The sequence below is a fragment of the Burkholderia sp. Ac-20344 genome, from assembly GCF_017104975.1.
Classification (GTDB): domain Bacteria; phylum Pseudomonadota; class Gammaproteobacteria; order Burkholderiales; family Burkholderiaceae; genus Burkholderia.
Genome location: NZ_JAAGPP010000045.1, coordinates 1 through 56281, shown reverse-complemented (window position 1 = coordinate 56281; position 56281 = coordinate 1). Strand labels below are relative to the sequence as shown.

Annotated in this window: 55 protein-coding genes, 1 tRNA gene and 1 pseudogene; 6 read left to right on the top strand and 51 right to left on the bottom strand. The window is 64.6% G+C overall.

All coding sequences use genetic code 11. The annotated features are described in order from the left end of the window. Positions 1-775 (top strand): OmpA family protein (locus G3N64_RS16730; protein ID WP_205784921.1); only part of this gene is annotated, 775 nt, incomplete at its 5' end. A 145-nt stretch (positions 776-920) separates the two neighbouring features. On the opposite strand, the gene G3N64_RS39755 is transcribed toward G3N64_RS16730, so the two are convergent. The 13 genes and pseudogenes from G3N64_RS39755 to G3N64_RS16665 form a co-directional block, all read right to left on the bottom strand. Further along, positions 921-1349, bottom strand: coding sequence for a lysozyme inhibitor LprI family protein (locus G3N64_RS39755; RefSeq protein WP_205784920.1), 429 nt, complete (start codon positions 1347-1349; stop codon positions 921-923). Further along, on the bottom strand, positions 1346-1777 hold the full coding sequence (locus tag G3N64_RS16720) for a hypothetical protein (protein WP_205784919.1): 432 nt from the start codon (positions 1775-1777) through the stop codon (positions 1346-1348). Before G3N64_RS16720 ends, G3N64_RS39755 begins: the two co-directional genes overlap by 4 nt. Next, positions 1747-2712: a hypothetical protein gene (locus tag G3N64_RS16715; protein ID WP_205784918.1), complete on the bottom strand. Its 966-nt coding sequence runs from the start codon at positions 2710-2712 to the stop codon at positions 1747-1749. Before G3N64_RS16715 ends, G3N64_RS16720 begins: the two co-directional genes overlap by 31 nt. Beyond that, a pseudogene (locus G3N64_RS16710) lies at positions 2709-5404 on the bottom strand (type VI secretion system tip protein VgrG). The gene G3N64_RS16715 and the pseudogene G3N64_RS16710 overlap by 4 nt, the downstream one beginning before the upstream one ends. Before the next feature lie 68 nt (positions 5405-5472). Next, positions 5473-6594: a type VI secretion system protein TssA gene (tssA, locus tag G3N64_RS16705; protein ID WP_205784917.1), complete on the bottom strand. Its 1122-nt coding sequence runs from the start codon at positions 6592-6594 to the stop codon at positions 5473-5475. 41 nt (positions 6595-6635) lie between these two features. Further along, positions 6636-9305, bottom strand: a complete 2670-nt coding sequence (tssH, locus tag G3N64_RS16700) for a type VI secretion system ATPase TssH (protein ID WP_205784916.1) — start codon at positions 9303-9305, stop codon at positions 6636-6638. A 50-nt stretch (positions 9306-9355) separates the two neighbouring features. Next, positions 9356-10456 (bottom strand): type VI secretion system baseplate subunit TssG, encoded by a 1101-nt coding sequence (gene tssG / locus G3N64_RS16695; protein WP_205784915.1) that lies wholly within the window; start codon positions 10454-10456, stop codon positions 9356-9358. Continuing rightward, positions 10420-12255 (bottom strand): type VI secretion system baseplate subunit TssF, encoded by a 1836-nt coding sequence (gene tssF / locus G3N64_RS16690; protein ID WP_205784914.1) that lies wholly within the window; start codon positions 12253-12255, stop codon positions 10420-10422. The genes tssG and tssF overlap by 37 nt, the downstream gene beginning before the upstream one ends. 77 nt (positions 12256-12332) lie before the next feature. Continuing rightward, complete coding sequence (gene tssE / locus G3N64_RS16685; protein WP_205784913.1) at positions 12333-12818, bottom strand: type VI secretion system baseplate subunit TssE; 486 nt, start codon at positions 12816-12818, stop codon at positions 12333-12335. Between the two features lie 62 nt (positions 12819-12880). Further along, entirely contained in the window at positions 12881-13384 is a 504-nt protein-coding gene (locus G3N64_RS16680) for a type VI secretion system tube protein Hcp (protein ID WP_006477093.1), read from the bottom strand. A 70-nt stretch (positions 13385-13454) separates the two neighbouring features. Continuing rightward, positions 13455-14945, bottom strand: coding sequence for a type VI secretion system contractile sheath large subunit (gene tssC, locus G3N64_RS16675; RefSeq protein WP_006477094.1), 1491 nt, complete (start codon positions 14943-14945; stop codon positions 13455-13457). A 15-nt stretch (positions 14946-14960) separates the two neighbouring features. Beyond that, positions 14961-15476, bottom strand: a complete 516-nt coding sequence (tssB, locus tag G3N64_RS16670) for a type VI secretion system contractile sheath small subunit (RefSeq protein WP_006484395.1) — start codon at positions 15474-15476, stop codon at positions 14961-14963. 46 nt (positions 15477-15522) lie between these two features. Next, positions 15523-16152: a tetratricopeptide repeat protein gene (locus tag G3N64_RS16665; protein ID WP_205784912.1), complete on the bottom strand. Its 630-nt coding sequence runs from the start codon at positions 16150-16152 to the stop codon at positions 15523-15525. Between the two features lie 373 nt (positions 16153-16525). Here G3N64_RS16665 and tssJ point away from each other — a divergent pair, with 373 nt between their 5' ends. The 3 genes from tssJ to icmH all read left to right on the top strand — a co-directional run bounded on the left by tssJ (position 16526) and on the right by icmH (position 19365). After that, positions 16526-17137: a type VI secretion system lipoprotein TssJ gene (tssJ, locus tag G3N64_RS16660; protein ID WP_205784911.1), complete on the top strand. Its 612-nt coding sequence runs from the start codon at positions 16526-16528 to the stop codon at positions 17135-17137. A 102-nt stretch (positions 17138-17239) separates the two neighbouring features. Then, positions 17240-18586 (top strand): type VI secretion system baseplate subunit TssK, encoded by a 1347-nt coding sequence (tssK, locus tag G3N64_RS16655; RefSeq protein WP_205784910.1) that lies wholly within the window; start codon positions 17240-17242, stop codon positions 18584-18586. Continuing rightward, positions 18583-19365 (top strand): type IVB secretion system protein IcmH/DotU, encoded by a 783-nt coding sequence (icmH, locus tag G3N64_RS16650; protein ID WP_205784909.1) that lies wholly within the window; start codon positions 18583-18585, stop codon positions 19363-19365. The genes tssK and icmH overlap by 4 nt, the downstream gene beginning before the upstream one ends. An 89-nt stretch (positions 19366-19454) precedes the next feature. Here icmH and G3N64_RS16645 read toward each other — a convergent pair whose 3' ends face one another. The 4 genes from G3N64_RS16645 to G3N64_RS16630 all read right to left on the bottom strand — a co-directional run bounded on the left by G3N64_RS16645 (position 19455) and on the right by G3N64_RS16630 (position 28428). Continuing rightward, on the bottom strand, positions 19455-19772 hold the full coding sequence (locus G3N64_RS16645) for a hypothetical protein (RefSeq protein ID WP_205784908.1): 318 nt from the start codon (positions 19770-19772) through the stop codon (positions 19455-19457). 486 nt (positions 19773-20258) lie between these two features. After that, positions 20259-20567: a hypothetical protein gene (locus G3N64_RS16640; RefSeq protein ID WP_205784907.1), complete on the bottom strand. Its 309-nt coding sequence runs from the start codon at positions 20565-20567 to the stop codon at positions 20259-20261. Positions 20568-20575: 8 nt separating this feature from the next. Continuing rightward, positions 20576-25198, bottom strand: coding sequence for an RHS repeat-associated core domain-containing protein (locus tag G3N64_RS16635; RefSeq protein WP_205784906.1), 4623 nt, complete (start codon positions 25196-25198; stop codon positions 20576-20578). Between the two features lie 56 nt (positions 25199-25254). Next, positions 25255-28428: a type VI secretion system Vgr family protein gene (locus G3N64_RS16630; RefSeq protein ID WP_205784905.1), complete on the bottom strand. Its 3174-nt coding sequence runs from the start codon at positions 28426-28428 to the stop codon at positions 25255-25257. Positions 28429-28783: 355 nt separating this feature from the next. Between G3N64_RS16630 and G3N64_RS16625 the strand changes: the two genes are divergently transcribed. Then, the gene (locus G3N64_RS16625; protein ID WP_205784904.1) at positions 28784-29584 is read left to right on the top strand and encodes a transporter substrate-binding domain-containing protein; all 801 of its coding nucleotides are present in this window, start codon (positions 28784-28786) and stop codon (positions 29582-29584) included. Between the two features lie 59 nt (positions 29585-29643). On the opposite strand, the gene G3N64_RS16620 is transcribed toward G3N64_RS16625, so the two are convergent. From G3N64_RS16620 to G3N64_RS16585, 8 genes are all read right to left on the bottom strand, one after another. After that, positions 29644-29847: a hypothetical protein gene (locus G3N64_RS16620; protein WP_060205372.1), complete on the bottom strand. Its 204-nt coding sequence runs from the start codon at positions 29845-29847 to the stop codon at positions 29644-29646. A gap of 711 nt (positions 29848-30558) precedes the next feature. After that, positions 30559-30634: transfer RNA gene (locus G3N64_RS16615), tRNA-Thr, on the bottom strand. Between the two features lie 18 nt (positions 30635-30652). Next, positions 30653-31180 carry a ClpXP protease specificity-enhancing factor gene (locus G3N64_RS16610; protein WP_205784903.1) on the bottom strand — a complete coding sequence of 176 codons (528 nt, stop codon included), beginning with the start codon at positions 31178-31180 and terminating at the stop codon, positions 30653-30655. Between the two features lie 71 nt (positions 31181-31251). Further along, entirely contained in the window at positions 31252-31863 is a 612-nt protein-coding gene (locus tag G3N64_RS16605; protein ID WP_006400565.1) for a glutathione S-transferase N-terminal domain-containing protein, read from the bottom strand. A gap of 91 nt (positions 31864-31954) precedes the next feature. After that, entirely contained in the window at positions 31955-32713 is a 759-nt protein-coding gene (locus G3N64_RS16600) for a cytochrome c1 (protein ID WP_205784902.1), read from the bottom strand. A 21-nt stretch (positions 32714-32734) separates the two neighbouring features. Next, positions 32735-34117 carry a cytochrome bc complex cytochrome b subunit gene (locus G3N64_RS16595; RefSeq protein ID WP_205784901.1) on the bottom strand — a complete coding sequence of 461 codons (1383 nt, stop codon included), beginning with the start codon at positions 34115-34117 and terminating at the stop codon, positions 32735-32737. Beyond that, positions 34114-34734: a ubiquinol-cytochrome c reductase iron-sulfur subunit gene (gene petA, locus G3N64_RS16590; protein WP_205784900.1), complete on the bottom strand. Its 621-nt coding sequence runs from the start codon at positions 34732-34734 to the stop codon at positions 34114-34116. Before petA ends, G3N64_RS16595 begins: the two co-directional genes overlap by 4 nt. 218 nt (positions 34735-34952) lie before the next feature. Continuing rightward, entirely contained in the window at positions 34953-35699 is a 747-nt protein-coding gene (locus G3N64_RS16585; protein WP_205784899.1) for a Nif3-like dinuclear metal center hexameric protein, read from the bottom strand. Positions 35700-35720: 21 nt separating this feature from the next. Between G3N64_RS16585 and G3N64_RS16580 the strand changes: the two genes are divergently transcribed. Beyond that, on the top strand, positions 35721-36926 hold the full coding sequence (locus tag G3N64_RS16580; RefSeq protein WP_205784898.1) for a Do family serine endopeptidase: 1206 nt from the start codon (positions 35721-35723) through the stop codon (positions 36924-36926). A gap of 206 nt (positions 36927-37132) precedes the next feature. On the opposite strand, the gene tatC is transcribed toward G3N64_RS16580, so the two are convergent. From tatC to thiE, 26 genes are all read right to left on the bottom strand, one after another. Continuing rightward, positions 37133-37921: a twin-arginine translocase subunit TatC gene (tatC, locus tag G3N64_RS16575; RefSeq protein WP_205784897.1), complete on the bottom strand. Its 789-nt coding sequence runs from the start codon at positions 37919-37921 to the stop codon at positions 37133-37135. Positions 37922-37962: 41 nt separating this feature from the next. Further along, a complete protein-coding gene (gene tatB, locus G3N64_RS16570) occupies positions 37963-38496 on the bottom strand; it encodes a Sec-independent protein translocase protein TatB (protein WP_205784896.1) in 534 nt (177 codons plus the stop codon). Positions 38497-38522: 26 nt separating this feature from the next. Beyond that, a complete protein-coding gene (tatA, locus tag G3N64_RS16565; protein ID WP_124828656.1) occupies positions 38523-38753 on the bottom strand; it encodes a Sec-independent protein translocase subunit TatA in 231 nt (76 codons plus the stop codon). A gap of 93 nt (positions 38754-38846) precedes the next feature. After that, positions 38847-39212 (bottom strand): histidine triad nucleotide-binding protein, encoded by a 366-nt coding sequence (locus tag G3N64_RS16560; protein ID WP_205784895.1) that lies wholly within the window; start codon positions 39210-39212, stop codon positions 38847-38849. A 31-nt stretch (positions 39213-39243) separates the two neighbouring features. Then, positions 39244-39636: a hypothetical protein gene (locus tag G3N64_RS16555; RefSeq protein WP_205784894.1), complete on the bottom strand. Its 393-nt coding sequence runs from the start codon at positions 39634-39636 to the stop codon at positions 39244-39246. A 69-nt stretch (positions 39637-39705) separates the two neighbouring features. Further along, positions 39706-40071: a phosphoribosyl-ATP diphosphatase gene (locus G3N64_RS16550; protein WP_205784893.1), complete on the bottom strand. Its 366-nt coding sequence runs from the start codon at positions 40069-40071 to the stop codon at positions 39706-39708. Further along, on the bottom strand, positions 40068-40484 hold the full coding sequence (gene hisI, locus G3N64_RS16545) for a phosphoribosyl-AMP cyclohydrolase (RefSeq protein WP_039366640.1): 417 nt from the start codon (positions 40482-40484) through the stop codon (positions 40068-40070). The genes G3N64_RS16550 and hisI overlap by 4 nt, the downstream gene beginning before the upstream one ends. Then, positions 40484-41257: an imidazole glycerol phosphate synthase subunit HisF gene (hisF, locus tag G3N64_RS16540; RefSeq protein WP_011350732.1), complete on the bottom strand. Its 774-nt coding sequence runs from the start codon at positions 41255-41257 to the stop codon at positions 40484-40486. Before hisF ends, hisI begins: the two co-directional genes overlap by 1 nt. A gap of 107 nt (positions 41258-41364) precedes the next feature. Then, complete coding sequence (gene hisA, locus G3N64_RS16535) at positions 41365-42120, bottom strand: 1-(5-phosphoribosyl)-5-[(5-phosphoribosylamino)methylideneamino]imidazole-4-carboxamide isomerase (protein WP_174918448.1); 756 nt, start codon at positions 42118-42120, stop codon at positions 41365-41367. 163 nt (positions 42121-42283) lie between these two features. Next, complete coding sequence (gene hisH / locus G3N64_RS16530) at positions 42284-42925, bottom strand: imidazole glycerol phosphate synthase subunit HisH (protein WP_046544795.1); 642 nt, start codon at positions 42923-42925, stop codon at positions 42284-42286. After that, positions 42922-43542 (bottom strand): YchE family NAAT transporter, encoded by a 621-nt coding sequence (locus G3N64_RS16525; RefSeq protein ID WP_205784892.1) that lies wholly within the window; start codon positions 43540-43542, stop codon positions 42922-42924. Before G3N64_RS16525 ends, hisH begins: the two co-directional genes overlap by 4 nt. 66 nt (positions 43543-43608) lie before the next feature. Next, a complete protein-coding gene (gene hisB, locus G3N64_RS16520) occupies positions 43609-44196 on the bottom strand; it encodes an imidazoleglycerol-phosphate dehydratase HisB (RefSeq protein ID WP_011350728.1) in 588 nt (195 codons plus the stop codon). Between the two features lie 63 nt (positions 44197-44259). Further along, a complete protein-coding gene (gene hisC, locus G3N64_RS16515) occupies positions 44260-45333 on the bottom strand; it encodes a histidinol-phosphate transaminase (RefSeq protein ID WP_205784891.1) in 1074 nt (357 codons plus the stop codon). Positions 45334-45478: 145 nt separating this feature from the next. Further along, positions 45479-46795, bottom strand: a complete 1317-nt coding sequence (gene hisD, locus G3N64_RS16510; RefSeq protein ID WP_205784890.1) for a histidinol dehydrogenase — start codon at positions 46793-46795, stop codon at positions 45479-45481. Between the two features lie 24 nt (positions 46796-46819). After that, the gene (hisG, locus tag G3N64_RS16505; RefSeq protein ID WP_205784889.1) at positions 46820-47473 is read right to left on the bottom strand and encodes an ATP phosphoribosyltransferase; all 654 of its coding nucleotides are present in this window, start codon (positions 47471-47473) and stop codon (positions 46820-46822) included. Beyond that, positions 47470-48819, bottom strand: a complete 1350-nt coding sequence (gene murA / locus G3N64_RS16500; protein ID WP_205784888.1) for a UDP-N-acetylglucosamine 1-carboxyvinyltransferase — start codon at positions 48817-48819, stop codon at positions 47470-47472. The genes hisG and murA overlap by 4 nt, the downstream gene beginning before the upstream one ends. Positions 48820-48833: 14 nt before the next feature. Beyond that, a complete protein-coding gene (locus tag G3N64_RS16495; RefSeq protein WP_006477131.1) occupies positions 48834-49073 on the bottom strand; it encodes a BolA family protein in 240 nt (79 codons plus the stop codon). Positions 49074-49128: 55 nt separating this feature from the next. Beyond that, positions 49129-49983, bottom strand: a complete 855-nt coding sequence (locus G3N64_RS16490; RefSeq protein ID WP_241021021.1) for an ABC transporter permease — start codon at positions 49981-49983, stop codon at positions 49129-49131. Continuing rightward, the gene (locus G3N64_RS16485; RefSeq protein WP_205784887.1) at positions 49980-50906 is read right to left on the bottom strand and encodes an ABC transporter ATP-binding protein; all 927 of its coding nucleotides are present in this window, start codon (positions 50904-50906) and stop codon (positions 49980-49982) included. The genes G3N64_RS16490 and G3N64_RS16485 overlap by 4 nt, the downstream gene beginning before the upstream one ends. 192 nt (positions 50907-51098) lie before the next feature. After that, the gene (locus G3N64_RS16480) at positions 51099-51374 is read right to left on the bottom strand and encodes an STAS domain-containing protein (RefSeq protein ID WP_069746552.1); all 276 of its coding nucleotides are present in this window, start codon (positions 51372-51374) and stop codon (positions 51099-51101) included. Beyond that, on the bottom strand, positions 51371-52000 hold the full coding sequence (locus tag G3N64_RS16475; RefSeq protein WP_205784923.1) for an ABC transporter substrate-binding protein: 630 nt from the start codon (positions 51998-52000) through the stop codon (positions 51371-51373). The genes G3N64_RS16480 and G3N64_RS16475 overlap by 4 nt, the downstream gene beginning before the upstream one ends. Before the next feature lie 109 nt (positions 52001-52109). Continuing rightward, positions 52110-53075 (bottom strand): VacJ family lipoprotein, encoded by a 966-nt coding sequence (locus G3N64_RS16470; protein WP_205784922.1) that lies wholly within the window; start codon positions 53073-53075, stop codon positions 52110-52112. Between the two features lie 30 nt (positions 53076-53105). Further along, the gene (gene mlaD / locus G3N64_RS16465; RefSeq protein ID WP_205784886.1) at positions 53106-53666 is read right to left on the bottom strand and encodes an outer membrane lipid asymmetry maintenance protein MlaD; all 561 of its coding nucleotides are present in this window, start codon (positions 53664-53666) and stop codon (positions 53106-53108) included. 24 nt (positions 53667-53690) lie between these two features. After that, positions 53691-54458: a lipid asymmetry maintenance ABC transporter permease subunit MlaE gene (gene mlaE / locus G3N64_RS16460; protein ID WP_205784885.1), complete on the bottom strand. Its 768-nt coding sequence runs from the start codon at positions 54456-54458 to the stop codon at positions 53691-53693. Beyond that, positions 54455-55276, bottom strand: a complete 822-nt coding sequence (locus G3N64_RS16455; RefSeq protein ID WP_175902921.1) for an ABC transporter ATP-binding protein — start codon at positions 55274-55276, stop codon at positions 54455-54457. Before G3N64_RS16455 ends, mlaE begins: the two co-directional genes overlap by 4 nt. An 84-nt stretch (positions 55277-55360) precedes the next feature. Then, positions 55361-56281 (bottom strand): thiamine phosphate synthase (gene thiE, locus G3N64_RS16450; protein WP_205784884.1); only part of this gene is annotated, 921 nt, incomplete at its 5' end.

Below are 56281 nucleotides of genomic sequence, written 5' to 3'. Positions count from 1 at the left end.
ACCGGGGACCGCCTCCGGCGCCGTCGTGCACGGTACGGCCGGCACGGCGGGCACCCTCACGCCGCCGCCCGCGACCGCGGCACCCGGCCAGGTGGTCGTCGGCGGCAAGGTGCCCGACGAGGCGACCAAGGCCGCCGTGCTGCAGAAGCTGCGCGACACCTACGGCGCGACGAACGTCGTCGACCAGATCGAGGTGGGTGACGTCGCAACGCCGCCGAACTGGAGCGCGAACGTGCAGAAGCTGCTCGGCACGCAGCTCAAGCAGATCAGCAAGGGGCAGCTGAAGATCAACGGCACGCAGATCGAGATGAAGGGCGAGGTGCACAACGAGGCGCAACGCCAGCAGCTCGCGAGCGACATGGCGAACACGCTGAACCCGACGTATACGATCAAGAACGGGCTGCGCGTGTCGGCGTCCGAACAGGGCGTGCTCGACCAGACGCTCGCGAACCGGACGATCGAGTTCGAGACCGGCAGCGCGACGCTCACGCCGCAGGGCAGGCTGATCCTCGACCAGATGGCGGCGGCGCTCGCGAAGATGCAGAACCGCACGGTCGACATCATCGGCCACACCGACAACTCAGGGAACCGCACGTCGAACATCGCGCTGAGCCAGGCGCGCGCGGATGCGGTGAAGGGCTACCTGATCACGAAGAGCATTCCGCCGCAGCAGATGACGACGACGGGCGTCGGGCCGGATCAGCCGATCGCGCCGAACGATACGGCGGATGGACGGGCGAGGAATCGGCGGATCGAGTTCCGGGTGGGGCAGTAGGCGGACCGGCGGCGCGCGGGGTCGCGCGCCGATCCGCCGAACTCATTGTGTCTTTACGTCGAGCGATGTGCGGACAGAGGCGCTGGGGCACTGTCGGTTTCTCGTCGATACCGATTTCGATCCGCTGCTCCCATCCTATCGACACTCACTGATCTTGGACCTGTTTCAGGTATTCCTGAAGCGTTTTCGCTCGTTGTTCCGTCAACTCCGTGAGGCATTGCGAGTGGTTGACAATCAACCATTGGCGCGCGCCACCATTCACACTCGTCCTAAGGTCGCATTCAGCATCCCGGAATGCCACCCACGCACGCTGGGCAGAAACGATCTGTGTTTTCGGGATCAGGCCACTATCTGGATTGTCCTTCAGCACACTAACGAGTTTCTTGTAGGTTTGATTCAATTTCAGATCTGCTGAATGCCGGTCTTTTTCAGCGCACTGATAATTTATCTGCGCACTCTCGACATCAATGCCCCCTGGCGGATTATTACAATCTATCGCGAAAGCGCTCACAGAGAACGCCAACCACAATACCGCACCGAATTTAAACACGAATTTAATCAAAATATCCCTCACTTCTTGTCGTACGCATTGGTATAAGTTTCTGTCCAATAGAGATCTTCGGCCAGAAACCCAGTCTCATCCTTCAAAAGCTTCTTTGCGCGAGTAATTTCATCCCTTTGAACAACCTTACCCCCAATTGAATTACTACTTTTAACATTGAGGTCAGCGATATGCTGCACCGCCTTTTTTTCGTCAGCCCCATCTGAAAAAGGAGTGGTTAAACCTAACGCCGCAGCAGATCCAGTAATAAGATTTTTTGGTGCGCCACGTATGGCACATGCCGCCACAAAAGCAATTCCAAGTGCAGAACGAATATTGTTATCTTTACAAAACTTCAATGCCGGATTCATGTAACCCTCAACTGCAAACTCAAGCTGCGCCTCCTGAAAGGCATCGACCTTGCCGGCATTTACGAAACGCTGCTTCCATGCCCCTCCCACAAATCCTGCTTTGGGCCACCAATGTTTGTTGCGATCGGCTGAACTCGCTTTCCACGAATCTCACTACCGACTGGCACTTTGTGCATTCTAGCCAACTCACCCAACCTCCGCCCTTCCGATGATTTTCGAATAGAGTTCCAGTGTGCCTGCCCCGACTCATAGTCAACCCCCTTGACCTCGACCCCAGAGGTGGTCAACGTAATCAACTCCTCGTTGTTATCACCGAAGGTCAATGCGAAAGTGTTTGGGTCTTTGCCTTTCATCCTTTGAAGCAACCTTCCGAGCCCTCCGCTGTCCTGAGTAAACTGAATGATCCCATACGAAAGCCCAATATGAACAATATGTCCATATGACAAATTTTTACTTATTTCCATATGAAACTCAGAATCCAAATTCTCAGATGTAAATGGATCCTTCCCGCTCTCACATATCGCAACAGCCGCAATAATCTTAAGGCGTTCATTCCGGTCCAGCACCACACCCTTGAATTCCACCACGTGCGGCTTCTTGTTCAAGCGATCGAGTAAAGCTTGATGATCACCATCATTATTTTTATTCTTCTTTTTTGGTGGTGTCGCCGGAGCCCCCGTCGGTGAAGTTTCAGGAGGTGACGAAGCAGGTGGTGACGCAGGCGACGATGCGGGTGGCGATGCGGGTGGTGATCGCTTCGGCGAGGGGTCAGCTTTTTTTGTTAAAGGTACATCGTCTTCATGTTGAGCCTCCTTTAACTCACCATTCCGACGAAGCTGCTCCAAAAGCGTATCTGCGAGTTCAATTCTGCAAATGTTACCAGTTTCATATGTATACGGCTCGGCGCCCAAACCATCGGCACCGTCTTCGGTTTCTGGATCCGCAATCGGTCGGACAAACGGCGGAAAGACGTCGTCCTCCTTTGGTGGGTACGGATACCCTGGCAAATCATTATTGAAGGTCATATATTCTTCCCGCTCAGCCTCTTAAGTATCTCAATACGAAGAATATCCGCCTGATCGCTGATTGCGAGTTGCGCCACACCGTCGTGGTCCGTCTTGCCAGTAACAATCTGACCATTCTTGAGATGAACGCGAATTGGTCTATCAGGAATGGAGAAACCTCGATCATCTACAACCCAGACCGGTCGATCATAGAGGTGATTAATAGGTAGGTACGGAAGAGGATAATTCTCCTGAGTCGGCCCAGCAAAACTGTGAGCCGCCCCCTTGAAATCGATTTTCCCCGGTGCATGAATTTCGACCTCACCGTCCTTGATTCGAATATAGGCACCGCCAGACGTCAGCAGAATTTCTTTTTTGGCAGCAACTTCAACTCTCTCGGTTGCCGACAATACCTTCACCGTCTTCTGCGCCGTGAGTTCAATATCGTCCATGTGTGCCTGCACCTCTACCTTGCCCTTCGCGGCAAAGAGCTTTATTCCGGCGTTCTGCACGAAGAAGCTGATTTTTTCAGCAACGCTGGCCACCAGCGACTTGCCGCTCGCGAGATGTGTGCTTTGGCCGCTGACAAGGTTCACGTGCCGGTCCGCTGCCACGTGCGCGCTCTGCTGCGACGACACCCCGATCCCCGCCGGGCTCGCGAACAGCATCACCGGCTCCTTGAACGCATTCGCGTTCCCCGTCCCACCGCCGGCGGTCCGGCCGCCCGACGACGCCCCCGCCAAGCTCTCCTGCGTCGCGTCGGTGAACGTCTTCAGCGCTTCTTGACCGTGATCGAGGCTTTCGGCCTGATGCGCTTCGCTGACCTGCGACAACGACTCGATCAGCCCCTCGGCATTGACGAGCTGCTGTTGCGTCTCGCGCACGTCGAGCGGCTGGCTGTTCGCCGGCTTCGGATGCGTCGTGATGTACAGCCCCTGCCCGGCGCGCACGGCACCGTACGCATCCGTGCGCAAGTCGAATCCCGAACCGAGATACGCGCCCCGCGTGTTGCCGTTCTGTTCGATCAGGTAGCCGAGATGCAACAGCGAATTCGCGCTGCTGCTGAACAGGCGTGCACGGTTCTGGCCGGTCGCATCGTCGAGCACCATCTCGTTGTGCCCCGACCCCGCGTATTCCTTCGACCGGAAGCCCGACAGGATGCCGTCGCTATGCCACTGCGGCTTGGTTGCCCCGTTGTAGACCCGATGCATGACGATCGGCCGGTCGCAGTCTCCGCCGATGTAACCGATCAGTACTTCCTCGCCGACCCGCGGAATATGGACGGCGCCGTAGCCACCGCCGGTATCCGACTGCACGACACGCATCCAGCACGATGCGGTTTCGGTGCCCTCGTTCTGCCGGTCCCAGACGAACATGACCTTGATGCGGTTCAGCGCGTCCGTATATACCTCTTCGCCCTTCGGCCCGACGACGACGGCCGTTTCGAGCTGCATGACGGGCTTCTTGTGCTCGAACGGGCTGCGATACGGCACCGCCGCGCGTTGCGCTTCGACCTCGACGAGGTAGAACCCGGCCGAACCGTCTTCGTGCCCGACTTCGAACGCGGCCGCCGCACCGTGCGCGGCTTTTGCCTGCGCGAGCCGCGCTTGCAGGCTGTGCGGGAAGTTCGCTTCGTGGTCCGAGATCGGCAGGTTGTTCTCCATATACCGCGACACCTTCAAGGCTGCGAATTCCCGGTCCTGCGCCGAATCGCGGTCATGCTCGGGATGGTCCGCCAGCGTGAAGCGCCGCCCCGCATCGATCCCGCGCACGCCGCCCACGCCGAAGAAGCGTTTCGCGCGCGACTCCCATTCCTCGAGGCGGATCTTCGACAGATGCTCGCCGCGATCCTGCCCCGCGTACGTGTACGCACCGGTGTATTCGTAGATTTCCGTCTGGCCCGGCAGATCGCCTTGGCCAGCCTTCGTGGGCAAAGTCGTACCGTTCGGATTGCCGGCCGTCGACGGCGACTTGTAATCGAACGTGCGCGTCGTGTGCTGCGAACTCTGCAAGGTCCGCGACGCAGCCCATTGGGTGAATCCGGCGGTTTCGCTCCCGGTTCCCGAGCGGTCGAACCGGACGGGATTCGGTGACAGTTCGTCGACCGCGTGCAGGTCGTCGGTAATGACGAGCGTGTGAGCGCTGCCGCCCTCGGCATGCCGCCAGAAGCCGAACAGCCCTTCGTCTTCCATCAGGCGATGCACGAAGTTCCAGTCGGTTTCGCTCTGGCGGCAGTACGAGCGCGACGGCAGCGGCTTCGACAGCGCGAACTGATAGCGCCCCTTCGCCTGCGAGTGCATATCGAACACGTCGGCCAGGATCGCGTCGACCGGCTTGTCCTGCCAGTACCGCATGTCGCTGCGGAACTTGAGAAAGTGCATCCACGACGCGAAGGTCAGCTGGTAGCCCGACAGGCTGCCGTCCGTGCCGAGCCGGCGCGCCGTATGGATGTAGCCGTTGATCGGAAGGTACGACTGGTCCGCCTGCTGGATCCACAACGTCATCGGCTTCGCGATCAGCGTCTTGAGCTCGACGTCGCTGGCGGTCGACACGAGGTCGAGCGCCACGCTGAAGTCGCGTCCCAGTTCGGAACAGATCACGGCCCGGCGCGGCACCAGCGCGTTGTTCGGCAGCGACGGGAGTCCGTCTTCAGCAGGCGATCCTGCTGAATCAGGCCACCGCGAATCGCCTGTGCCAGTTCGGTCAGGTTCATGCGTCAATCCACGTTCTTGTCTGCCGCGAGCCCGCCGGGCCCGCGCTCTCAGGTCAAATGCCCGTCGCTTACGACTGCTCGTCCGGCCGCACGCCCAGCAACTCACGAATATGCGACAGCGAGCCGTCGTCCTTCACGACGCTCTCGAGCCACTTGTGCAGCGGCATGTCGGCCCATTCGGCGGCCTTGTCGGCGAGATACGCGACCGGGCTGTGCGGCTCGGTCTGGCGGAAGTAGCGGGCGACCGCGCGCAACTGATCGACGGCCTGCGCACGGTTCTGGATGCCGGCGATCATCTGCGTCACCGGGGCGCGCGGAACGGGCTGCGACTGCACGTGAGTCTCCTCGGTCTGGATCGGATTGCCGAACACCGGCTCGATGCGCTCGGGCTGCGCCTGCGGTGCCGACTGCGTGTGCGGCGCGCTGCCCGTATAGCCCTGCTCGCGCGCAAAGCGCTCGGCGAGCCGGTATACGGTCTCGAACGCGTCGCGCGCCTGCCGGAAGCTCGGCGCCGAATCGCCCGCGCGCTCGACGAGCCGTTCCTCGAACGCATCGAGCGCGAATTCGAACGCCTTCAGGTTCGCCAGCAACGCCGTGTAGAACGCGATCGACGTCACGCGCCGCGACGAGTCGATCTGCTCGATCGACGGCTTGCCGCGCGCGATATCGTCCGCGTGTTCCGGGTCGCGCTTGATCGACTGCGCGACGTGCTGCGCCACTTCCCAGTCGAGCGTGCTGAACGCGTTCGACGCGCCGTCCGTCAGCGGCACCGCGCGCAGCAGCTCGGCCGTGCGGCCGGACAGCCACGCGACGTTGCCGAGGCGATGCTCGGTGTCGCCGTCTTCGGGCAGCGGGTGCACGGTGTCCCAGAACTCGCGGCACAGGCCCTCGAGCAGCGCGTAGCCTTCGGTGAGGCCGGTGATGCCGTCTTCGAGCGCGAGCGCCTCGGTCAGCCACACGGCGAGCCGCAGATCCTTCGTGCGCGTGCGCAGCAGCTCGCCTGCATGGTCGACCACGAAGCCCCAGTCGGCCTCCTTGATCTCGGTCACCCACTCGCCCTGGTCGAGCGTCGGATCGTCGTAGCGCCGCGCATCCTGGATCGCGTCGAATTCGTTCGAAAACAGCAGGTCGTCGCCGCTGGGCGACGCATCGCTGATCGGCGTCAGCAGCTCGGGGAGATTGATCGGCATGGTTCGGTCAGTTCATCAATGCTTGCGTTGCACGGCCGCGCTCATTCGACGGTGTACGTGAATTCGCCGGCCTCGTCCGCGCGCACCGCGATGCGCGCGATGGCCTCGCCGTCGGCGATCCGGCCGAGCACGTGGCCCGCGATCTCCGGCAGCAGCGTACCGTTCAGGATGTGATCGACGTTGCGGGCGCCCGAGTCGACCTCGGTGCAGCGCGCGAGCACCGCATCGACGAGCGATTCGTCCCATTCGAATGCGGCCTTGTGGTTCGCCTCGATCCGGCGGCGGATCCGTTCGAGCTTCAGCTCGATGATCTCGGCCAGCACGTCATCGGAAATCGGGTAGTACGGCACGACCTTCATCCGTCCGAGGAACGCGGGCTTGAACGTCTTGTACAGCTGCGGGCGCAGCGTCTCGGCGAGCGCGTCCGGATCGGGCAGCTCCTCGGCCGGCTTGTTCAGGCACGCCTGCATCACCGCGGAAGACCCGACGTTCGACGTCAGGATGATCAGCGTGTTGCGGAAGTCGATCTCACGCCCTTCCGCGTCGTCCATCGCGCCCTTGTCGAACACCTGGAAGAACATCTCGAGCACGTCCGGGTGCGCCTTCTCGACCTCGTCGAGCAGCACGACGGAATACGGGTTGCGGCGCACGGCCTCGGTCAGCACGCCGCCTTCGCCGTAGCCGACGTAGCCCGGCGGCGAGCCCTTCAGGCCCGACACGCTGTGCGCTTCCTGGTACTCGCTCATGTTGATCGTGACCATCTTGCGCTCGCCGCCGTACAGGATATCGGCCAGCGCGAGCGCCGTCTCGGTCTTGCCGACGCCCGACGGCCCGACGAACATGAACACGCCGCGCGGCTTGTTCGGATCCTCGAGGCTCGCGGTCGCGGTGCGCACGCGCTGCGCGATCGCTTCCAGCGCGTGATCCTGGCCGATCACGCGCGCGGCGAGCAGCGGCTGCAGGTTCAGCACGGTGTCGATCTCGTCCTTCACCATCCGGCCGAGCGGAATGCCCGTCCACGCGGCGACGATCTCGGCGACCACGTGGCCATCGACCTGCAGCGGCACCATCGGCTCGCCGCCCTGCAGCGCGTGCAGCGCCGCGACGCGTTCGGCGAGTTTGTCGCGGGTGGCCTGCACATCGACCGGCTGGCCGTCTTCTGACGGGCCGCGTGCCTTGTCGAGCGCTTCGCGCAGCGCGGTGATCTCGGCGACGATCACGCGCTCGGCTTCATAGCGCGCTTCGTCCTTCGCCAGTTGTTCGAGCGCCGCGTCGCGCGCGCCGCGCAGCTCGCCGAGCCGCTCGTCGTGCGACGCGCCGCCGGCCGCCTCGCGCTCCAGCGACGCGATTTCGGCATCGATCCGCTCGATGCGCTTCTTCGTGTCGTCGATCGCCGCCGGCGTCGCGCTGTGCGCGAGCGCGACCTTCGCGCATGCGGTGTCGAGCACGCTGATCGCCTTGTCCGGCAGCTGGCGGCCGCTGATGTAGCGGTGCGACAGGCGCACGGCCTCGGTGATCGCATCGTCGAGGATCCGTACGTTGAAGTGCTTCTCCATCAGGCCGGACATGCCGCGCAGCATCGCGGCCGCGAGCGGCTCGCTCGGCTCCTCGACCTTCACGACCTGGAAGCGCCGCGCGAGCGCCGCGTCCTTCTCGAAGTACTTCTTGTATTCGCTCCACGTCGTCGCCGCGATCGTGCGCAGCTCGCCGCGTGCGAGCGCCGGCTTCAGCAGGTTCGCCGCATCGTTCTGGCCGGCCTGGCCGCCCGCGCCGATGATCGTGTGCGCCTCGTCGATGAACAGGATGATCGGATGCGCGCTCTTCTTCACTTCGTCGATCACGCTCTTCAGGCGATTCTCGAACTCGCCCTTCACGCTCGCGCCGGCCTGCAGCAGCCCCATGTCGAGCACGTGCAGCGCGACGCCGCGCAGCGGCGGCGGCACGTCGTCGGCCGCGATGCGCAGCGCGAGGCCCTCGACGACCGCTGTTTTGCCGACGCCGGCTTCGCCGGTCATGATCGGGTTGTTCTGGCGGCGGCGCATCAGGATGTCGATCGCCTGGCGGATCTCGGCTTCGCGGCCGATCACCGGGTCGATCTTGCCGTCGCGTGCGCGCTGCGTGAGGTTGGTCGTATACGTGTCGAGTGCGGGCGTCTTCGACGGGCCGGCCGCAGGGGCGAAGCCGTCGGCGGCCGGCGCGACGTCGCTGCCGTCGTCGTCCGCCTGGCGCGGCTCGGCTTCGCTGGAACCGGCCATGATCTCGTCGAACTTGTGCTTCAGGTCCGTCACGTTCATTTCCGCGAACTGCGACGACATCCGCTGCGCGAACTGCGCGAGATCGGGTGCGGTCAGCAGCGCGAGCAGCAGGTGCCCCGAACGGATGCGGCCGAGCTGCGAGTCGAGCGACGCGATCAGCCATGCCTGTTCAAACAGCGCGATCAGGTGCACGGAGAACACCGGCGTGCGCGTGTTGCCCGTCTTCAGGCGCGTCAGTTCGCGCTCGAGATCGGCATGCAGCGCGTGCGGATCGACGCGGCTCGCGCGCAGTGCGAGCGGCAGGTCGCCCGTCGCTTCCTCGAGCAACGCGAGGAACAGGTGCTCCAGATCGACCTCGTAGTGGCCGCGCGCCAGGCACGCGCTCGCCGCACGCTCGGTCGCGTGGCGGCACAGCGGGTTCAGTTTCGTGATCAGGGTCTTCAGAGGCGTGCTCATGGCGTCGATCTCAGTCTCAGGTTCGATTGCGTGTTTGTTGTCGTTCGGAATCAGTGAATCACGTGCAGTTCGTAGCGTGCATCGGAGCGGTCCTCGAGCGCGTCGCGCGTGCACAGGAACGCGTCCCAGCCGAGTCGCGAGCCCGCGCCGAGCACGCTCGCGCCGACCTCGGTGCGCTTGAGCACGAGCCTCACCTCGTATTCGAGCGTGACACCGGCGAGCAGCGTCAGCATCCGCTCCAGCGCAACGGCATGCGCGCCGCCGGGCAGGAACGCCTCGTAGTCGCGCTTGGACAGCGGGCCGACGACGATCCGCGCGCGCATGTCGCGCTGCCACACGCGTTCGCCGACGAGCGCCGTCGCGCCGAGCACCGCGTTGACTTCGCCGAGCACGCTCAGCTGGTCGGGCGGCACGTCGTACCACTTGCCGACGAACTGGTCGATCTTCACCGGCACGCGGAAATAGTCGGACAGCGTGCGCTGCAGGTACGCGGCCGACATCGGCCGATGCCGCGCAGCCAGCGCATAGCCGGCGACGGCCTCGTCGAGCACGCCGCCCACGCCGGCCGCGAGGCTGTCGCGTATCTCGTCGCTCGGCACGCCCGCGATCGCGAGCAGCAGCGGCAGATAGCGCTCGTCGCGGTCGAGCTCGTAATGGAACGGCAGCCGGTATTTCTTCCACGCGGCATAGAACAGCGCGGTCGCGCGGTTCGAGAACACGTCGAAGAATGCGCGTGCCGCATGGTCGCGCTTCAGGTGCTCGCGCGCGACGATCTGCTCGGTGTAATGCAGCGGCAGCGCGCCCTGCCCGCCCAGCAGCCCGAAAAACGCGGGCGTCAGCTCGACGTGGCCGAGCTCGCCGGCCGCGAGCGCGGCGCCGCGCGCCTCGCCCGTCTTGAGCTGGGTGCCGTCGTCGTCGAACGAGCGCGCGCCTTCGATCTCGCTCGGCGGAAAGCCGAGCGACAGCGTGTTGCGGAATTCGATGCGCTGCGCGACCACGTCGCCCTGCCGCCGCGCGCCGGGCGCATCCGACGCCTGCCGCGCAAACAGCCCTTCGAGCACGCGCACGGCCTGGAAGAACTCGAAGCGGTGCGGTTCGTCGAGCAGCGCGTCGACTACGCCAGGATCGATTCGCCGGTGCGGGGCTTGCATCGAATGATCTCCTCGCCGGTGCGCTTCGACACGACGACTAGTTGAACGAAACTGTTGAGGTGCACGTACAGCCCGAAGAAGCTGTCGAGCACGCGCACGAACGAGGCAAGGCTCGCACCGACGAAGTGTTCCTCGTCGATCGTCAGGCGGATCTCGATGCCGCGCACGAAGGTCGCGAACGGCTTGCCGGGCAGCCACTGCACGGCGCCGCGCTGCTCGACGCCGGCGAGGCCGTCGATCTGGCGCATCGATACGGCGGTGCGCCGCAGGTCGTACAGCGTCAGCATTTCCTTCAGCGGCGCGAGGCCGTGCGCGACCAGCGACACGTGATTGAGCGCGAGATGCGACACGAGCCGCCAATGCGCGGCGCGGCCGCGCTCGAAGCGCACGCTCTGCGTCGGGCGGCGCAGCAGTGAAATGCCGCTCGTCTGCGCGCCGCCTTCCTGGAACAGGTCGCCGCCTTCGAGCCCGAACGCGAGCATCGCCGGCAGGTCGCGGTTCGTGCAGGTGAGGTCGAGACTCAGCGTGTCGGTCTGCGGCGACGTCGGCTCGAAATCGATGTCGACGATCGAGATCTCGGTTTCGTAGCCGGGGCTCTTCTGCGCGACCCAGTCGTTGCGGCGCGCGAACCAGTAATGGCCGATCCGCGCCGATTCACCGTGATGCAGCGAATAGAACGGCCGGAACTCGATCACCGATTCCTCGTGCGCCTGCTGCCTGACGAGCTTCACCGAATCGATCGAATACACCTCGTACGCGAACGCGCGCCGCGCTTCGGCGATCACCGGGTAGGACACCGCGCGGTGCGTGATGCGGATCGGCTCGCCGTGCTGGCGGAACAGGTTGACGATCGGCGTGCAGAACAGCCGGAAGTGGCTCGCCGTCAGCAGTTCGAGCAGCCGCGCGACGTGCGAATCGCTGCGCACGTCCTGCAGCACGAGATGCAGCGTCGCCCGCTGGCAGCGGCCGCTCGCGCGCGCGATCGCCGCGATGTCGAAGTCGACGAAATCGAACTTGTCGGGGAACGCGAAGTATTCGGTGAGCAGGCGATACGCGGGATGCGATTTCGCCGGGTAGTCGATCAGCGCGTCATCCTCGTCGAAGCCGGCGTGCGCGATCGGCAGCTTGCGCAGCGCGGTCCAGCGGCCGTTGCGTTCGGGCTCGACATACGCGCCGAGCACGTTGACGAACAGGCAGTCGGTCAGCGCGGCGACGAACGACTGCTCGCCGTGCAGGTGCGCACGCAGCGTCGGCAGCTTCAGCGCGCCGAGATCGAGCTGCGCGGCGAGCGATTCGAACGTGATCGAGATCACGCCCGTCGCGTTCGACGGCAGCACCGTCGCGCTCGGCGCGAGCGCGACCGGCGTGTAGCGCGCTTCCGAGATGCGGATCGGCGCGAGCGTCACGTCATAGGCGGTACGGAACCGGCACTGCACGCCGCGGATCGGGCGGCTCTTCAGCTCGGTGCCGCGACCGATCACGACCGGTTCGGTCTGCTGGCCGGGCGACGCCGGCGTGAACTGCGCGATCGAGCACGACGGGAACGGCCGCAGGTAGTGCGGATACAGCACTTCCAGCAGCGCTTCGGTGAATTCGGGGTAATCGTCGTCGAGCTTCTTGTTGATGCGCGCGCCGAGCAGCGCGAACGACTCGATCATCCGCTCGACGTGCGGATCCTCGCAATGCTCGCCGGACAGCGCGAGCCGCGCCGCGATCTTCGGATAGCGTTCGGCGAAATCGCGCGAATAGCGCCGCAAAAACGATAATTCGCGCTCGTAATACGGCAGCAATTCTTCCATCGACGACCCCGAACCTCAATATTTCCTGCCGGACCCTGATCCACCACCGGGCGGTCCGGCCCGCTCGGCGGCATGATTTACTGCATTCTTGCGGCGCGTGCGCGCGTGACCGAATACTGCAGCGTCGAGGGCTGCAGCATCGCGTCGAAACTCACCGGCTCTTCGGCCGGGTGCACGACGAGCAGCGCCTGGATCGCGAAATAGAGCGCGTTGGTGGCCTGCTCGTTCAGCTCGAACGTCACCTGCACCTGCTGCAGGCGCGGCTCGTGGCGCGCGATGGCCTGCTGGATCGACTTGCAGATGAACGCGCGGTCGTAGTGACTCGCCAGGCTCAGCCCTGCGAAATCGTTCAGCCCGTAGGTCAGCACCGACTTCTGGCACTCCGGCAGCGTGGCCAGCTCGATTTCGGTGTGGGCGATACGCGTGTTGAGGATCGCCTCGACGTCGCGGGCGACCGTGTTCTTGAGCTCGTCCAGCGACAATTGCCGCATCGCTGCCGAGGCCGGCAGGTGCGGTTCGTCGTCGAACAGCTTGTCGAGAAAACTGGGTTCGAATCGTTTCATCGGCCGGTATGCACAGCGAAAACGGCAACGGGACGCCGCGCGCCCCGTTGCCGCAACCGACCTTAGACCGCGTAGGTCTTGTCGTTCTTCGTCAGACTCCAGGCGCCTTGCGTGTTGCCGCCCTGGTTGCCGCCGATCTTCTGCTGGGTTTGCTTCCACTGCACAGCTGCGTACTTCAGCGAGAACGTCTCGAGCGGCAGACCTTCTTCGCGAACGCTCGGGGCGATGCTCGAGATGATCACGTACTTGAGCTTGACTTCCAGATACTGCACGCGCTTGCCTTCACCGTCAGCGCGCGAGAAATGAACCGTCACCTCGTCGAACGTGGTACCGCCCGAAGCGTGTTGGTACAGCAGCGGGCTCGACGAATCGATTTCCTTCGTGAAAATCATGTCGCCGTGCTCGCAACGCGTCATCGTGTGACCGCCTGCGGTCGATGCGGTTGCCGAACGCGGTTGAACGATCGAGTGATCCCACGATTTCAGCTCGATCCAGCCCTGGTGGTCCTTGTCCGCGGACTCGCCCTTCACCGCGGGACTACCAAACTGCAAGTGCATATGTAACATGGCCCTTCGACTCCCCAAAGAGGTGGTTTTAACGTCCTACCCAGGCGGCCCGCCCGGGCGATTTACTCGCTTATGAATTTGCCGGTTTGGGCAGATCAGCGACAAGTCGCAGAGAAATCGAGAGTTCGTCGAGCTGAAAGTGCGGGCGCAGGAACGCGACCGAACGATACGAGCCCGGCTTGCCCGGAATCTCCGACACTTGTATGGATGCCTCGCGCAGCGGAAATTGCGCTTTCTGTTCCTGCGAAGCGTTATCGTCGAGCAGGACGTACTGCGAAATCCACCGGTTGAGGAAAGTCTCCACGTTCTGCGCCGATGCGAAGCTGCCGATCTTGTCCCGCATCATCGCCTTCAGGTAGTGCGCGACGCGCGATACCGAGAAGATGTACTGAAGCTGGGCGGACAGGACGGCATTCGCATTCGCGCTGTCGGTGCTGTATTTCTTGGGTTTCTGCACCGACTGCGCAGCGAAGAACGCGGCGTAATCTGAGTTCTTGCAATGGACGAGCGGGATGAAGCCGAGGTCGCTCAGCTCCTTCTCGCGGCGATCGGTGATCGCGATTTCGGTCGGGCACTTCAGCGCGACTTCACCGTCGTCGGTCTTGAACGTGTGGGTCGGCAGGTCCTCGACGAGGCCGCCGCCTTCGACGCCGCGGATCGCCGCACACCAGCCGAAGTCGTCGAATGCGGCCGTCAGGCGCGCAGCGAACGCCCACGCGGCGTTGCACCACAGGTACTTGTCGTGGTCGGTGCCGTCGACGTCCTCGACGAAGTTGAAGTTCTCCGCGGTCTGGCCGTCCTTCGGATTGAACGGCAGGCGGCCGAGGAAGCGCGGCAGCGTCAGGCCGACGTAGCGCGAATCTTCGGCGTCGCGGAACGACTTCCACTTCGCATATTCGACCGTATCGAACACCTTGCCGAGGTCGCGCGGCTTGCCGAGGTCGGAGAACGACTCGAGGCCGAGCAGCTCGGGCGACGCCGACGCGATGAACGGCGCATGCGCGGCCGCCGCAACGTGCGACATCTGCTCGATGAAGTACATGTCTTCCGGCTGGCGCGAGATCTCGTAATCGCCGATCAGCGCACCGAACGGCGAGCCGCCGAACGTGCCGAATTCTTCTTCGTAGACCTTCTTGAACAGCGCGCTCTGGTCGAACTCGCTCGCGCCCTTGAAATCGCGCACGAGGTCGCGCTTCGGTGCGTGCAGCGCCTTGATCTTGATCGTCTGGCCGGTGTTGCTTTCCTTGACCAGGTAGTCCATCCCGCGCCACGTGCTTTCGAGGCGCTGGAATTCCGGCGCGTGCATCACTGCGGAAAGCTGTGTGGAAATCAGGCGGTCCAGTTCCGCGACGCGCGCGTCGATCGTGGCCGACAGGTTGTCCGACACGATCACCGTGCCGTCGAGCACCTGGTGCACGAGTTCGCCGATCAGGTCCTTCGCACGCGCATGCTCGGAATCGGATTTCGCGACCTTGCTCTTCTCGACGATGTCGTCGAGCAGCGAGGTCCCGGCGGCGTATTCCGCGCCGCTCGCTTGGGCCGCAGCCGTTTGCTGGTTCATCTCAATACTCCGTCGTCATTCGCCGTCTTTGTCGCCGCCCGTGCCCTTCGCGAGCTCCTGCAGCTGCTGCGTGTTCTTCAGCACCTCGGACAGCAGATCCTCGAGCTTGTCGTTGCCGGCGAGCTTGTTACGCAGGTCGGCGAGCTTCGAGCGCGCCTCGAGCAGGCGGCGCAGCGGCTCGACCTGTTCGACGACTTCGTCCGGGCTGAAATCCGACAGCGAGCGGAACTTCAGGTCGACCGCGAACTTGCCGCCTTCCGGGCTCAGGCGGTTTTCCACCTGGAACGCGGCACGCGGTTCGATCGCCTTCATCACGTCGTCGAAATTGTCGCGATCGATGTTGACGAATTTGCGGTCGCGCAGCTTCGGCTGCTCGATTTCGGACTGGCCCGCCAGATCGCCGACGACCCCGACGACGAACGGCAGCTCCTTCACCTCGATCGCGTCGCCCTTCTCGACCTCGTAGGTCAGTTGGACGCGCGGCGGCCGTATTTTCTGCAAGCTTTTCTGAATGCTTTCTTTCTTGGCCATCTCGACGGCTCCCAGGTTAGTTGTGGTTATCGCGTCAGTTATGCGGTCAGTTGCGCAATGCGCCGAACGGGTCAGCGCCACCCTTTTGCGGCGCGGCGGGCGGCGTCGGCGTGCCCGTCGCGGCTGCCTCGGCCGCCGGTGCGGCGCCGACCTTCGGACGATGAACGACCCGGCGCGGCGAGCGCGGCTTCGTGGACTTGGTCTCCGGCGGGAACAGCGCCGATTCACCCAGCGTATCGCGCAGCTGCTTCGCGAGCGCTTGCGCATCGGACTTCGCGTCGCCCGCGAGCGACGAATCCTGGCGCAGCTCGCCGAGCGACTGCGTCGCGATCCGCAGGCCGGCCACGGCCAGCACGCTCTTCGCCTGACGGTCGGTCGCGTCGCGCTGCAGCGCTTCCTGCGCGGCAACGATTGCCTGACCGTAGTGGTTTTGTGCGAACTGGATTTGCGCGATGCGCGACCACGGCTCCTCGCGCGTCGGATCCGACTTCGCGAGCTGCTGGTACAGGCCGAGGGCCTTGTCCTGGTCCCCCGCCTTCGCAACTGCGTCTGCATCGGCCAGCGACTTGTTGAACACCTCGGCAGTCGGCGGCGCGGAAGGCTGGCTCGCACAGCCGGCGATCACGCCGCAAGCCACTACTACCCCAGACAGTTTTGCGAAGAGACGGTCTTTCATCGTTATATCCACCGGCGCGTGAGTTTTAAATCGTTGAGAATCTGGTTCTTTTGCTTTGCAAGAAGCGCGCGGGTATAGTACCGATCAATTTTTCATAATTCAATCGTCGTGTGAAGAGTAATTCCTTTTAAAACCGGGCGCTACCCCCTCCAATGGCCGCTCGCTGCTGACTTGCAGCGATTTTGCTTTCGGCCGGGACGGGCAAGTTTTACTGGTCGCGCGACGCGCCGCCCGGGCGGCGGAAAAAATTTCCGGAAACTCGCCGCAACACGGGCGTGCTCAATAGTTGAACGGTGCAATGTCGGGGATACGCAGCGAACGCGGAAATACCCGGCAGAATTGACAGGGATAAAGGCGGCACGCCGGAAATACGATGAGATCGTTGATGATTCGCTACGCGCTGCCACTGGCTGCCTGCGCCCTTCTGGCCGGATGCGCGGCCGCCCCGTTGCTCGGCTCGGCCGCGAGCGCCGTGATGTCCGCGGCCGGCATCGGCAAGCCCGAGGTGCCCGACGCGCAGAAGCCGCCGCGCAACCTCGGCATTACGCTCGCCGCGGCGCCGAACCTGAATGCCGCGACCGACAACAAGCCGCTCGCGCTCGTCGTGCGGCTTTATACGCTGAAGGACCCGACATCGTTCCAGCAGGCGCCATTCGACGCATTTACCGATCCGACCAAGGAAAAAGCCGCACTGGGCGCCGACCTGCTGAATGTGCGCGAAATCACGCTGATTCCGGGCCAGCGCTATACGGCGACCGAGAAGGTTTCGCGCGAAGCGCAGGCATTCGGCATCGTCGCGCTGTTCCGCGATCCCGCACTGCAACGATGGAAACTGACGTTCGATCCGGTGAAGTCGGAGAAATCCGGCATAATCATCGGCCTGCATAATTGCGCGATGACGGTCACCGACGGCACTGTCATCGCACCGCAACAGGGTGCGCCTTCGCAACCGCTGAATTTGCTTTCGTCGGTCTCCTGCGGTTAAACATGACGCACGAATGTCAATTAACAAGAGTTAACAATTGGCGGTTTAATTCGGGCACGAACGAATCGATTACATCGCAACACGACATTAACCGGATTTGACATGAGTTATTCGGCCAAGGTGCTGTGGGGGGAAGGGCTGTTCCTCCGGCCTCAACACTTTCAGCGACAGGACGCGTACCACGAAGCGCGCCTGTTCGAATCGATCCAGGCGATCCAGCCGTACAACTGGGGCGTGCGCTCGGTGCGCATCGACCGCGATGCGCTCGGCAGCAACGTGCTACGGGTTGCCGAGCTCGCGCTCGTGTTCCCGGACGGCGCGCTGTATGCCGCGCCGCAGGCCGACGACCTGCCGCCGCCGATCGCGCTGGACACGCTGCCTGACGGTATCAACGAATTCGTGTTCTATCTCGCGCTGCACCCGCTGCGCGAGAACGGCACCAACTACAGCGACGATCCGGCCACCGGCTTCATGACGCGCTTCGTCAGCGAGCAGACGAGCGTCGCCGACAACTTCACCGACGCGGCCGAGGCCGACATCACGTTCCTGAAGACGCAGGTCAAGCTGATCGCGCACAGCGAACCGCGCGACCAGCTGCTGTCGGTGCCGCTCGTGCGCGTGCGCCGCACCGCGACGTCCGGTTTCGAGATCGACGACAGCTTCGTGCCGCCGTGCCTCGCGATCGACGCGTCGCCGATCCTGCACCAGCGGCTGCGCCAGCTCGTCGACGCGCTGCAGGCGAAGGTGAACGCGCTGTACGGCTTCCACCGCGAGCCGTCGAAGAACATCATCGAGTTCCGCTCGGGCGACATCGCGTCGTTCTGGCTGCTGCACACCGCGAACGCCGCGTTCGCGACGCTCGCGCACCTGCACCAGCATTCGGCGCTGCATCCGGAGCGGCTGTTCCAGGAACTGCTGCGCCTCGCGGGCCAGCTGATGACGTTCTCGAAGGGCTATACGCTCGCCGACCTGCCGGTGTACCGTCACGACGATCCGGGCCCGAGCTTTGCGCGCCTCGACCTGATGCTGCGCGAGCTGCTCGACACCGTGATCTCGACGCGCTACTTCGCGATCACGCTCGACGAGGTGCGCCCGTCGTTCCACCTGGGCCGCCTCGATTCCGGCAAGATCGACGACAAGACCGAGTTCTACCTGGCGGTGTCCGCGGACATGCCGAGCGTCGAGCTCGTCGACGCGGTGCCGGCCCGCTTCAAGGTCGGCGCCCCCGACGACGTCGACAAACTCGTGCTGTCGGCCATGCCCGGCGTGCGGCTCTCGTACACGCCGCAGGTGCCGCCCGCGATTCCGGTGCGCCCCGGCGCATGCTACTTCGCGCTCGATTCGCGTAGCCCGCTGTACGAGCGCATGTTGCAGGCCCAGTCTGCGATGATCTATGCGCCGACTGGCATCAATGACCTGAAATTCGAACTGATCGCGGTCACATCATGAGCTACGCGCCTTCCCTGTTCGGCGACAACGCGCCGACACCGCTGCATACCCCGGCGTCGACGGACGCCTCGTTCCAGGCCCGTTCGCTGCTCGACCTGCTGTACGACGGGTTCTTCATGCTGTTCCTGCTCAAGAACGGGCGGGAGCCGGAAAGCGCGGGCGAGTTCAGCACGCGGATCCAGGAATTCCTGTCGGACTTCGAGCGCGGCGCGAAGAAGCTGAATATCGCCGCTGAAGACGTGTATGGCGCGAAGTTCGCATTCTGCGCGGCGATCGACGAGATGGTGCTGTCGTCGCAGTACAAGATCCGCACGGAATGGGAGCGCCGGCCGCTGCAGCTCGTGCTGTTCGGCGAGCAGCTCGCGGGCGAGAAGTTCTTCCAGTATCTCGAGGAATGTCGCGCGCAAGGGGCGGCACGGCTGCAGTCGCTCGAGGTGTTTCATATGTGCCTGCTGCTCGGGTTCCAGGGCAAGTATCTGCTCGAAGGGCCGGAGAAGCTGGCTTACCTCACGGCGCGGCTGGGGGATGAGATCGCGCATATGAAGGGCAAGCGGGCGCCGTTCGCGCCGCATTGGCCGCTGCCGGATCAGATCGCGCATCGGTTGAAGCGCGAGGTGCCGGTTTGGGCGATTGGCGCGGTTTTTGCGCTGGTTGCGCTGCTCGGGTATGTCGGGCTCAACACGTATCTGAAGGACAAGACGCTGCAGGCGCTGGCGCCTTATTCGCAAGTGATCAAGGTGGGCCCGGAGTCGGCTAATTTGACGATTTCGTTACCTTGAGCGGCGGGCTTCGTTCCGGCGCCGATGCTTCATGACAAAAGGACCGCCTGGCGGTCCTTTTTTGTTTGTAGCGTGCTCGCTGTGTGACGTCAGAAGAGAATGAACGCGTCGTTTTCGACGTAGAACACGAACGCGTCGAACAACTGAGCGAGCGTCGGTTCGTCGATCTGGTCGTGCGCGTTGATCACGATGTCCTCGATCGTCGCGCTATCCAGCGTCACTTGCCAGCCGGGCTGCCGGACAATGGCGGGCACGGCACCGTCTTCGGCGTCGTTGGTGTCTTCGGAGAATGCCCCCTCCGTGTCGAGCGTCCATGGCATCGGCGGGAGATAGAGCCATCCGGAGAAATCGCCCGGGCGTTCGAGAATGTGTTTCAGCGACACGTCGGTCGCGGGGGTGGTCGACATGGGTATTGCGGTTGTATCGAAGTGAATGCAGCACGGCACCGCAAGATCGCAGCAGCCGCGCGTGATTATGCCAATTCCACGCCAGCGCGACTGGCCAGTTGTCGTCTCGGGTCGATCTGCTGGTTACTGGATGGCGGGTCGTGATCTGCGAGACCGACGATATGCGCGCCGTCTTCGGACGTGCCAGTCACGACGTTCGCAACGAATCCGTCCATTTCGCACGGCGCCTGACCGACGTTGCGCGCACTCGATGCACCTGTCGGACGCGAACAGAACAACGTCTCGCATCGAAGCAACGTCGATGGTCAGCCTCTCGGCAATGCATGTATCCCCAATCCGCGATCCGGACCGGGTGCACCTGACATGCATCGGCAAGTGAGGGGGTAGTGAACTGTTGTCACGATCGGGATTGCCTCGATCCGCTCATGTCGGCCCTCTGACCGGATCGAGGAAAGCGGATACTACGTGCCGCCCGGGCCGAGCCGGTCACGCGGTCCTGTTCAGATATTCGTCAAAGCACTTTTCGCAAACAGGGACAAGCCCGTCAAAGACAGTCGCGTGCGCTTCTTCGAAATCCTGGCCAAATGGTGTGTCACTAGGCTCGGGCAACCCGGACTGCTTCGCAATATCCGCCGAAACGAAGTATGAAATGTCGGGGAGCCCATCTCCAAGCCAGTCGATGTCATAGCGGAACATCTGCAACCGCCCCGCGTCCTTCTTCATATCGGCCGCGATATCACTTGAAACATGCACCACGCCGGAAGCGCCATGCGATTTACACAATATCCTGCCCATGTCTCATCCTATTGACGTCGCCCGTTCGCAAGTAACCACTTAACGGTCTCGCGTGTCGTGGCTGGTACATTCTGCGCGCCGCCGGCCCGCAAAATGTCTCCGACGTGCGTCACACAGCTGTTGGTATTTCTGTCATACACACCCTGGTCATGCCCCAGACGCTTGGCCTGGGCCTGGTACGCCGCGGTGGCATCCGGCAAATCGACGTGAATCGTATTCTCAACCGTCGATGCCGGCGCCATATGCTGGGCGGTAATAATTGTATTGTGATCATCGTCGACGATCACCTGGTGCGTTCGCAACGTTCGCCCTGAATCCGGAACCACCTCAACATCGAAATGAGGCCCGAATTCACTTCGCGACTGCCGGATGATTGCTTTCCCGGGACACAGCCCGAGCGGATCGGTCCATTGAGTCGGGTTCGGCGCATACTGATAAACGTTGATGCCGCCCGCCAATCCGATCGGATCGCGGCTGACGAAGCGGCCAATTTGAGGATCGTAGTACCGGTAACGGTTGTACGCGAGTCCCGTCTCGTCGTCGACTTGCTGCCCCTGGAACCGCAATGCATTCTTCGGCGCGATTCCAGCCGCCTTCGACACCTGCGCGATCACCTCCCGCGCTTCACCCCAGGCCTTGTACGACGCCTCCCACACCACCTCGCCGTAATCGTCGGTCAGCCATTGCGGCGTACCGATCTGGTCGCAGTGGTAATAGAACAGCTTGGCGTTCGAGCGCCGCTCCGGCACCTTCTGCAACGGATCGTCTTCCGGCACATAGCGATCGGTGCTCTTCCATTCCGGCGTCGCGATACCGCCCACGGGCTCGGCCACGTACTGCGCAAGCGGTATGAACGTTGCTGGCTCATAGATGTAGTGCGTACCACGCTCCGCGTTACTTTCATACGCGAGCATGTTGCCATCCCAACCGAACACGGTCCTCTCGCCGTTCACCTCTTTCGCAATCCGGCGGCCCAGCGCGTCATAGAAATACCGCGACTGGCTCTGCCGCGATTTCTCGGCGACCCTCGATGCCTGCAAGCGGTTGAATTCGTCCCATTCGAATACCTGCTCTCCGTCGGGCGTGCGCTTGCGCACCGGGTTCCCGCGTTCGTCGTACTCGAAATGGATTCCGGCGTACGCCTTCAGCAGGTTGCCGAGCACCTTCGGCACCTCGATGGGCGACGAATTCTCCGGCCTGACCGGAATGGGTCGCGACGCGTTGCCGAGCGGCTGCGCCGGATCGATGAGGTTACTCGCCGGGTCGAACGCGAACCGTTCCTGCGCGATGGGACTGATGGCCTCGATCAGACGCCCGACCGGATCGTATCGATAGTCGATTCCACCCTTGCGGCTATCTTCGATGCACGACAATTGCCCTGCCGCATCGTAGCGATACCGACGCTCCGCCATCGGCACCGACGACGTCGACCGCTGCAGCGTCTGCTGCAGCATCCGACCAGCCGGATCATATGTCGTACGCTGCCCGACTTCGCTCGACAGCACCCGCAGCGTCTCGCGATGCAAGTCGTCGCGCTCGAACTGCACGCGCTCTTCGCCATCCAGCAGCATGCCGTGCACATGTCCCGAGCCATAGATCAGCCAGTCGATCGCATGACCGTCCGGTCGCACGGTCCGGCGCCGGTTGCCGAGTTCGTCATATTCGTGGTGCCAGACGTAGCTGCGCCGCTCGCCGAACAGATCGTAAGCATGATGCTCTCGCACCAGATTGCCGATCGGATCGAAGAAGAACTGCACCCGGCTGTATCGGTTCACCGCCTCGATCAGCCTGCCGCTCGGATCGTAGGCGAAGCGTTCTTCGCTCTCCCCGGAAGCGCGCTTGAGCAAGCGACCATTGACATCGAGCTCCAGCGCCGTCACGCATCCCGCTTCGTCGACCGCAATGACGCTGCCGCTTTCCTTGTCGCGTTCGTAGCGGGTCGACTTGCCGTCGAAGCCGATTTGCTCGGTCAATCGCCCTGCTCGATCGTAGTGGAACTCATGCGTCGCGAAATTGGCATCCGTCAGCACCGACAGCCGCCCGATCCGGTCATAGCGATACGTCAGCGTCTGTCCAAGCGCATCCGCACGGCTCGCGATCCGTCCGGCCGCGTCATAGCTGTACCGGATCGAACGATTCAGCTGGTCGGTATGCCGCAGCAAGCGCCCCTCGGCGTCGTGCTGGACCTGTTCCAGACCGGCAGGCGAGCGGATCTCGGCCAGTTGTCCGTTCTGGCCATAGCCATAGGCCGTCACGCCACCCGCGGCGTCCGTCACCTCGATCACTCGACCGATGGCGTCATACCGCCATTCAGTCTTCTTTCCGGAGCAATCCGTGTAGCTAGTCAGCTGCCCGGCGGGGTTGTATTCGATCGACTTCGAGCCGCCCTTGGCGTCGGTGATCTGCGTCAGCAGTCCTTTGTCGTCATAGCTGTATGCCGTCACCTGCTCGAGGGGATCGACCATTTCGACAAGATTGCCCGCATCGTCGTATTTGCGGTGCCACACATAGCCGCTCGGGTCGACGACGCGAACCATCTGATTCTTGTCGTCGTATGCCATTTCGACGACGCTGCCGTCCACACGTTCATGCCGCACCATATTGCCGCGTGCGTCGTACTCCATCCGCTCGATGCTGCCGTCCTGTCGAATATGCAGGACCAGGTTGTGATTCGTGTCGCGCCGGAACCATTCCTCGTTGCCGTCGGCGTACACGATCCGGTACACGTACCCGTGGATATTGAAGTAATACCGCGTCATCTGACCCAGTGCATCGGTCACGTACGTGAGGCGAATGTTCGGATTCCACGCAATACGGATGTCGAGGCTGCCGTCGTCGGCATATTCGCGGACGCATTTCGCGTTCGCATTGTCGTCCGCCTCAGCACCATCCCATTCGAGCGTCATCCCGCGCCCCGTACGATCGGTATAGCGCGTCACGAGATGTCGATGGTATTGATAGGTTCGCGCGTTGCCATGGCGATCGACCGCACGAACGAGATCTCCCATCGAATCGTATTCGTAGCTCGCGAGCACGACGCGTTCGCCGTTCTTGAGCACCTGTTCGATTTGCACGATCCGGCCATGCTTGTCGTGCTCGAACGCGAGCACATTGCCGCTTGCATCGATCAATCGCGCAAGACGATCCAGCGAATCGTAGTCGAGCGTAATCGCGTTGCCGGCTCGATCTTTCTGCATCGCGAGCCGGAAGACGTCGCCACGTCGCTCGTACACGTGCAGCGCTACGTGACCATACGCAACCGTCACCCACGTATCGTCAAGACGCGACAACGTCAGCTTTTCGGACAGGTCATCGTGTACTTCGCCGGCCGCGAGCGCCCGATATTCGATACTGCGCCCTTCCGCGTCGCGATAAATCCATTGACCGCCCTTGATATCGATACGGGTCGTATAGGGCGTGATCCACCGCGCCCCCAGCTCGCCACCGTCGTACGCGGAGAGCCTCGAGCGGTACCTGCGCTCCCATACGAGAGGCAATGCACCCGGCAATTCAAAATCCTCGTGCGAGAACGTTTCGTCCCCGAACGCGAAGTCGATCGACGCGGTCGACGACCCGGTCGGGCACCACTGGCAGCCGCTTTTCCCCGGCCCCTCCACCGGCGCCTGCCCGTTGTTCGCTTCCAGCCCTTCCTGCCCCCGTGTCTTCCGCGCCTGCCCCTTCCCCCCCGGCTTGACCTCCGTGCTCTGCTCATGCAGCTTCGAACGCGCCTTCACTCGGCCCACCGCCTCGATCAGCTGCAAGACGAGCCACATCATCTTGCCTTCCTCGCTGCCGGCCAGCGAACGAATCGACGACGCGACCTTCGGTGCTTCGGTTCGCAGGAACGCCACGACTGCGCGAAACGGCTCGAGCCACGAATCCGGTGCGAGCTTCGCCGCGGTGCCTACCGTCGCGTTGCCGACCGTTTTGCCAAGCGCCTTGTAGCCCTCGTAAGCAAAGGCAATCCCGTCCCCCACCCGGCTGGTGCTGTACCACGGCCGGTTGTCGCGCATCTTCTTCGCGAGCTGTTCGGCGCGCTTCAGGTTGCCGCTGTTGTCGAAGAGCTGACCGTGCAGCGCACGGTCCATGCCGGTCGCGATCGCACCCATCAGCTCTTCGGCCTTCGCCGCACACCCGTCGAGCAGCTTGACGAGCCCTTCCTTGAGCTTGTTCAGGAAGTCTTCGATCTCCGTCGCGCAAGTCGCGTTGATATGCGTGATGAGCACCGAAATGAGCGCCGCGCCGAGATTGCTGCGCGTGATCAGCAACTGGTTGCGCACGAGCGCGAGCAGCGGGCGCGCCGACATCCGGAACGGCGCGAGCGTAGGCGGAATCGGAATGATGCCGATCAGGTTGATCGCGAGGCTCAGGTAATCGAGCACCTTCCCGCCGCGCTTCTGGACGATCTCGGCAATATCGCCAAGCGCATCGATCGCCGCCATGATGTTGCCGACGATCGGCACCGCGCCGGCCACCGTCTTCACGTCTTCGAACGTGACGTGGTTGCCGCTGATCTTGCGCAGCCACGCATCGAAGCGATTGCCGCCCTGCGCCACGTCCTTCGGCGAAATGTCACTGAGCCAGGTGACGGCCTGTTCCTTCTCGGCGCCCGGCGGAAGCTGTTGTGCCATGTCGTTCTTCGTTCAAGTCACGATCTAGTTGTTCTTGGCGGTCATGCACCGCCCTCTCAGGATTTCAGCGGTCCGCCAAACCCGCTCGTCGGCAGCTTCATGCCGGTGGCAGCAGACGCCACCGTCGTGGCGCCCTTGCCCGCGATCCCGGCAACATCTGGCAGCGCACCCTGCAGTGCTCCGGATGCCGCATTCGCCACCGGTGCGGCCAGCGCCGCGAGCCCGCCCTGCCGCGCAACCTGCACCATCCCTGCCACCTGCTTCGCGGCGCTGCCCAGGCTCGAAGCCGTCTGCAAGGCAGACACCGCACCTGCGCCGCCCAGCGCACCTGCCGCCGCCGGCAACGCGGAGCTCGCGAGCCCGCCCAACGCCGCACCGGCACCACCTCCGTTCGCGAGCCCCATCGCAGCGGTCGCCGCCGCAGGCGCCATCCCCTGCAACTGGCTGGCAAGCTGCCCCGTCGCCGCGGCCCGTGCGGCCTCCGGCGACGGCTCGACCGGCTCTGCCGGCCACTTCGCTTGCTTGAAATAATTCGCAGGCTGATCCGACTCGCGCGGGTCCTTCCCGAACTCGACGCGCACCGCGCCAGGCGGCAGCCCACTCACGACCGTATAGCCGCCGTTATCGAGGGCGCCCTTCTTGAGCACCGCTCCGTTCACGTCTTTCACCGTGAACAACCCGCCCTTGACCGCCTCGCCGTTCACATACTTGTGGAACAACTCCAGTTGCCCCGGCTGATCCGGCCTTGGACTCGGCAACGGATACCCCATGCTCGCCGGCCCCGCGAACGTATGCGACGCGCCCTTCACATCGATGGCACCAGGTGCATGAACCTCGATATTCCCACCCTGGATCCGGATATACCCGCCGCCACTCGTCAGCAGAATCCCCTGATCGGCCGCGATCTCGATCTGCGCCGTCGCCGACACCACCTTCACCGCCTTCTGCGCGGTCACTTCGACGTTGTCAGACTGCGCCTGGATCTCCACCTTGCCCTTGCCGGCGAACAGCTTCATCCCCGCGTTCTGCGCGAACAGGCTCAGCTTCTGCCCGATGCTCCCGATCAGCGACTTGCCCGCGGCAACGTGTACGCTTTGCCCGCTCGCCACGTTCACGTGATCGTTCGCGACCACATGCACCGACTGCTGCGTCGACATCCCGATCCCCGACGGGCTGCCGAACAGCATCACCGGTTCCTTGAACGCGTTCGCGTTACCCGTGCCGCCGCCTGCCGTGCGCCCGCCGGATGCACTGCCCGATGCGCTGTCCTGCGTCGCGTCGGTGAACGCGCGCATCGTGTCCTGCGCATCCTTCAGGCTCTCTGCCTGATGCTGCTCGCTCACGCCCGACATCGCCTCGACGAGGCTCTCGCCGGTCACGAGCTGCTGCTGCGCCTCCTTCACGTCGAGCGGCTGGCTGTTCGCCGCCTTCGGGTGCGTCGTCACGTACAGGCCCTGGCTTGCCCGCACCGCGCCATACGCGTCGGAGCGCAGGTCGAAGCCGCTGCCGAGATACGACCCGCGCGAATTGCCGCTCTGGGCGATGATGTAGCCGAGATGCAGCAGACTGTTCGCACTGCTGCTCATCAGCTGTACGCGGTTCTGCCCGGTCGCGTCGTCCATCACGAGCTGGTTGTAGCCGCCGCCCGAATACTCTTTCGACCGATACCCGGACAGGATCCCGTCGGTATGCCACTGCGGCTGGTTCGCGCCGTTGTACACACGCCCGACCGCGAGCGGCCGGTCGCAGTCGCCGCCGACGTAGTCGATCAGCACTTCCTCGCCGATGCGCGGCACATGCACGCCGCCATAGCCGCCGCCCGTATCCGACTGTACGACGCGCACCCAGCACGATGCGTTCTCGTCGCCCGGGTTCATCCGGTCCCACACGAACTGCACGCGAATCCGGTTCAGTGTGTCGGTATAGACTTCCTCGCCCTGCGGCCCGACGACGATGGCGGTCTCGAGGTGCATCTCCGGCTTGTGATGCTCGAACGGGCTGCGATACGGCACGCTCACACGTTGCGCTTCGACTTCGACGAGATAGAAGCCGACTGAACCGTCATGGTGCGGCACGCGAAACGCGGGATCGGCGCCGTGGCCGTCCTGCACCTGCGCCAACGCTTCGCGCAGACTGTATGGAAAGTCCGCAGCGTCGCTCGCGACAGGCAGGTTGTTCTCGATCCACCACGCCACGTCGATCGCGGCGAACTCGCGCTGATCGGCTGGATCACGGTCATGTTCGGGATGATCGGCCAGCGTGAAACGCCGGCCGGCGTCGATCGCACGCACACCGCCCGTGCCATGGAACCGCTTCGCCTGCGACTCCCACTCTTCCATCTTGACCTTCGTCAGATGGTCGCCGCGCGTCTGGTCGAGATACGTGTACGCGCCCGTGTACTCGTAGACTTCGAGCTGATCGGGCAACTCGCCCTGGCCGGCCATCGTCGGCAGCGACGTGCCTTTCGGGTTCGACGGCTGCGAAGGATTCTTGTAGTCGAATGTCCGCGTCGATCGCGTGACGCTCTGCAGCGTGCGCGTGCCCGACCATTGCGTGAACGCGTCGGCTTCGCTGACCGTGCCGCTGCGATAGAAGCGTACGGTTTCCGGCGACAGCGGCGCGAAGGCTTGCAGGTTGTCGGTGATGACGAGCGTATGCGACTTGCCGTCGTCGGCCTGCTGCCATGCGCTGTAGAGCCCTTCGTTCTCCATCAGCCGATGCACGAATTGCCAGTCGGTATCGTGCTGTCGCGTGTACGAGCGGTTCGGCAGCGGTTTCGTCAGCGCGAAGCGGAAATGGCCCTGCGCCTGTGGATGCCGGTTCAGCACGTCGCTGATGATCTGTTCGACGGTCGTGTCGTTCCAGAGCCGCTGATCGCGACGGAACTTCAGGAAGTGGGTGAAATCGGCGAACGCGAGCTGATAGGTCGTGAGTCCGCCGTCGGCGCCCAATCGGCGCGCGGTATGCACGTACCCGTTGATCGGCCGGTAACCGAGATCCCCCTGCTGGATCCACAACGTGACGGGCTGTGCGATCAGCCTTTTTAGTTCCACATCGCTGTCGGTCGACAGCACGTCGAGCGTGAACTCGTACGCACGCCCGATACGCGAGCGACCGACTGCCCGCTGAACGGTCAGGACGTTTGCCCCCAGTGGCGTATCGAGCTTCAGCAACCGATCCTGCTGAAGCAATCCGCCGCGCAACGCGGCGATTGTGTTCTGCATGTTCATGAACGGCCTTTTTTTCTTTTGACGCGCCCTCGGATGGCGCTGGCATTCGATTTTGCTCGCGCGATTTTACAGACAAAATCTTGTACGAATCGAAAGATGGACTGATTTAAAAGCGTATTTTTCGAGCGCGATCGGACGCCCCACGTATCGGCCTCGCCGGTCGGCTGTCGCCTCAACCCGCACATGCCACGGCGATATTGCTGCTCTCCCCCGTGAAATCGATTTCAATCAGGGCCAATTCCGGTTTCGGCGCGGCACGGTTGCGAGTAGTGTCTACGTGCCTGTATTGCGGCCCGGCCATGCCCACCGGCGCCCGGCGCTCACCCCACACCACGCTGACCACTGGAGATCTGCGATGAAACGTTCGAAGTTCCTGCTGTCGGGCCTGCTGCTCGCGTCGGCCCTCGGCTTCACGGCCGTCGCCGCGCACGCGGACGACCTGCTCGATTCGGTCAAGAAAGCCGGCGTGCTGCGCGTCGGCCTCGAAGGCACGTATCCGCCGTTCAACTCGCGCGGCACGTCGGGCCAGCTCGAGGGTTTCGACGTCGACGTTGCGAATGCCGTCGCCGGCAAGCTCGGCGTGAAGACGCAGTTCATCCCGACCGAATGGAGCGGCATCATCGCGGGCCTGCAGGCCGGCAAGTTCGACGTGATCGTCAACCAGGTCACGATCACGCCGCAGCGCAAGGAAGTGCTCGACTTCAGCCAGCCGTACACGTACTCGGCCGCGCAGCTGATCCAGCGCAAGGACGACACGCGCAACTTCAAGTCGCTCGACGAATTCAAGGGCAAGAAGCTCGGCGTGACGCTCGGCACGAATTACGACCAGATGGCGCGCACCGTGCCGGGCATCGAGGTGCAGACGTATCCGGGCGCGCCGGAGAAGCTGCGCGACCTCGCCGCGGGCCGGATCGAGGCAACGCTCGACGATCGCCTGATGCTCCCGTACATGATCAAGACATCGAACCTGCCGCTGCGCGCGGGCGCGGTGCTGAACGGCGGCAAGCAGGAAATGGCGATCCCGTTCCGCAAGGGCAACCCGAAGTTCGAGAAGGCGGTCAACGACGCGCTCGATTCGCTGCGCAAGGACGGCACGCTGAAGAAGATCTCGATGCACTGGTTCGGCAGCGACGTGACCGTGCCGGTCGCGCAGTAAGCGGCCCGGCGCTTCAATGCGTCACGCCCTTCGCGTCGATGAAGGCGTGACGCTTCCCCTCAAGCCGCTTCGTCGAAGCGCGCCAGCAGCATCTGGCCGATCGGTGTCAGCGCGGGGCGCGCGGCCACGGCATTCATACGCATCTGCGTATCGTCGACCAGCCGCTTCTCGACCAGCACGGCGAAGGCCGGATTCGACGGATCGACGCTGTCCGGCGCACGTGCAACGCGCAACAGCATCGAGAATTCATGCGGACTCAGCATGGTCCCTGTCTCCTGATCGTCCGCGATCCGGTTCGAACCGGCGTCGATCGTATTTTTGAATGGAATGGCGCGATGCGTGACCGCTGCGCCGCCGGGAGCGAGATCCCGGTCGGCCCGCTTGCGACGCGGGCACGTCGTCGCGAGCGGGTTGCGCACGTTCCCGACCGGCGGTGCCGCCGCGACGGGAACGTGCAACGTTATGGGCGCACCGTGACGTGACCGTGACAGGAAAGCGGGGCGCAAGCCGGTGCGCGTCACACGCCGTTTCGGTTCAATGCCCCGACGATTGACAAAGACGGACCGCATCGCATGCCTGGCCGCCGGTTACCTGCTCGCCGGCCGCTTCGCGCCCTTCATCGCGAATCGACCGAATACGGGAAACCCGCACGCCCCGATCCGCTCGCATGGCGCATGCAGCGCACGATCACGTTCACCGCGCGCCCGAGCGCTATCCCGACGAGCACACCCCATACCGCGGACGACTGCATCGCGAAGCCGCCCGTCGCCGCTCACGGCGCGTGCACGGCGAGCGCGGCCGTTTCCGTCGAGACGAACAGCGGAAGATGCTGCCGGTCAGTCGTGCGTATGCGGGGTTGTTCAGGCAGATGTGATGCAGATCGTGCGGGGATGCCCGCTCAGTCGACCAACCGACAATCGGTCCGGAAACGACGAAGGGCCGGGAGACAAAATCTCCCGGCCCTTCGTTCAATATGGTGCCGGCTGCAGGACTCGAACCCGCCACCTGATGATTACAAATCAACTGCTCTACCAGATGAGCTAAGCCGGCGTAGCGCGAGATTCTACCTCATTTCACGATCTTGAGGCGAGGTCTGCTGCCACCTTTTGAACCGTCGCCATCGCCGTCGGTTTTCGGCGGCTCGTCCGCGCCTTCGGAGGGTTCCTCGTTCGCGCCGCTGTCGGCCACCGGCGTCAACGCAGCAGGCGACTCGTCGCGCTGCACATCGTCGGCCTGCGCCGCATCTTCGTCGAACGCACCCGAATCCGCACCTTCGCCCGCGACCGCATCGACCTGGAACGCCATGCCCTGCCCGTTCTCGCGCGCATAGATCGCGAGCACGTTGGCCACCGGAATCTCGATCTTGTGCGCCTTTCCGGAGAACCGGGCCGTGAACTCGATCCACTCGTTGCCCATCTGCAACTGGCTCGTCGCCTCGAAGCTGATGTTGAGCACGATCTCGCCGTCACGCACGAACTGACGCGGCACGCGCGTCGAATTGTCGACCCTCACCGCGATATGCGGCGTGTAACCGTTATCGGTGCACCACTCGTACAGCGCGCGCAGCAGATAAGGCTTCGTTGAAATCTCTTGCATCACAATCCTCGAACCCGGAGCGGGGGCGCGGCACGCCGCGCCGCCCTCTCCGTCATGCCCTCATTGCATCATCAACGACGCATGACCTTTTCGGACGGCGTCAGTGCTTCGATGTAGGCCGGACGGCTGAAGATCCGCTCGGCGTACTTCATCAGCGGCGCCGCGTTCTTCGACAGCTCGATGCCATAGTGATCCAGACGCCACAGCAGCGGTGCGATCGCGACGTCGAGCATCGAGAATTCCTCGCCGAGCATGTACTTGTTCTTCACGAAGATCGGCGCGAGCTGCGTCAGGCGATCGCGGATCGCGAGGCGTGCCTTCTCGTGATTCTTCTCCGCTGCCTTGCCCTTCTCGTTCTCGAGCGTGCTGACGTGGACGAACAGCTCCTTCTCGAAGTTGAGCAGGAACAGGCGTGCACGTGCGCGCTGCACGGGGTCGGCCGGCATCAGTTGCGGATGCGGGAAGCGCTCGTCGATGTACTCGTTGATGATGTTCGATTCGTACAGGATCAGGTCGCGCTCGACCAGGATCGGCACCTGACCGTACGGGTTCATCACCGAAATGTCTTCCGGCTTGTTGAACAGGTCGACGTCACGGATTTCGAAGTCCATGCCCTTCTCGAACAGCACCAGCCGGCAACGCTGGGAGAACGGGCAAGTTGTGCCGGAATACAGAACCATCATGTTTGCGTTTCCTCAAAAAAGCCGAGGGCCGGCACGTGGCGATCCCCTCGCGGGTTCCACCTTGCGCCGGCCCCACGCCGGTCAGGCGTGATTACTTGATATCTTTCCAGTACGCGGCATTGAGCCGCCAGGCCAGGAAAGTCAGGACACCGAGAAAGATCAGCACCCATACGCCGAGGCGTTTGCGGGTCTGCTGCGCCGGCTCGGACATCCAGGTCATGTACGCCACCAGGTCGGCAACCGCAGCATCATAATCCACCGCGGACAGTGTCCCCGGCGTGACCTGCTGGAAGCCGACGAGCGTATGGACCTTCTCGCCCGTCTCCTCGTCCGTCTTGTCTTCGAATTTGGCGGTGCGCTGCCCCTGCAGCTGCCACAGGACATGGGGCATGCCGACGTTCTCGAACACCGCGTTGTTCCATCCGCTCGGCCGCGCATCGTCTCGGTAGAAGCTCCGCAGATACGTATACAGCCAGTCGCGGCCGCGCGCACGCTCCTCGACCGACAGGTCGGGCGGCGAAGTGCCGAGCCAGTTCTTCGCGTCTTCGGGCCGCATCGCGACGGACATCGTGTTGCCGACCTTGTCGGTCGTGAACAGGAGATTCTTTTCGATCTCCTTCTGGGATATGCCCAGATCCGTCAAACGGTTGTAGCGCATCAGGTTCGCGCTGTGGCAGTTCAGGCAATAGTTTACAAACAATTGCGCGCCATGCTGAAGCGAAACGAGATTTTCCGTGTTATCGGGCGCCCGGTCGAGCGGAAAATTACCTTCCGCCCGAACCGCCGGCGCCACCAGCAGCGCACACGCGGTCGCCCCGATCAGCGCGAGTGTCGAAAGCAGTTTCTTCATGTCGTTCTCTCCTCGCTCACGTTAATGGGGCTTGAAGCGCACCCGCTCCGGCGGCTGCTTGAACGTGCCAAGCGGCGTCCAGACGGGCATGCCGAGGAAGAACGCGAAGTAGATCAGCGCACAGCCCTGCGCGATCAGCGTCGCAACAGGCGATGGCGGCCGCGTGCCGAGGAACGCGAGGGTCAGGAACGCGGCGACGAAGATCCCGAGGAACACCTTGTGGAACAGCGGCCGGTAGCGGATCGACTTCACCGGGCTGCGGTCGAGCCACGGCAGGAAGAACAGCGTGATCACCGCCGAACCCATCACGACCACGCCCCAGAACTTCGACTCCGTCAGGTACATGAACACGACGATCGCCGCGGCCAGCACCGGCAGGCCGACCTTCCACTTGCCGCGCGCGCGGATCAGCGCGAGCACGCCGAGCAGCACGATCACGATCATCAGCACGATCTTGAACGGGTCGGTGGTCGCGCGCAGCATCGCGTAGAACGCGGTGAAGTACCAGACCGGCGCGATCTCGGGCGGCGTCTGCAGCGGGTTCGCCGGGACGAAGTTGTTCGCCTCGAGGAAGTAGCCGCCCATCTCCGGCGAGAAGAACACGATCAGCGCAAACACCATCAGGAACACGCACACGCCGAGGAAATCGTGCACCGAGTAGTACGGGTGGAACGGGATGCCGTCGAGCGGCACGCCGTTCTCGTCCTTCTTCGCCTTGATCTCGATGCCGTCCGGGTTGTTCGACCCCACTTCGTGCAGCGCGACGAGGTGCGCGATCACGAGGCCGACCAGCACGAGCGGAATCGCGATCACGTGGAACGCGAAGAAGCGGTTCAGCGTGACGTCCGACACGACGTAGTCGCCGCGAATCCACAGCGACAGGTCGGGGCCGACGAACGGGATTGCCGAGAACAGGTTCACGATCACCTGCGCGCCCCAGAACGACATCTGGCCCCACGGCAGCAGGTAGCCGAAGAACGCCTCGGCCATCAGGCACAGGAAGATCGCGCAGCCGAAGATCCACACGAGTTCGCGCGGCTTGCGGTACGACCCGTACAGCAGCCCGCGGAACATGTGCAGGTAGACGACCACGAAGAACATCGACGCGCCCGTGGAGTGCAGGTAGCGGATCAGCCAGCCCCACGGCACCTCGCGCATGATGTACTCGACCGACGCGAACGCGAGCGTCGAGTCGGGCTTGTAGTTCATCGTCAGGAAGATGCCCGTGACGATCTGGTTGACGAGCACCAGCAGAGCAAGGGAGCCGAAGAAGTACCAGAAGTTGAAGTTCTTCGGCGCGTAGTACTCGGAAACGTGCTTCTTCCAGGTGGACGTGAGCGGGAAGCGCTGGTCGATCCAGCCGGTGAGACCTGTCGTGGAGACTTCCTTGTTGTCGGCCATCACGCTTCTCCTTTCTCGTCCTTGCCGATCACGAGGGTCGATGCCGACGTGAACATGTAGGGCGGGATGTCGAGATTCTGAGGCGCCGGCTTGTTCTTGAACACGCGGCCGGCGAGGTCGTAGGTCGAACCATGGCACGGGCAGAGGAAACCGCCCGGCCAGTCGTCCGGCAGGTTCGGCTGCGGACCCGGCGTGAAGCGTTGGCTTGGCGTGCAGCCGAGGTGCGTACACACGGCCATCACGACGAGAATGTTCTTGCGATCGGCCCGCGAGCGATATTCGTTCGCGCAATACGCGGGCAACGGCATCGTATAGGGCTTTTCGCTGGTCGGGTCGGCCACTTCCTTGTCGGCCTTGACCACATCGGCCAGCATCGCGTCGGTGCGGTTCAGGATCCACACCGGCTTGCCGCGCCACGGCACGGTGACCATTTCACCGGGCTTCAGCCCGCTGATGTCCACTTCGACCGGTGCACCGGCCGCTTTCGCTTTCGCGGACGGCGCAAGCGACGCCGCGAAAGGTATGACGGTGGCTACGCCTCCCACGCCACCTGCTACGGATGTCGCAATCAGCCAGGTACGGCGGCCGCTGTCGACGCGTTTCTCTTCCTTGTCTCGCATCACACGCCCCACTTCTGAGTTGGATTTTCCGTCACGACTTTCCATTCCGCCGCTAGTTTGCTCGAATGGAGTCGCCATTTACAAGGCCCGGAGATGAAAATCCCTTCGAAGTGATTGATAGTTAAGGGTTTTCCCCCACTATCGGAGCGATTAAATCATTTCACTTTTAAGCATCCGCTACATTGTGAAATTTCGATGCGCTGCCGCAAATCCGGCATTCAGACCGGGTTATGGATATCGATAAAAAGGTGTTCGATATCGAATTCTTCGGACAAGTGGGCGCCAAGTGCCTGGATTCCGTAGCGCTCGGTCGCATGGTGCCCTGCCGCAACGAACGCGACACCGCTCTCGGCGGCCGTGTGCGTCACGTATTCGGACACCTCGCCGGTCAGGAACACGTCCGCGCCGGCATCGATCGCCGCGTCGAAATAGCTTTGCGCGGCGCCGGTGCACCACGCGATGCGGCGCAGCTGCATGTCCGGATCGCCGAGCACGAGCGGCGTGCGGCCGAGCGTGCGCTCGACCTTCGCGACGAAGTGCTCGAGCGTGACGGGCATCGGCAGCGTCGCCATCCAGCCGAGGTCGCCTTCGCCGAAACGCTGCTCGCCGATCAGCCCGAGCCGCTCGCCGAGCTGCGCGTTGTTGCCGAATTCGGGATGCGCGTCGAGCGGCAGGTGAAACGCGAACAGGTTCAGGTCGTTCGCGAGCAGCAGCTTCAGGCGCTGGTACTTGCGGCCCGTGATCTGCGGCGGCTCGTTGCGCCAGAAATAGCCGTGGTGGACGAGCACGGCATCTGCCCCCCATTCGAGCGCGGCTTCGAGAAATGCGACCGAGGCCGTCACGCCGGTGGCGATCTTCTCGATCTTGCGGCGCCCCTCGACCTGGAGGCCATTCGGGCAATAGTCCTTGAAGCGCGCGGTTTCAAGGGTATTGTTCAAGTACAATTCAAGTTCGATCCGATCCATATAAACCTCTAATCCATTCAGATGCTTAGACGCTTCTGGCTGTTCTTCGCGCAGGCGGTTACCGTGCTGCTCGCGCTGATGTTCATCGTCGTGACGCTCAAGCCGCAATGGCTGCAACGGCAAGGACAGCTCGGCAAGCAGCTCGCCACGCCGATCGTCGCGCTGCGGGAAGTCGCGCCGGGCATCGGCGGCGCGCCGGCGACCACGTCGTACGCCGAAGCCGCGCAGAAGGCGATGCCGGCCGTCGTCAACGTGTTCTCCAGCAAGGACGGCTCGCTGCCGCCCGACCCGCGCGCAAAAGATCCGCTGTTCCGCTACTTCTTCGGCGACCGCAACGCCCGCAAGCAGCAGGACGAACCGGCCGCGAACCTTGGCTCGGGCGTCATCGTGAGCCCTGAAGGTTACATTCTAACGAACCAGCACGTCGTGGACGGCGCCGACCAGATCGAAGTCGCGCTCGCCGACGGCCGCACCGCCACCGCGAAGGTGATCGGCATCGATCCCGAAACCGATCTCGCCGTACTGAAGATCAACATGACGAACCTGCCGACGATCACGCTCGGCCGCTCCGACCAGTCGCGGGTCGGCGACGTCGTGCTCGCGATCGGCAACCCGTTCGGCGTCGGCCAGACCGTCACGATGGGGATCATCAGCGCGCTGGGCCGCAACCACCTTGGCATCAACACGTTCGAGAACTTCATCCAGACCGACGCGCCGATCAACCCCGGCAACTCGGGCGGCGCGCTGGTCGACGTGAACGGCAACCTGCTCGGCATCAACACCGCGATCTACTCGCGCTCGGGCGGCTCGCTCGGCATCGGCTTCGCGATTCCCGTGTCGACCGCACGCACGGTGCTCGAAAGTATCATCACGACGGGCTCGGTCACGCGCGGCTGGATCGGCGTCGAGCCGCAGGACGTCACGCCGGAGATCGCCGAGTCGTTCGGGCTGTCGCAGAAATCGGGGGCGATCGTCGCCGGCGTGCTGCAGGGCGGCCCGGCCGACAAGGCCGGCATCAAGCCGGGCGATATCCTGGTCTCGGTCAACGGCGACGAGATCACCGACACCACGAAGCTGCTGAACACCGTCGCGCAGATCAAGCCGGGCACGCCGACCAAGGTGCACGTCGTGCGCAAGGGCAAGGAGCTCGATGTGAGCGTCGTGATCGGCAAGCGCCCGCCGCCGCCGAAGCAGACGCTCGACGAGCAGGACAGCGACACCGAATGACGTGCAGGCGTCCGGCACGCAGCCGCGTGCCGGACACCGTCGAAAATGACAAAGGGCAGCCGATTTGGCTGCCCTTTTGCTTTGCATCGAAAACCCTTCGTTGCCGGGAAGGTGGCCTCGCCACCCGCTTTCCGGCCGACTACGCCACCGCGCCGCTCAGGTGCGGCCGGAAGAGCGGCCGCCGCGCGCCGCCCGGCGCGCTGCCGTCAGCTGGCGGCTTCGCCGTTCTCCGCCTCGCCTTCCTCGGCCGGCTTCTTCGGCACGAAGAACCGCGCAGCCAGCAGCCCGATCTCGAACAGCACGACCAGCGGCAACGCGAGCATCAGTTGCGAGAACACGTCCGGCGGCGTGACGACCGCCGCGACCACGAACGCGCCGACGATCACGTACGGCCGCATCTCCTTCAGCTTCTTCAGCGACAGCACGCCCATCCGGACGAGCAGCACGACGACGATCGGCACCTCGAACGTGACGCCGAACGCGATGAACATCCCGAGCACGAAGCTCAGGTAGTTGTCGATGTCGGTTGTCATTTCCGCCCCGAGCGGCGCGTTGTAGTGCGCCATCACGCGGAAGATCGTCGGGAACACGAGGAAGTACGCGAACGCCATCCCGCACAGGAACAGGAGGTAGCTGCTGCCGACGAGCGGTGCGACGAGCTTCTTCTCGTGCTGGTACAGCCCCGGCGCGACGAACGCCCAGATCTGGTACAGCACGATCGGCAGCGCGATCACGAGCGCGACGAGCATCGTGACCTTCATCGGCACGAAGAACGAGCCGGTGACGTCGGTGACGATCATCTTGCCGCCCTTCGGCAGGTTCTCCATCAGCGGCCGCGCGAGCAGCCGGAAGATGTCGGGCGCCCAGTAGACGAGCCCGAGGAACACGACGATCACGGCCGCCCCCGCGCGAATGATGCGATCGCGAAGCTCGACGAGATGGGAAATGAAGGTTTCTTCCGGGGCGTCGCCCGGGTTCTGCTGGGGGTCGCTCACGCCGGCCCTCGGTAGGATTGACGAGCGAGCATGCGCTCGACTCAGAAGAAGCGCGTCGGCCGGCGCAGGCTGGCCGGCCGGTGGCGCGCGACACGCGCGGCGCCCGACTGCACGTGCGTGCGGCGGGTGGTCGCGCGCTTGTACCAGACAGGCGCAGCCGCCTGCTTGACGCGCCAGTTGCGGCGCTTCGGCGCAAGCGCGGCCGTGCTGCTGCCGCGCCACGGCGCCGCCGCGGGGGTGTCGGAACCGTACGAACCGGCGTCGCCCGCCGCCTCGTTGAGACCACCGACCGCGGAATGCCACGTGTCGTTCAGTTCCTTCTCGTGCTCACGCAGGTTGTCGTGAATCGTCGTCTCGACATTGCGTGCGGCCGATTCGAAATCCGTCTTCATCGTCCGCAGCGCGTCGAGCTCGATTTCGCGCGAGACCTCGGCCTTCACGTCGTTGATGTACCGCTGCGCGCGGCCGAACAGCGCACCTGCCGTACGCGCGACGCGCGGCAGGCGCTCGGGGCCGAGCACCACGAGCGCGACGACGCCGATCAGCGCCATCTTGGAAAGACCGAGATCCAGCATCGAGAATGCCTGTCAGCGTGCCGGCGTTACGCCTTGTTCGAGTCGGAACGCGTCGTTTCCTTCGCGTCGACGTCGACCGAGCCCGAGCGCGGCAGTTGCTGCGCGTCAGCCGGCGTTTCACCTTCCTTCATGCCGTCCTTGAAGCCCTTCACCGCGCTGCCGAGATCGTTGCCGATGTTGCGCAGCTTCTTCGTACCGAAAACCAGCGCGACGATCAGCAGCACGATCAGCCAGTGCCAAATGCTCAATCCACCCATGATGAAACCTCTCCTCAACCACGCCGCGATGCGGCGCAAATCGCCGGCAACGCGCCGGCTTCGACTATCGATGCGGGGAAACGCCCCGCGCCGTCAACCCATCCGCTGCCAAGGGCGCGGGCCGGCCAGGATATGCGCGTGCAGGTGGTAGACCTCCTGCCCGCCGCCCGGGCCCGTGTTGATCACCGTACGGAAACCTGTTTCGCCGCCGGTATACGCGATGCCGAGCTGGTCGGCGAGACGCGACACGAGCAGCATCAGCCGGCCGAGCATCGGCGCATCGGCGTCGCTCGCCGCCGACAGCGTCGGCAGATGCTGGCGCGGAATCACCAGCACGTGCGTCTCGGCCGCCGGGCGGATGTCGCGGAACGCGACGAATTCGTCGTCCTCGTGCACCTTCGTGCTCGGGATCTCGCCCGCCGCGATCTTGCAGAACAGGCAATTCGGATCGTGACTCATGTTGCTCCTGCAGACGCCCGCGCGCGGCCGGTCAGAACCAGGCCTGCGGATCGAGCGACTTGTTGTCGTTCAGGTACAGCCAACCCTTGATGATACGGTACAGCGTCCAGATCCATGTGACAAACATGATGACAAATCCGACCACCACGAACATCAGCGCAAAGCCGATCACGTAGGCGATCAGTGCGCGCCAGAACGTGCGGATCTGCCACTCGAAGTGAGCGGCATACGGCGTACCGGCCACATCGTCGCGCTTCACGTAGTTGATGATGATCGCGATGATGCCCGTGACGCCGCCCGTCAGCCAATGAAACGCATAGAGGCCGTAGAGCACGTGAGTCAGCGTGCGCAGCCCGTTCAGGCGTTCGGCGTCCGCGCCGCCCGGCACCGACGGCGGCGGAAACTGGCTTGGCGTATCGGTCATGATGCTACCCCCGTTAGATGACAATTCTTACAGCTTACCGCACTGTGGCCATCCCGCGACAAGGGCCTGTCACCCGCCGTTTTCCTCGCGCTCGCGACGCTTGCGCAGCGCCTTCTCCTCGATACCCGACAGTCCTTCGCGACGCTCGAGCTCGGCGATCACGTCGGCCGGGCTCAGGTCGAAATGCGACAGCATCACGAGGCAGTGGAACCACAGGTCGGCCACCTCGCCGACGAGCTCGGTCGGCGCGCCGCCCTGGCGCACGTCCTTCGCGGCCAGCACGACTTCCGTCGCCTCTTCGCCGATCTTCTTCAGCACCGCATCGTCGCCCTTGTGGAACAGGCGCGAGACGTACGATTGATCAGGGTCGCCGCCCTTGCGGCTATCGATCACGGCAGCAAGGCGCAGCAGCGTGTCTTCGGTCGATTGCGTCATTTGTAGATGTGTTCGGGATCTTTCAGCACCGGTTCGACCGCGACCCAGTCGCCGCTGTCGACGGTGCCTTCGAATTTTTGGAAGAAGCACGAATGCCGGCCGGTGTGGCACGCGATGCCCGACACCTGCTCGACCTTCAGCAAAACGACGTCCTCGTCGCAGTCGAGCCGCACCTCGTGCACGTGCTGCACGTGGCCCGACTCCTCGCCCTTGAACCACAGGCGCTTGCGCGAGCGAGAATAATAGACCGCGCGCTGCGTCTCGATCGTCTTCGCCAGCGCCTCGCGGTTCATCCACGCGAACATCAGCACGTCGTTCGTCGACGCTTCCTGCGCGATCACCGGCACGAGGCCGTTGTCGTCCCAGCGGACCTTGTCGAGCCACGCGGGCAATGCATTCGTTTCCGTATTCATCACAGCCTCACCGGGATGCCCTGGTCGGCCATGAAGCGTTTCGCCTCGCCGACCGTGTGCTCGCCGTAGTGGAAGATGCTCGCGGCCAGCACCGCGTCGGCGCGGCCGTCCTTGATGCCGTCGGCCAGGTGCTGCAGCGAGCCGACACCGCCCGACGCGATCACCGGCACCGGCACCGCGTCCGACACGCCGCGCGTGAGCGCGAGGTCGAAGCCTGACTTGGTGCCGTCACGATCCATGCTCGTGAGCAGGATCTCGCCCGCGCCGAGCTCGGCCATCTTGCGCGCCCATTCGATCGCGTCGAGGCCCGTGTTCTTGCGGCCGCCGTGCGTGAAGACTTCCCAGCGCGGCGTCTCGCCGTCGGCCGACACGCGCTTCGCGTCGATCGCGACGACGATGCACTGCGAGCCGTACTTGTCGGCCGCGTCGCGCACGAGCTGCGGGTTGGCGACCGCCGACGAATTCATGCTGACCTTGTCCGCGCCCGCGTTCAGCAGGCGCCGCACGTCCTCGACGGCGCGCACGCCGCCGCCGACGGTCAGCGGAATGAAGACCTGCGACGCGACGGCTTCGATGATCGGCAGGATCAGGTCGCGCTGGTCGGACGTCGCGGTGATGTCGAGGAACGTCAGTTCGTCGGCGCCCTGGTCGTCGTAGCGGCGGGCGATCTCGACGGGATCGCCGGCGTCGCGCAGCTCGACGAAATTGACGCCCTTGACGACACGCCCGGCAGTCACGTCCAGGCAGGGGATGATGCGTTTAGCTAGAGCCATGATGATGCGCCAAATGCCGCGCTGGGACGGCCGGTTGCGGAAAGCCTCGCGCGAGGCTTCCGGTCGGGGCTGCCTGCTGGCAGCCCCGGCGAACGGGACAACCGCGCTTACGCGTTGTCGAGTTCGCCGTTCAGTTCGTCCGCGCGCTTTTGCGCGGCCGCGAAATCGAGATCGCCGGAGTAGATCGCGCGGCCGCAGATCACGCCTTCGACGCCCTGCTCTTCCACTTCGCACAGGTTCTCGATGTCCGTGAGGTTCGACAGGCCGCCGCTGGCGATCACCGGGATGCCGACCGCCTGCGCGAGCTTCACGGTCGCCTCGATGTTGATGCCCTGCAGCATCCCGTCGCGGCCGATGTCCGTGTAGACGATCGATTCGACGCCGTAGTCCTCGAACTTCTGCGCGAGATCGATCACTTCGTGGCCCGTCAGCTTGCTCCAGCCGTCGGTCGCGACCTTGCCGTCCTTCGCGTCCAGCCCGACGATGATGTTGCCGGCGAACGCGGTGCACGCGTCCTGCAGGAAGCCCGGATCCTTCACGGCCGCCGTGCCGATGATCACGTAGGACAGGCCGGCGTCGAGGTATTTCTCGATCGTCTCGAGGCTGCGGATGCCGCCGCCGAGCTGTACGGGGATTTCATCGCCGACTTCTTCGAGGATCGCCTCGATGGCCTCGAGGTTTTTCGGTTTGCCAGCGAATGCGCCGTTCAGGTCGACCAGATGGAGCCGCCGGGCGCCGAGATCGACCCACTTGCGGGCCATCGCCGCCGGGTCCTCGGAGAAAATCGTGGCCTGGTCCATATCGCCCTGTTTGAGGCGCACACACTGACCGTCTTTGAGATCGATGGCCGGAATCAGCAACATAGCAATCGGGTGTCGTCGTGGAAAAAGAAAAGAATCCGGCGCGTACCGGCCAATCCGGTACCGCGCCGCCTCGCTAGTTTAGTACAACTCTTTCGGCGCTTTGGCGCTCGCGCCGCGTGCGACGGGCCCTTCCGGCCCGCCGACTGTGGCACGCACGCGACGTTCACGGTTTCCAGTGTACGAAGTTGCGATACAGACGCAACCCGACCTCCGCGCTTTTCTCGGGGTGGAATTGGGTCGCGAAGAGATTGTCCCGCGCGACCGCGGACGTAAACGGCGCGCCGTAGGCCGTTTCGCCAACCGTATGCGCCGGGTTGTCCGGCGTCACGTAATAGCTGTGCACGAAGTAGAAATACGCGTCGTCGGGCACGCCGTCCCACAGCGGGTGCGGCTGCGACTGGCGCACGCGGTTCCAGCCCATCTGCGGCACCTTGAAGCGCGAGCCGTCGTCCTGCAGGCGGCCTTCGAGCTCGAAACGCACGACCTTGCCGGGCAACAGGCCGAGGCCCTTCGTGTCGCCCTCCGCGCTCCAGTCGAACAGCATCTGCTCGCCGACGCACACGCCGAGCAGCGGCTTCGTGCGCGAGGCCTCGATCACGGCCTCCTGCAGGCCCGATTCGCCCAGGGAGCGCATGCAGTCGGGCATCGCGCCCTGGCCGGGCAGCACGACACGGTCGGCCGCGCGGATCGCAGCCGGCGTGTCGACGATCGCCACGTCGGCGGCCGGTTCGGCCTTCTTGAGCGCCTGCGCGACCGAGCGCAGGTTGCCCATCCCATAATCCACAATCGCAATCGAAGTTTTCATCTCAGTGCAGGCAGTAGCGCCCTCAGTCCATTGACGATGAATTCCACCGCCAGCGCCGACAGCATCAGACCCATCAGCCGCGTGGCGATGTTGATGCCCGTGCGGCCGATCCAGTTCGCGATCGGCTCGGCGAGCCGCATCGCGACGAAACACAGAAAAGCCAGGGCCGCGCCGATCGCGACCAGCCCGGCCCGCTCATACCAGTGATGCGAGTTCGCCGCATAGATGATCACCGTGCTGATCGAGCCGGGGCCCGTCAACAGCGGAATCGCCAGCGGCACGACCGCGATGTTGTCCTTCAGCTCGGCCTCGTGGCGCTCCTCCGGCGTCGATCGCGTGTTGCCGATCTGCGCGTTCAGCATGTTGATCGCCATCAGCAGCATGATGATCCCGCCGCCCACTTCGAGCGACCCGACCGAAATGCCGAAGAAGTCGATGATCCGCTGCCCGAGCAGCGTCGTTACCGCGATCACGCAGAACACCGACACCGATGCGATCCGGATCGTGCGCCGCCGCTCGGCATCCGTCTGCTGCGCCGTCAGGCTCAGGAAGAACGGCACCGCGCCGATCGGGTTGATCAGCGCCAGCAGCGAAATGAACGATTTGAGCAGATCCATCGCAAGCCGGCGCCGCGCGCCGAAGCCGTGAGGTTGTCCTTGGTGCTCCGTCCGGTCAGTTCGGGTTCAGAGGCTGCCCTTCGTCGACGGGATCTGCCCCGCCGCACGCTCGTCCAGCTCCACCGCCGCGCGCAGCGCACGGCCGAAGGCCTTGAACACGGTCTCGAGCTGATGGTGCGCGTTGATCCCGCGCAGGTTGTCGATGTGCAGCGTGACGCCCGCGTGGTTCACGAAACCGCGGAAGAATTCGATCGACAGGTCGACGTCGAACGTGCCGATCCGCGCCCGCGTGAACGGCACGTGGAATTCGAGGCCCGGCCGACCCGAAAAATCGATCACGACGCGCGACAGCGCCTCGTCGAGCGGCACGTACGAATGGCCATAGCGGCGGATGCCCTTGCGGTCGCCGATCGCCTTCGCGACCGCCTGCCCGAGCGTGATGCCGACATCCTCGACCGTGTGGTGATCGTCGATATGCGTATCGCCATGCGCTTCAACCTCGAGATCGACCAGACCGTGTCGAGCGATCTGGTCGAGCATATGGTCGAGGAACGGCACGCCGGTAGCCAGCTTCTGCTGGCCCGTGCCGTCGAGATTGAGCTTCACACGGATCTGCGTTTCGCTGGTATTGCGAACGACTTCCGCCACACGCATGGCAATTCCTTGACTGAGTCGATGTAAATGGGGATTGATCGTTCGCGCTGCGGCACCCAGAGGTCAACCGGGCAGCGCGAGTTTCAAAGCGGCCAGCAGGTGCGCGTTTTCGTCGGGAGAACCGACGGTCAGCCGCACGCATTCAGCCAGCAACGGATGCATTTTACTCACGTTTTTGACCAACACCCGCTCGGTGAGCAGCGCGTCGAACACGGCGGCCGCGTCCGGCACCCGCACCAGCAGGAAATTGCCGGCGCTCGGGAACACCGTCGCGCCCGGCAGCGCGGCCACTTCCTGCGCGAGACGCGTGCGTTCCGCACGCAGATCGGCCGCCTGCGCGTCGAGCACGTCGAGGTGGTCGAGCAGGAAATCGGCGGTCGCCTGGGTCAGCACGTTGATGTTATACGGCGGGCGCACCTTGTCGAATTCGGTCAGCCACGCGGGCGAACCGACGAGATAGCCGAGGCGGATGCCCGCGAGGCCGAGCTTCGACACCGTACGCATCACGACGACGTTGTCGAATTCGGCGGCGCGCGGCAGCCACGAGCGAACGGCGAACGGCTGGTACGCCTCGTCGATCACGATCAGGCTGTGCCGCGCGGCCGCGACGATCCGTTCGATGTCGGCATCGTCGTACAGCGTGCCGGTCGGGTTGTTCGGGTACGCGAGATAGACGATCGCCGGACGATGCTCGGCGATCGCCGCGAGCATCGCGTCGACATCGAGCGCCAGGTCGGCCTTCAGCGGCACGCCGACGAATTCGAGTTGCGCGAGCTTCGCAGATAGTTCGTACATCACGAAGCCCGGCACCGGCGCGAGCACCTTTGCGCCCGGCTTCGCGCAGGCGACCGACATCATGCTGATGATTTCGTCCGAGCCATTGCCGAGCAGCACGTCGCATCCTGCCGGCACGCCCATCGCGTGGCGCAGCTTGTCGAGCAGCGCGGCCGGGCGCGGCGCCGGGTAGCGGTTCAGCGCGACCTGCGCGAGGCGCTCGCCGAGAGCCGCGGCGAGCGGTTCGGGCAGCGGGTACGGGTTCTCCATCGCGTCGAGCTTCACGAACCCGCTCGCGTCCGGCACCGGGTAGCTCGTCATCGCGAGCACGTCGCGGCGGATGATGTCTTGTGGCGTCGTCATGGTCTCAAGCCGGCGTGCGTCGCGCCGGCGTCAAATGATCGGCAAGGCGGCGGCCGCCGCCCTGCACTGGTGTCTCCAGCCCCGGCCTTCGGGGTGCCGGCCGGGCGGCACATCAGCGCCGGCCCCGGCCCCGCGCAGCGTGCGGTCAGTTCTTCATCCGGAACTCGGCGCTCTTCGCGTGCGCCTGCAGCCCCTCGCCGTACGCGAGCTCGGAGGCGATCTCGCCGAGCGTCTGCGCACCTTCGGCACTGACCTCGATCAGGCTCGAGCGCTTGATGAAGTCGTACACGCCGAGCGGCGACGAGAAGCGCGCGGTGCGCGACGTCGGCAGCACGTGGTTCGGGCCCGCGCAGTAGTCGCCGAGGCTCTCGCTCGTGTAGCGGCCGAGGAAGATCGCGCCCGCATGGCGGATCTGCTGGCCCCATTGCTGCGGCTCCAGCGCGGAAATTTCCAGGTGCTCGGGCGCGATGTCGTTCGCGATCCGGCAGGCCTCGGCCATGTCGCGCACCTTGATCAGCGCGCCGCGGCCTTCGAGCGACGCACGGATCACGTCCCGGCGCGGCATCGACGGCAGCAGCTCGTCGATCGCCTTTTCGACGCGCTCGAGGAACGCACCGTCCGGGCACAGCAGGATCGACTGCGCGAGTTCGTCGTGCTCGGCCTGCGAGAACAGGTCCATCGCAACCCAGTTCGGATCGGTCGTGCCGTCGCACAGCACGAGGATTTCCGACGGCCCGGCGATCATGTCGATGCCGACCGTGCCGAACACGCGGCGCTTCGCCGACGCGACGTACGCATTGCCGGGGCCGCAGATCTTGTCGACGGCCGGCACGGTCGCCGTGCCGTATGCGAGCGCGCCGACCGCCTGCGCACCGCCGATCGTGAACACGCGATCGACGCCGCCGAGCAGCGCCGCGGCGAGCACGAGGTCGTTCTTCACGCCGTCCGGCGTCGGCACGACCATCACGATCTCGCCGACGCCCGCGACGCGCGCGGGAATCGCGTTCATCAGCACCGACGACGGATACGCGGCCTTGCCGCCCGGCACGTACAGGCCGACGCGGTCGAGCGGCGTGATCTTCTGGCCGAGCACCGTGCCGTCCGCTTCCGTGTATTGCCAGCTATGCGTGCCGCACTCGATCTTCTGCTTCTCGTGGTACGCGCGCACCCGTGCAGCCGCCGCTTCCAGTGCCGCGCGCGCCTTCGGCGCGAGGCCGTCCAGCGCCGTCTGCAGCGCGTCCTGCGGCAGCTCCAGCGCGGCGACGCTGTTCGCGCTCAACCGGTCGAAGCGGTTCGTGTACTCGAGCACCGCGGCGTCGCCGCGCGACTTCACGTCGGCGAGGATCTGCGCGACCGATTGCTCGATCGCCGCGTCTTCGCTCGCCTCGAATGCGAGCAGCGCGCGCAGCTCGGCGCCGAAGCCTTCGCTCGTCGAATCGAGCTTGCGGATGGTGATGGACATGGGAGTTCCGTTACGGTGATGCGCTCAACCGCCATTCTGCGACGCGCGTTCGAACGCGTCGAGGATCGGCTTGAGCGCCGTGCGCTTCAACTTCAGCGCAGCCTGGTTCACGACGAGGCGCGACGAGATCGCCATGATCTCCTCGACCTCGACCAGATTGTTCGCCTTCAGCGTGCCGCCCGAGCTGACGAGGTCGACGATCGCGTCGGCCAGCCCGACCAGCGGCGCCAGCTCCATCGAGCCGTACAGCTTGATCAGGTCGACGTGGACGCCCTTCGCGGCGAAGTGCTCGCGCGCCGTTTCGACGTACTTCGTCGCGACGCGCAGGCGCGCGCCCTGGCGCACCGCGTTCGCGTAGTCGAAGCCGGCCGGCACGGCCACCGACATCCGGCAGCGTGCAATGTTCAGATCGATCGGCTGGTACAGGCCCGAGCCGCCGTGCTCGACCAGCACGTCCTTGCCGGCCACGCCGAAATCGGCCGCGCCGTATTCGACATAGGTCGGCACGTCGCTCGCGCGCACGATGATCACGCGCAGGTTCGGATCGGTCGTCGGCAGGATCAGCTTGCGCGACGTTTCCGGATCCTCGGCCACCTGCACGCCGGCCGCGGCCAGCAGCGGCAGGGTTTCCTCGAAAATCCGGCCCTTCGACAGGGCGAGGGTCAGCGGCGCGGTCATGCTTGGCTCCCGGAAAGGCGGCGCACGTTCGCGCCGACGGCGGTCAGTTTGGCTTCCATGCGGTCGTAGCCGCGGTCCAGGTGATAGATGCGGTCGACGAGCGTTTCGCCGTCGGCACGCAGCCCGGCGATCACGAGGCTCGCCGACGCACGCAGGTCGGTCGCCATCACGTTTGCGCCCGACAGCTTCTCGACGCCCGTCACGAGCGCGGTGTTGCCGTCGATCGTGATGTTCGCGCCGAGCCGGTTCAGCTCCTGCACGTGCATGAAACGGTTCTCGAAAATGGTTTCGACGACCTGCGCGGTGCCCGTCGCGACCGTATTGAGGGCCATGAACTGCGCCTGCATGTCGGTCGGGAACGCCGGGTATTCCGACGTGCGGATCGTGACCGCCGACGGCCGGCGATCCATCTTCACGCGCAGCCAGCTGTCGCCTTCCTCGATCGACACGCCGGCTTCGCGCAACTTGTCGATCACCGCATCGAGGATGTGCGGGCGTACGCCCGTCAGCAACACGTCGCCGCCCGCCGCCGCGACCGCGCACAGGAACGTGCCGGCCTCGATGCGGTCGGGGATCACCGAATGGCGCGCGCCATGCAGCCGCTCGACGCCCTGGATCACCAGGCGATCGGTGCCGATGCCGTCGATTTTCGCGCCCATCGCGACCAGCAAGTGGGCGAGATCGCTCACTTCCGGCTCGCGCGCGGCGTTTTCGATCACCGTCTCGCCGTCGGCGAGCGTCGCGGCCATCAGCAGGTTTTCCGTGCCCGTCACCGTGATCATGTCGGTCACGATGCGCGCGCCCTTCAGGCGCTTGGCGCGGGCTTCGATGAAGCCGTGCTCGATGCTGATCTCGGCGCCCATCGCCTGCAGGCCCTTGATGTGCTGGTCGACCGGGCGCGCGCCGATCGCGCAGCCGCCCGGCAGCGACACCTTCGCCTCGCCGAAGCGCGCGAGCAGCGGCCCGAGCACGAGGATCGACGCGCGCATCGTCTTCACGAGCTCGTACGGCGCCACGAGGTTGTCGACGCGCGACGCGTCGAGCTGCACGCGGCAGCCGTCGGTCTCGCTCTTCACGCCCATCTGGTTCAGCACCTTCAGCGTGGTGCGCACGTCCTTCAGGTTCGGCACGTTGTCGAGATCGACCGGATCGGCGGTGAGCAGCCCCGCGCACAGGATCGGCAGCGCGGCATTCTTCGCGCCCGACACGACGATCTCGCCCGACAGGCGGCGGCCGCCTTCGATCACGAGCTTGTCCATCCCATGGCCATGCGCTTCCCCGTTGGCGGCCGGGTGTGCCGTGGCGACGCTCTGGACGGCGTCGCGCTCGTTGACGGTGACTTGCACTCAGTGAATTCCGGTTATGCGTTCTGCCATTCGGCGGGCGTCAGCGTCTTCATGCTGAGCGCGTGAATTTCCTGCTTCATGCGATCGCCGAGCGCCGCGTAGACGAGTTGGTGCCGCTGGATCGGCCGCTTGCCTTCGAAGGCCGCCGACACGATCGTCGCGAAGAAATGCTGGCCGTCGCCTTCGACTTCCAGATGCGTGCAGGCGAGACCGCCGGCGATGTATTGCTTGACCTGTTCGGGAGTCGGCAACATGGTGTAAGGCTCCTGTCGGCGCGCGCCGCCCTGGGGCGGCCGCGGCCTGTCGATATCAATGACGCAGTTTGTAGCCGGTCGCGAGCAGCCGCATCGCGATCAGCGCGAGCAGCACGAGGAAACCGGTGACGATCGCGAGGCTCGCGAACGGGTTGATGTCGGACGCGCCGAAGAACCCGAAACGGAAACCGTCGATCATGTAGAAAAACGGATTGAGACGCGAGATCTCGCGCCACACGGGCGGCAGCGAGTGCGTCGAATAGAACACGCCGGACAGGAATGTCAGCGGCATGATCAGGAAGTTCTGGAACGCGGCGAGCTGGTCGAACTTCTCGGCCCAGATCCCGGCGATCAGGCCGAGCGTGCCGAGGATCGCCGAGCCGAGCAGCGCGAACGCAATGATGAACAGCGGCGCCGCGAAATGCATCGGGACAGACCAGATCGTCACGACGAACACGCCCGCGCCGACCGCAAGCCCGCGCACCACGGACGCGAGCACGTACGCGCCGAAGATGTCGCGATACGACAGCGGCGGCAGCAGCACGAACACGAGGTTGCCGGTGATCTTCGACTGGATCAGCGACGACGAGCTGTTCGCGAACGCGTTCTGCAGCACGCTCATCATCACGAGACCCGGTACGAGAAAGCTCACGTACTCGACGCCCGGATACACCTCGACACGGCCCGACAGCGCATGCCCGAAGATCGTCAGGTACAGCAGCGCCGTCACGATCGGCGCGCACACTGTCTGGAACGACACCTTCCAGAAGCGCAGCAGTTCCTTGTAGAACAGCGTTTGAAAACCGCTTCCCGCTACTCGCCCGATAGCGCCGGGCTCAGGAGTTCGGTGGGAACGGGGGGGCTGCGCCCCCCCGAGCGAACGCAGTTCGCGTGGGGGTTGTTTACTCATGCCAATCCCTCGATCACCTCGGCCCCGTTCATCACCTGGACGAACACATCTTCGAGGTCGGCCTTGCGGACCTCGATTTCGTCGAACGTGCAGCCCGCCGCGCGGCATTGCGCGAGAATCCGCTCGACATCGTCGTAGCTCGACAGGCGCAGCAGGTGCTCGCCCGGCGCGCGGCCGGCCGGGTCGGACTCCAGCCCGCGCAGCTCGGACGGCAGCGCGCCGGTCGCGAGGCGCAGGTAGAGCTGCAGCCCGGCGAAGCGGCGCAGCAGCGCGTCGGTGCGGTCGAGCGCGACCACTTCGCCACGGCGCAGCATCGCGATGCGGTCGCACAGCGACTCGGCTTCCTCGAGGTAATGCGTGGTCAGCACGATCGTGTGGCCTTCGCGGTTCAGGCGCGAGATGAATTTCCACAGCGTCTGGCGCAATTCGACGTCGACGCCGGCGGTCGGTTCGTCGAGCACGATCACGGGCGGCCGGTGCACGAGCGCCTGCGCGACCAGCACGCGGCGCTTCATCCCGCCCGACAGCGCGCGCATGTTCGCGTCGGCCTTCTCGGTGAGGTCGAGATTGGCCATCACTTCGTCGATCCAGTCGTCGTTGCGGCGCAGCCCGAAATAGCCGGACTGGATCCGCAGCGTCTCGCGGACGGTGAAGAACGGATCGAACACGAGCTCCTGCGGCACGACGCCGAGCGCGCGACGCGCGCCACGGAAGTCCTTGACGACGTCGTGACCGCGCACCGAGATACTGCCTTCGTCGGCCCGGGCGAGCCCGGCGAGGATACTGATGAGCGTGGTCTTGCCTGCGCCGTTGGGGCCGAGCAGACCGAAAAACTCGCCTTCCTCGACCGACAGGCTGACGCCCTTGAGCGCCTGAAGCGACTTGTAGCGCTTCTTGACGTGACGGATTTCTATGGCTGACATGACTGTGCGCGACGCCAGGGCCGCGACGCCTATTCTGTGCTTGCTGCGAATGAAAATGGGGGCCGGACGCCGATTGGCTGCCCCGCAAAACGCTTGATTATAGGGCAAACCGGCTGGTGGAGCCGGCGCCGGAAGCACGCGGCCTGAAGCGTGCGCGCGCCGGCTGGCGCGGCAGGCTCCGGTCGGACAGGGTCAATGTCGCCCGGTGCCTTCGATGAGCGCGTCGACGCCGTAGGCGCGCGCGAGGCTGGCGAGCTTCGGGGGGAGATTGAGGATGTCGAGGGCCGCGCCGCGCGCTTTGGCGGCACGTTGCCATGCGAGCAGCACGGCGAGCGCGGACGAGTCGAACTGCGTCAGCGCCGCGCAATCGACGGCGGTCGCGCCCGCGCCGATGCGCGCAAGACCGTCCGCGAGCGCGGACTTCGCGCTCGCGACGGTCAGCGAGGAGCCGGCTTCGAAGCCGCTCACGACGCTTGCTTGCCGGCGGCAAGTTGCTGGTTGCGCTGCGTGAGGAACTGGATCAGGCCTTCCACGCCGCTTTGCTGGATCTTCTCGTTGAACTGCTGCTGGTACGTCTGGATCAGCCAGGCGCCGAGCACGTTCAGGTCATACACCCTCCAGCCGTTCGCCGTCTTGTACAGGCGGTAATCGATCTGGACCGGCTGGCCGTTGTTCATCGCGACCGTCTTGACCACGACATCGGTATCGGCCGGATCGGCGCGGAACGGCGGGTACTGGATCTGCTGGTCCGGCTTCAGCTGCGCCAGCGCGCCCGAGTACGTGCGGATCAGCAGCAGCTTGAACTGCTCCTGAACCTGCTGCTGCTGTTCGGCCGTCGCGGTGCGCCAGTTGCGGCCCATCGCGAGCTGCGTGGTACGACGGAAATCGGTGTACGGCAGGATGTCCTTGTTGACGATCGTAATGATGCGGTTGGTGTCGCCCTGCTTGATCGTCTGCTGTTTGACTTCGTCGAGCACCTGCTGCGTCGCGGTCTTGATCAGCGCCTGCGGGTTCGACTGGTCGACTTGCGCGTGGGCTGCGCTGCCGAACGAGAACAGCGCCGCGAAAACGGGGATCAGGAACAGTTTTTTCATCATGGTGACCTGCGTATGAGTCGATGCGTAGGTTGGAGCAGGTAGCTTACGCGCAAGTTCGCGCGCGCTACCGACTGAATCGTTTCCGGCTGTAACGAATGTAAATCCGTCAGTGCAGCCGGATGCTCGGGAGGCGGAACCCGCCCGGCGACGGCGGCGCCACCTGCATCGGCGGCACGTTCGTTTCGCTGGCCGGGTTCGGCGACTCGGCCGTGCCCGAAGCCGGTGCGGCCACCGCCGCGCCCGATGCGCCCGCCGGCGCCGTCGCACCACCCACTGCTGCCGCGCCCGCCGTACCGGCTGCGCCGGCTGCCGCCGGTGCCGCGCCGTCGTCCGGCAGGTCGTACTTCGGCAGCGCGTCGTTGCTCGACGTCGCGGCCGCCTCGCCACGCGCGTTGCTGATCAGCATCTGGCGGCGCTGCAGGTACGCGTTGCGCACGAACGAATACTTGTCGAGTGCCGCGGCATCCAGCACGTCGCCCGCGCCGAGCAGGTTCGCACGCGTGTTGACGAGGTTCACGCCGAACAGGCCCCAGCTCAGGCCGTCCGGTTTCACGTAGGTGAGCGGGTTGCCGACGTAGTCGACGCCGAGGCCTGCCGTGTCGCGCAGCGTGCTCGGGCCGAGCAGCGGCAGCACGAGGTACGGGCCCGACGGCATGCCGTAGCGGCCCATCGTGATCCCGAAGTCGGCCGTGTGCTTCGGCAGTTTCGCGATCGTCGCGACGTCGAACAGGCCGCCGACGCCGAACACCGTGTTGATCACGACGCGCATGATGTCGCCGACGCCATCCGCGATCCGCAGCTGCACGATGTTGTTCGCCGCGATGTAGACGTCGCCGATGTTCGAGAAGAAGTTCGTCACGCTGTCGCGCACCGGCTGCGGCACCACGTACTGGTAGCCCTTCGCGACCGGCTTCAGCGCATACGTGTCGACCGTGTCGTTGAACTTGTACATGGACCGGTTGAAGCCTTCGAGCGGATCGCCTTTGGTCGGCGTCTGCACGGTCGCGCAGCCGCTCAACGCGGCGACTGCCGCTACCGCCAGCGCGGCGTGCCTGATGCGGATCGTCTGCATGGTCATTCCCTCTTGTTTTCTCTCGTGTGGTTATTGGGCCGCCGAACCGGACGCAGCGGACACCGCCGATGCCGGCACCGCCACCGGCGCCGGCGCGGCCGGCGCACCGGCTGCCGGCTTCGCACCGCCCGCATCGGCGGCCTTGCTGTACAGGAACTGGCCGATCAGGTTCTCGAGCACGATCGCCGATTGCGTCATCGTGATCGTATCGCCCGCCTTCAGCATTTCGGTGTCGCCGCCCGGATCGAGGCCGATATATTGCTCGCCGAGCAGGCCCGACGTCAGGATCTTCGCCGACGAATCCTTCGGGAACGGATACTGGCCGTCGACATCGATCGTGACAAGCGCCTGGTACGTGTTCGTGTCGAAACCGATCGACTTCACGCGACCGACCACGACGCCGGCGCTCTTCACGGCCGCGCGCGGCTTCAGCCCGCCGATATTGTCGAATTTCATCTTCACCGCATAGGTCGGCTGAAACGACAGCGAGCTCATGTTGCCGACCTTCAGTGCCAAAAACAGCACCGCAAGGAAGCCCACCACCACGAACAGGCCGACCCAGAAGTCGAGAGCAGTCTTTTTCATCGTCATCCCAAAATTTGGCTTGGCTGAGGCTTAGCTGAACATCAGCGCGGTCAGCAGGAAATCGAGGCCGAGTACGGCGAGCGACGCGAACACGACCGTCTTGGTCGTCGCACGCGACACGCCCTCGGGCGTGGGCTTCGCTTCATACCCTTGAAACAGCGCAATGAAGGTCACGGCGAACCCGAACACGATGCTCTTCAGCACGCCGTTGCCGACGTCGGCCCAGACCTGCACGCCGCCCTGCATCTGCGACCAGAACGCGCCCGGATCGACGCCGATCAGCACGACGCCGACGAAGTAGCCGCCGAGCACGCCGACCGCGTTGAAGATCGCGGCCAGGAGCGGCATCGCGATGATGCCCGCCCACATGCGCGGCGCGATCACGTTCTTGATCGGGTCCACCGCCATCATCTCGAGTGCGGTGAGTTGCTCGCCGGCTTTCATCAGGCCGATCTCGGCCGTCAGCGACGTGCCCGCCCGGCCCGCGAACAGCAGCGCGGTGACGACCGGCCCGAGTTCGCGCACGAGCGACAGCGCGACCAGCAGGCCGAGCGCCTGCTCGGAACCGTAGCGGTTCAGCGTGTAATACCCCTGCAGGCCGAGCACGAAGCCGACGAACAGCCCCGACACGGCAATGATCACGAACGAATAGTTGCCGAGGAAGTGGATCTGCTTCGTGACCAGCCGCGGCCGGCGCAGCAGCGGGAAGAATTCCAGCACGAGGCGCACGAACAGCCGCGTGCCGTAGCCCGCGCGCACGAGGCCGCCGATGACATAACGTCCGATCGCGCTGATCATGCGCGCCCTCCGCCGAGCCCGAAATCCGCTGCGAGCGGCGGGCTCGTGTAATGAAATTTGAACGGGCCGTCCGGCGCGCCGTCGATGAACTGCCGCACGCTCGGATCGGTCGATGCGCGCAGCTCGTCGGGCGTGCCCTGCGCGAGCACGCCGCCGTTGGCCAGGAAATACACGTAGTCGGCGATCGCGAACGATTCCGGCACGTCGTGCGTGACGAGGATCGACGTGGCGCCGAGCGCCTCGTTCAGCGTGCGGATCAGGTTCGCGGTGATGCCGAGCGAGATCGGATCGAGGCCCGCGAACGGCTCGTCGTACATGATGAGCTGCGGATCGAGCGCGATCGCACGCGCCAGCGCGATGCGGCGCGCCATCCCGCCCGACACCTCGGACGGCATCAGGTCGCGCGCGCCGCGCAGCCCGACCGCGTTGAGCTTCATCAGCACGAGGTCGCGGATCAGGTCGTCGGGCAGGTCGGTGTGCTCGCGCAGCGCGAACGCGACGTTCTCGAACACCGACATGTCGGTGAACAGCGCGCCGAACTGGAACAGCATGCCCATCTTGCGGCGCAGCGCGTACAGGCCGTCGCGCGTTTGCGCGCCGACATCGGCGCCATCGAACAGCACCTGGCCGCGGCGCGCACGCACGAGCCCGCCGATCAGGCGCAGCACGGTCGTCTTGCCGCAACCCGAGCCGCCCATGACCGCGACGACCTGCCCACGCCCGAAGCGCAGGTTCAGGTTGGACAGGACGAGGCGGTCGCCGTAGCCAAAGTCGACGTCGCGAAGTTCCAGCAGGGTCTCGGTAGGAGTGGGGCTCACGGAGCTGACAGTCCTTTTACGCAGAACGCCGAATTATAGGGCCTGCATTGGAATGATGTCGTGACGCCGTTCCGGGCCCTGCGGTCAATGATTGTCAAATTGTCGGGCAAAACATTGTTGCAATGCAACAATGGCGGCCCGATAGTCGGCCGCGCCCGTCACCGCACTGACTACCGCGACACTGCCGACGCCCGTTGCCAGCACGGCCGGCAGCGCGTCGCGCCCCACCCCGCCGATCGCGACGAGCGGCGCCCGCGCGCCCGCGAAGCGCGCATAGCGGGCGATCCGCACGAGGCCCTGCGGCGGCGCGGCAACGGCCTTGGTCGCGGTTGCGTACACCGGGCCGAGCGCGAGATAGCTCGGGCGCTCGTGCAGCGCCCGCAACATTTCGTAATAACCGTGACTCGAAAGTCCGAGCCGCAGGCCCGCGCGCGCGATCGCGGCCAGATCGGCCGTTTCGAGGTCCTCCTGGCCCAGGTGAACACCGTACGCACCCTCTTCTGCAGCGATCTGCCATTGATCGTTGATGAACACGCGCGCATCGGGATAGTGGCGCCCGGCCGCGACCGCGCGCGCGATTTCCCGGCGCAAGGTGTCCGGCGTCGCACCTTTCACACGCAGTTGCACGGTTCGGACACCGCAATCGAGCACGCGCTCGACCCACTCGGCGTCCGGCACGACCGGATAAAGGCCGAGTTGCGCGGGGCACGGCGCGAACGCAGGTTCGGGCGCGGCCGGCAGCCCGGCAACACGCGGGAACCGCGCGGCGTCGACCGGCCACGCATCGGCGGCGCGCGTTTCGTCGCCGTCGCGCCAGGCCAGCGCCAGCACCAGCGCGTCGACCGGTGCGAAGCCGCAATCGAGGAACGCGGCGAGCGCGGCGATCCAGTCGTCCCCGAGCGGATGCGCGGCGTCGAGCGCGTAGCGCGCGCCCGCCGTGTGCAGCACCGCGCCCTGCTCATCGAATTCGATCGCGGCCGCGCCCGGCGCCGCAGGCCGCGACGA

Excerpts from the sequence above, each read along its gene's own strand:
- G3N64_RS16715 (WP_205784918.1), bottom strand. The coding sequence starts at position 2,712 with ATGACCTTCAATAATGATTTGCCAGGGTATCCGTACCCACCAAAGGAG.
- tssA (WP_205784917.1), bottom strand. The coding sequence starts at position 6,594 with ATGCCGATCAATCTCCCCGAGCTGCTGACGCCGATCAGCGATGCGTCG.
- tssH (WP_205784916.1), bottom strand. The coding sequence starts at position 9,305 with ATGAGCACGCCTCTGAAGACCCTGATCACGAAACTGAACCCGCTGTGC.
- tssG (WP_205784915.1), bottom strand. The coding sequence starts at position 10,456 with ATGCAAGCCCCGCACCGGCGAATCGATCCTGGCGTAGTCGACGCGCTG.
- tssF (WP_205784914.1), bottom strand. The coding sequence starts at position 12,255 with ATGGAAGAATTGCTGCCGTATTACGAGCGCGAATTATCGTTTTTGCGG.
- tssE (WP_205784913.1), bottom strand. The coding sequence starts at position 12,818 with ATGAAACGATTCGAACCCAGTTTTCTCGACAAGCTGTTCGACGACGAA.
- G3N64_RS16680 (WP_006477093.1), bottom strand. The coding sequence starts at position 13,384 with ATGTTACATATGCACTTGCAGTTTGGTAGTCCCGCGGTGAAGGGCGAG.
- tssC (WP_006477094.1), bottom strand. The coding sequence starts at position 14,945 with ATGAACCAGCAAACGGCTGCGGCCCAAGCGAGCGGCGCGGAATACGCC.
- tssB (WP_006484395.1), bottom strand. The coding sequence starts at position 15,476 with ATGGCCAAGAAAGAAAGCATTCAGAAAAGCTTGCAGAAAATACGGCCG.
- G3N64_RS16665 (WP_205784912.1), bottom strand. The coding sequence starts at position 16,152 with ATGAAAGACCGTCTCTTCGCAAAACTGTCTGGGGTAGTAGTGGCTTGC.
- tssJ (WP_205784911.1), top strand. The coding sequence starts at position 16,526 with ATGAGATCGTTGATGATTCGCTACGCGCTGCCACTGGCTGCCTGCGCC.
- tssK (WP_205784910.1), top strand. The coding sequence starts at position 17,240 with ATGAGTTATTCGGCCAAGGTGCTGTGGGGGGAAGGGCTGTTCCTCCGG.
- icmH (WP_205784909.1), top strand. The coding sequence starts at position 18,583 with ATGAGCTACGCGCCTTCCCTGTTCGGCGACAACGCGCCGACACCGCTG.
- G3N64_RS16645 (WP_205784908.1), bottom strand. The coding sequence starts at position 19,772 with ATGTCGACCACCCCCGCGACCGACGTGTCGCTGAAACACATTCTCGAA.
- G3N64_RS16640 (WP_205784907.1), bottom strand. The coding sequence starts at position 20,567 with ATGGGCAGGATATTGTGTAAATCGCATGGCGCTTCCGGCGTGGTGCAT.
- G3N64_RS16635 (WP_205784906.1), bottom strand. The coding sequence starts at position 25,198 with ATGGCACAACAGCTTCCGCCGGGCGCCGAGAAGGAACAGGCCGTCACC.
- G3N64_RS16630 (WP_205784905.1), bottom strand. The coding sequence starts at position 28,428 with ATGAACATGCAGAACACAATCGCCGCGTTGCGCGGCGGATTGCTTCAG.
- G3N64_RS16625 (WP_205784904.1), top strand. The coding sequence starts at position 28,784 with ATGAAACGTTCGAAGTTCCTGCTGTCGGGCCTGCTGCTCGCGTCGGCC.
- G3N64_RS16620 (WP_060205372.1), bottom strand. The coding sequence starts at position 29,847 with ATGCTGAGTCCGCATGAATTCTCGATGCTGTTGCGCGTTGCACGTGCG.
- G3N64_RS16610 (WP_205784903.1), bottom strand. The coding sequence starts at position 31,180 with ATGCAAGAGATTTCAACGAAGCCTTATCTGCTGCGCGCGCTGTACGAG.
- G3N64_RS16605 (WP_006400565.1), bottom strand. The coding sequence starts at position 31,863 with ATGATGGTTCTGTATTCCGGCACAACTTGCCCGTTCTCCCAGCGTTGC.
- G3N64_RS16600 (WP_205784902.1), bottom strand. The coding sequence starts at position 32,713 with ATGAAGAAACTGCTTTCGACACTCGCGCTGATCGGGGCGACCGCGTGT.
- petA (WP_205784900.1), bottom strand. The coding sequence starts at position 34,734 with ATGCGAGACAAGGAAGAGAAACGCGTCGACAGCGGCCGCCGTACCTGG.
- G3N64_RS16585 (WP_205784899.1), bottom strand. The coding sequence starts at position 35,699 with ATGGATCGGATCGAACTTGAATTGTACTTGAACAATACCCTTGAAACC.
- G3N64_RS16580 (WP_205784898.1), top strand. The coding sequence starts at position 35,721 with ATGCTTAGACGCTTCTGGCTGTTCTTCGCGCAGGCGGTTACCGTGCTG.
- tatB (WP_205784896.1), bottom strand. The coding sequence starts at position 38,496 with ATGCTGGATCTCGGTCTTTCCAAGATGGCGCTGATCGGCGTCGTCGCG.
- tatA (WP_124828656.1), bottom strand. The coding sequence starts at position 38,753 with ATGGGTGGATTGAGCATTTGGCACTGGCTGATCGTGCTGCTGATCGTC.
- G3N64_RS16560 (WP_205784895.1), bottom strand. The coding sequence starts at position 39,212 with ATGAGTCACGATCCGAATTGCCTGTTCTGCAAGATCGCGGCGGGCGAG.
- G3N64_RS16555 (WP_205784894.1), bottom strand. The coding sequence starts at position 39,636 with ATGACCGATACGCCAAGCCAGTTTCCGCCGCCGTCGGTGCCGGGCGGC.
- G3N64_RS16550 (WP_205784893.1), bottom strand. The coding sequence starts at position 40,071 with ATGACGCAATCGACCGAAGACACGCTGCTGCGCCTTGCTGCCGTGATC.
- hisI (WP_039366640.1), bottom strand. The coding sequence starts at position 40,484 with ATGAATACGGAAACGAATGCATTGCCCGCGTGGCTCGACAAGGTCCGC.
- hisF (WP_011350732.1), bottom strand. The coding sequence starts at position 41,257 with ATGGCTCTAGCTAAACGCATCATCCCCTGCCTGGACGTGACTGCCGGG.
- hisA (WP_174918448.1), bottom strand. The coding sequence starts at position 42,120 with ATGTTGCTGATTCCGGCCATCGATCTCAAAGACGGTCAGTGTGTGCGC.
- hisH (WP_046544795.1), bottom strand. The coding sequence starts at position 42,925 with ATGAAAACTTCGATTGCGATTGTGGATTATGGGATGGGCAACCTGCGC.
- G3N64_RS16525 (WP_205784892.1), bottom strand. The coding sequence starts at position 43,542 with ATGGATCTGCTCAAATCGTTCATTTCGCTGCTGGCGCTGATCAACCCG.
- hisB (WP_011350728.1), bottom strand. The coding sequence starts at position 44,196 with ATGCGTGTGGCGGAAGTCGTTCGCAATACCAGCGAAACGCAGATCCGT.
- hisC (WP_205784891.1), bottom strand. The coding sequence starts at position 45,333 with ATGACGACGCCACAAGACATCATCCGCCGCGACGTGCTCGCGATGACG.
- hisD (WP_205784890.1), bottom strand. The coding sequence starts at position 46,795 with ATGTCCATCACCATCCGCAAGCTCGATTCGACGAGCGAAGGCTTCGGC.
- hisG (WP_205784889.1), bottom strand. The coding sequence starts at position 47,473 with ATGACCGCGCCGCTGACCCTCGCCCTGTCGAAGGGCCGGATTTTCGAG.
- G3N64_RS16495 (WP_006477131.1), bottom strand. The coding sequence starts at position 49,073 with ATGTTGCCGACTCCCGAACAGGTCAAGCAATACATCGCCGGCGGTCTC.
- G3N64_RS16490 (WP_241021021.1), bottom strand. The coding sequence starts at position 49,983 with ATGAGTAAACAACCCCCACGCGAACTGCGTTCGCTCGGGGGGGCGCAG.
- G3N64_RS16485 (WP_205784887.1), bottom strand. The coding sequence starts at position 50,906 with ATGTCAGCCATAGAAATCCGTCACGTCAAGAAGCGCTACAAGTCGCTT.
- G3N64_RS16475 (WP_205784923.1), bottom strand. The coding sequence starts at position 52,000 with ATGAAAAAACTGTTCCTGATCCCCGTTTTCGCGGCGCTGTTCTCGTTC.
- G3N64_RS16470 (WP_205784922.1), bottom strand. The coding sequence starts at position 53,075 with ATGCAGACGATCCGCATCAGGCACGCCGCGCTGGCGGTAGCGGCAGTC.
- mlaD (WP_205784886.1), bottom strand. The coding sequence starts at position 53,666 with ATGACGATGAAAAAGACTGCTCTCGACTTCTGGGTCGGCCTGTTCGTG.
- mlaE (WP_205784885.1), bottom strand. The coding sequence starts at position 54,458 with ATGATCAGCGCGATCGGACGTTATGTCATCGGCGGCCTCGTGCGCGCG.